The organism is Tardiphaga sp. (assembly GCF_041424195.1).
GTDB lineage: Bacteria > Pseudomonadota > Alphaproteobacteria > Rhizobiales > Xanthobacteraceae > Tardiphaga.
Map to the genome: position 1 here is coordinate 14,767 of NZ_JBGMOE010000005.1, position 56,228 is coordinate 70,994.

58 protein-coding genes (1 of these 58 running past the window's edge) are annotated in these 56,228 nt (G+C 62.9%); 31 read left to right on the plus strand and 27 right to left on the minus strand.

Annotated elements, in window-relative coordinates:
- The first annotated feature begins 302 nt into the window (after positions 1–302).
- Positions 303–1,679: an outer membrane protein gene (locus tag ACEK02_RS00310; protein WP_371419829.1), complete on the plus strand. Its 1,377-nt coding sequence runs from the start codon at positions 303–305 to the stop codon at positions 1,677–1,679.
- Positions 1,680–1,730: 51 nt separating this feature from the next.
- Here ACEK02_RS00310 and ACEK02_RS00315 read toward each other — a convergent pair whose 3' ends face one another.
- Together ACEK02_RS00315 and ACEK02_RS00320 are read right to left on the minus strand one after the other, a co-directional pair.
- Positions 1,731–3,239, minus strand: a complete 1,509-nt coding sequence (locus tag ACEK02_RS00315) for a glycosyltransferase family 39 protein (RefSeq protein ID WP_371419830.1) — start codon at positions 3,237–3,239, stop codon at positions 1,731–1,733.
- 7 nt (positions 3,240–3,246) lie between these two features.
- Positions 3,247–4,380 carry a glycosyltransferase gene (locus ACEK02_RS00320; protein ID WP_371419831.1) on the minus strand — a complete coding sequence of 378 codons (1,134 nt, stop codon included), beginning with the start codon at positions 4,378–4,380 and terminating at the stop codon, positions 3,247–3,249.
- A 456-nt stretch (positions 4,381–4,836) separates the two neighbouring features.
- Here ACEK02_RS00320 and ACEK02_RS00325 point away from each other — a divergent pair, with 456 nt between their 5' ends.
- On the plus strand, positions 4,837–6,144 hold the full coding sequence (locus tag ACEK02_RS00325; protein WP_371419832.1) for a M20/M25/M40 family metallo-hydrolase: 1,308 nt from the start codon (positions 4,837–4,839) through the stop codon (positions 6,142–6,144).
- Positions 6,145–6,179: 35 nt separating this feature from the next.
- Positions 6,180–6,983, plus strand: coding sequence for a DUF72 domain-containing protein (locus ACEK02_RS00330; protein ID WP_371419833.1), 804 nt, complete (start codon positions 6,180–6,182; stop codon positions 6,981–6,983).
- A 16-nt stretch (positions 6,984–6,999) separates the two neighbouring features.
- Here the strand turns inward: ACEK02_RS00330 and ACEK02_RS00335 are convergent, their stop codons facing one another.
- Complete coding sequence (locus ACEK02_RS00335; protein ID WP_371419834.1) at positions 7,000–7,962, minus strand: Bug family tripartite tricarboxylate transporter substrate binding protein; 963 nt, start codon at positions 7,960–7,962, stop codon at positions 7,000–7,002.
- Positions 7,963–8,107: 145 nt separating this feature from the next.
- Between ACEK02_RS00335 and ACEK02_RS00340 the strand changes: the two genes are divergently transcribed.
- Both ACEK02_RS00340 and bcsS read left to right on the plus strand, forming a co-directional pair.
- Entirely contained in the window at positions 8,108–8,572 is a 465-nt protein-coding gene (locus ACEK02_RS00340) for a DUF488 family protein (RefSeq protein ID WP_371419944.1), read from the plus strand.
- Positions 8,573–8,705: 133 nt separating this feature from the next.
- The gene (bcsS, locus tag ACEK02_RS00345) at positions 8,706–9,548 is read left to right on the plus strand and encodes a cellulose biosynthesis protein BcsS (RefSeq protein WP_371419835.1); all 843 of its coding nucleotides are present in this window, start codon (positions 8,706–8,708) and stop codon (positions 9,546–9,548) included.
- Positions 9,549–9,595: 47 nt separating this feature from the next.
- Here bcsS and ACEK02_RS00350 read toward each other — a convergent pair whose 3' ends face one another.
- The 14 genes from ACEK02_RS00350 to ACEK02_RS00415 all read right to left on the minus strand — a co-directional run bounded on the left by ACEK02_RS00350 (position 9,596) and on the right by ACEK02_RS00415 (position 22,159).
- Complete coding sequence (locus ACEK02_RS00350; protein ID WP_371419836.1) at positions 9,596–10,756, minus strand: ABC transporter permease; 1,161 nt, start codon at positions 10,754–10,756, stop codon at positions 9,596–9,598.
- Complete coding sequence (locus tag ACEK02_RS00355) at positions 10,753–11,697, minus strand: ABC transporter ATP-binding protein (protein ID WP_371419837.1); 945 nt, start codon at positions 11,695–11,697, stop codon at positions 10,753–10,755. Before ACEK02_RS00355 ends, ACEK02_RS00350 begins: the two co-directional genes overlap by 4 nt.
- A complete protein-coding gene (locus ACEK02_RS00360) occupies positions 11,694–12,479 on the minus strand; it encodes an HlyD family secretion protein (RefSeq protein WP_371419838.1) in 786 nt (261 codons plus the stop codon). The genes ACEK02_RS00355 and ACEK02_RS00360 overlap by 4 nt, the downstream gene beginning before the upstream one ends.
- The gene (locus ACEK02_RS00365; RefSeq protein WP_371419839.1) at positions 12,476–13,210 is read right to left on the minus strand and encodes a TetR/AcrR family transcriptional regulator; all 735 of its coding nucleotides are present in this window, start codon (positions 13,208–13,210) and stop codon (positions 12,476–12,478) included. The genes ACEK02_RS00360 and ACEK02_RS00365 overlap by 4 nt, the downstream gene beginning before the upstream one ends.
- A 140-nt stretch (positions 13,211–13,350) precedes the next feature.
- Positions 13,351–14,649: an adenylate/guanylate cyclase domain-containing protein gene (locus ACEK02_RS00370; RefSeq protein ID WP_371419840.1), complete on the minus strand. Its 1,299-nt coding sequence runs from the start codon at positions 14,647–14,649 to the stop codon at positions 13,351–13,353.
- A 77-nt stretch (positions 14,650–14,726) separates the two neighbouring features.
- Positions 14,727–15,107 carry a DUF4189 domain-containing protein gene (locus tag ACEK02_RS00375; RefSeq protein ID WP_371419841.1) on the minus strand — a complete coding sequence of 127 codons (381 nt, stop codon included), beginning with the start codon at positions 15,105–15,107 and terminating at the stop codon, positions 14,727–14,729.
- 101 nt (positions 15,108–15,208) lie between these two features.
- On the minus strand, positions 15,209–16,813 hold the full coding sequence (locus tag ACEK02_RS00380; protein WP_371419842.1) for an NTP transferase domain-containing protein: 1,605 nt from the start codon (positions 16,811–16,813) through the stop codon (positions 15,209–15,211).
- Complete coding sequence (locus tag ACEK02_RS00385; protein WP_371419843.1) at positions 16,810–17,514, minus strand: XdhC family protein; 705 nt, start codon at positions 17,512–17,514, stop codon at positions 16,810–16,812. Before ACEK02_RS00385 ends, ACEK02_RS00380 begins: the two co-directional genes overlap by 4 nt.
- Positions 17,511–17,840 carry an XdhC family protein gene (locus tag ACEK02_RS00390; RefSeq protein ID WP_068736040.1) on the minus strand — a complete coding sequence of 110 codons (330 nt, stop codon included), beginning with the start codon at positions 17,838–17,840 and terminating at the stop codon, positions 17,511–17,513. Before ACEK02_RS00390 ends, ACEK02_RS00385 begins: the two co-directional genes overlap by 4 nt.
- 11 nt (positions 17,841–17,851) lie before the next feature.
- A complete protein-coding gene (locus tag ACEK02_RS00395; RefSeq protein WP_371419945.1) occupies positions 17,852–19,069 on the minus strand; it encodes a VWA domain-containing protein in 1,218 nt (405 codons plus the stop codon).
- A 182-nt stretch (positions 19,070–19,251) separates the two neighbouring features.
- Positions 19,252–20,163, minus strand: a complete 912-nt coding sequence (locus ACEK02_RS00400; protein WP_371419844.1) for an AAA family ATPase — start codon at positions 20,161–20,163, stop codon at positions 19,252–19,254.
- 38 nt (positions 20,164–20,201) lie between these two features.
- Complete coding sequence (locus ACEK02_RS00405; protein WP_371419845.1) at positions 20,202–21,008, minus strand: xanthine dehydrogenase family protein subunit M; 807 nt, start codon at positions 21,006–21,008, stop codon at positions 20,202–20,204.
- A 46-nt stretch (positions 21,009–21,054) separates the two neighbouring features.
- Positions 21,055–21,540: a (2Fe-2S)-binding protein gene (locus tag ACEK02_RS00410; protein ID WP_089264990.1), complete on the minus strand. Its 486-nt coding sequence runs from the start codon at positions 21,538–21,540 to the stop codon at positions 21,055–21,057.
- Positions 21,541–21,712: 172 nt separating this feature from the next.
- Positions 21,713–22,159 (minus strand): CoxG family protein, encoded by a 447-nt coding sequence (locus ACEK02_RS00415; protein ID WP_371419846.1) that lies wholly within the window; start codon positions 22,157–22,159, stop codon positions 21,713–21,715.
- Between the two features lie 210 nt (positions 22,160–22,369).
- Between ACEK02_RS00415 and ACEK02_RS00420 the strand changes: the two genes are divergently transcribed.
- Genes ACEK02_RS00420 through ACEK02_RS00430 form a run of 3 tightly spaced genes read left to right on the plus strand, consistent with a single transcriptional unit; the run spans position 22,370 to position 24,924 of the window.
- Positions 22,370–23,719, plus strand: coding sequence for a 3-carboxy-cis,cis-muconate cycloisomerase (locus tag ACEK02_RS00420; protein WP_371419847.1), 1,350 nt, complete (start codon positions 22,370–22,372; stop codon positions 23,717–23,719).
- A gap of 22 nt (positions 23,720–23,741) precedes the next feature.
- Positions 23,742–24,521 carry a 3-oxoadipate enol-lactonase gene (gene pcaD / locus ACEK02_RS00425; protein ID WP_371419848.1) on the plus strand — a complete coding sequence of 260 codons (780 nt, stop codon included), beginning with the start codon at positions 23,742–23,744 and terminating at the stop codon, positions 24,519–24,521.
- Positions 24,522–24,534: 13 nt separating this feature from the next.
- On the plus strand, positions 24,535–24,924 hold the full coding sequence (locus tag ACEK02_RS00430; protein WP_120292724.1) for a carboxymuconolactone decarboxylase family protein: 390 nt from the start codon (positions 24,535–24,537) through the stop codon (positions 24,922–24,924).
- A 12-nt stretch (positions 24,925–24,936) separates the two neighbouring features.
- Here ACEK02_RS00430 and ACEK02_RS00435 read toward each other — a convergent pair whose 3' ends face one another.
- Entirely contained in the window at positions 24,937–25,548 is a 612-nt protein-coding gene (locus tag ACEK02_RS00435) for a hypothetical protein (protein WP_371419849.1), read from the minus strand.
- Between the two features lie 239 nt (positions 25,549–25,787).
- Positions 25,788–25,934, minus strand: coding sequence for a hypothetical protein (locus tag ACEK02_RS00440; protein ID WP_371419850.1), 147 nt, complete (start codon positions 25,932–25,934; stop codon positions 25,788–25,790).
- Between the two features lie 318 nt (positions 25,935–26,252).
- Between ACEK02_RS00440 and ACEK02_RS00445 the strand changes: the two genes are divergently transcribed.
- The 6 genes from ACEK02_RS00445 to ACEK02_RS00470 all read left to right on the plus strand — a co-directional run bounded on the left by ACEK02_RS00445 (position 26,253) and on the right by ACEK02_RS00470 (position 32,742).
- Positions 26,253–27,170, plus strand: coding sequence for a branched-chain amino acid ABC transporter permease LivH (locus ACEK02_RS00445; protein WP_371419851.1), 918 nt, complete (start codon positions 26,253–26,255; stop codon positions 27,168–27,170).
- 10 nt (positions 27,171–27,180) lie between these two features.
- The gene (gene livM, locus ACEK02_RS00450; RefSeq protein ID WP_371419852.1) at positions 27,181–28,503 is read left to right on the plus strand and encodes a high-affinity branched-chain amino acid ABC transporter permease LivM; all 1,323 of its coding nucleotides are present in this window, start codon (positions 27,181–27,183) and stop codon (positions 28,501–28,503) included.
- On the plus strand, positions 28,500–29,330 hold the full coding sequence (locus ACEK02_RS00455) for an ABC transporter ATP-binding protein (protein ID WP_371419853.1): 831 nt from the start codon (positions 28,500–28,502) through the stop codon (positions 29,328–29,330). The genes livM and ACEK02_RS00455 overlap by 4 nt, the downstream gene beginning before the upstream one ends.
- An 11-nt stretch (positions 29,331–29,341) precedes the next feature.
- Positions 29,342–30,064 (plus strand): ABC transporter ATP-binding protein, encoded by a 723-nt coding sequence (locus tag ACEK02_RS00460; protein ID WP_371419946.1) that lies wholly within the window; start codon positions 29,342–29,344, stop codon positions 30,062–30,064.
- Positions 30,065–30,210: 146 nt separating this feature from the next.
- On the plus strand, positions 30,211–31,320 hold the full coding sequence (locus tag ACEK02_RS00465) for a branched-chain amino acid ABC transporter substrate-binding protein (RefSeq protein WP_371419854.1): 1,110 nt from the start codon (positions 30,211–30,213) through the stop codon (positions 31,318–31,320).
- Positions 31,321–31,626: 306 nt separating this feature from the next.
- Positions 31,627–32,742 (plus strand): branched-chain amino acid ABC transporter substrate-binding protein, encoded by a 1,116-nt coding sequence (locus tag ACEK02_RS00470; protein WP_371419855.1) that lies wholly within the window; start codon positions 31,627–31,629, stop codon positions 32,740–32,742.
- Between the two features lie 68 nt (positions 32,743–32,810).
- On the opposite strand, the gene ACEK02_RS00475 is transcribed toward ACEK02_RS00470, so the two are convergent.
- Positions 32,811–33,545: a cytochrome c biogenesis CcdA family protein gene (locus tag ACEK02_RS00475; protein WP_371419856.1), complete on the minus strand. Its 735-nt coding sequence runs from the start codon at positions 33,543–33,545 to the stop codon at positions 32,811–32,813.
- Between the two features lie 139 nt (positions 33,546–33,684).
- Between ACEK02_RS00475 and ACEK02_RS00480 the strand changes: the two genes are divergently transcribed.
- A complete protein-coding gene (locus ACEK02_RS00480) occupies positions 33,685–34,677 on the plus strand; it encodes a P1 family peptidase (RefSeq protein WP_371419857.1) in 993 nt (330 codons plus the stop codon).
- 66 nt (positions 34,678–34,743) lie between these two features.
- Positions 34,744–34,995 carry a KTSC domain-containing protein gene (locus tag ACEK02_RS00485; RefSeq protein WP_371419858.1) on the plus strand — a complete coding sequence of 84 codons (252 nt, stop codon included), beginning with the start codon at positions 34,744–34,746 and terminating at the stop codon, positions 34,993–34,995.
- Here the strand turns inward: ACEK02_RS00485 and ACEK02_RS00490 are convergent.
- Entirely contained in the window at positions 34,960–35,703 is a 744-nt protein-coding gene (locus ACEK02_RS00490; protein WP_371419859.1) for an EF-hand domain-containing protein, read from the minus strand. The genes ACEK02_RS00485 and ACEK02_RS00490 overlap by 36 nt on opposite strands.
- 244 nt (positions 35,704–35,947) lie before the next feature.
- On the opposite strand from ACEK02_RS00490, the gene rpe reads away from it, so the two are divergent.
- The 9 genes from rpe (at position 35,948) to ACEK02_RS00535 (ending at position 43,542) form a co-directional block, all read left to right on the plus strand.
- Positions 35,948–36,649, plus strand: coding sequence for a ribulose-phosphate 3-epimerase (rpe, locus tag ACEK02_RS00495; RefSeq protein ID WP_371419860.1), 702 nt, complete (start codon positions 35,948–35,950; stop codon positions 36,647–36,649).
- Positions 36,650–36,760: 111 nt separating this feature from the next.
- Positions 36,761–36,997 (plus strand): DUF2259 domain-containing protein, encoded by a 237-nt coding sequence (locus ACEK02_RS00500; protein ID WP_371419861.1) that lies wholly within the window; start codon positions 36,761–36,763, stop codon positions 36,995–36,997.
- A 99-nt stretch (positions 36,998–37,096) separates the two neighbouring features.
- Positions 37,097–38,407 carry an adenylosuccinate lyase gene (gene purB, locus ACEK02_RS00505; protein ID WP_371419862.1) on the plus strand — a complete coding sequence of 437 codons (1,311 nt, stop codon included), beginning with the start codon at positions 37,097–37,099 and terminating at the stop codon, positions 38,405–38,407.
- Positions 38,408–38,487: 80 nt separating this feature from the next.
- A complete protein-coding gene (locus tag ACEK02_RS00510; protein WP_371419863.1) occupies positions 38,488–39,042 on the plus strand; it encodes an MOSC domain-containing protein in 555 nt (184 codons plus the stop codon).
- A 319-nt stretch (positions 39,043–39,361) separates the two neighbouring features.
- Positions 39,362–40,153: a glutamate racemase gene (gene murI, locus ACEK02_RS00515; RefSeq protein WP_371419864.1), complete on the plus strand. Its 792-nt coding sequence runs from the start codon at positions 39,362–39,364 to the stop codon at positions 40,151–40,153.
- Between the two features lie 83 nt (positions 40,154–40,236).
- Positions 40,237–40,644, plus strand: a complete 408-nt coding sequence (locus ACEK02_RS00520) for a cupin domain-containing protein (RefSeq protein ID WP_371419865.1) — start codon at positions 40,237–40,239, stop codon at positions 40,642–40,644.
- A gap of 30 nt (positions 40,645–40,674) precedes the next feature.
- The gene (locus ACEK02_RS00525; protein WP_371419866.1) at positions 40,675–41,445 is read left to right on the plus strand and encodes an HpcH/HpaI aldolase/citrate lyase family protein; all 771 of its coding nucleotides are present in this window, start codon (positions 40,675–40,677) and stop codon (positions 41,443–41,445) included.
- A 321-nt stretch (positions 41,446–41,766) separates the two neighbouring features.
- A complete protein-coding gene (rpsD, locus tag ACEK02_RS00530) occupies positions 41,767–42,384 on the plus strand; it encodes a 30S ribosomal protein S4 (protein ID WP_371419867.1) in 618 nt (205 codons plus the stop codon).
- 90 nt (positions 42,385–42,474) lie between these two features.
- Entirely contained in the window at positions 42,475–43,542 is a 1,068-nt protein-coding gene (locus tag ACEK02_RS00535; RefSeq protein WP_371419868.1) for a low specificity L-threonine aldolase, read from the plus strand.
- Positions 43,543–43,703: 161 nt separating this feature from the next.
- Here the strand turns inward: ACEK02_RS00535 and ACEK02_RS00540 are convergent, their stop codons facing one another.
- Genes ACEK02_RS00540 through grxD form a run of 4 tightly spaced genes read right to left on the minus strand, consistent with a single transcriptional unit; the run spans position 43,704 to position 47,188 of the window.
- Positions 43,704–44,984 carry a serine hydrolase domain-containing protein gene (locus ACEK02_RS00540; RefSeq protein ID WP_371419869.1) on the minus strand — a complete coding sequence of 427 codons (1,281 nt, stop codon included), beginning with the start codon at positions 44,982–44,984 and terminating at the stop codon, positions 43,704–43,706.
- Positions 44,965–46,263, minus strand: coding sequence for a serine hydrolase domain-containing protein (locus tag ACEK02_RS00545; protein ID WP_371419870.1), 1,299 nt, complete (start codon positions 46,261–46,263; stop codon positions 44,965–44,967). Before ACEK02_RS00545 ends, ACEK02_RS00540 begins: the two co-directional genes overlap by 20 nt.
- 47 nt (positions 46,264–46,310) lie before the next feature.
- Entirely contained in the window at positions 46,311–46,811 is a 501-nt protein-coding gene (locus ACEK02_RS00550) for an O-acetyl-ADP-ribose deacetylase (protein WP_371419871.1), read from the minus strand.
- Positions 46,812–46,852: 41 nt separating this feature from the next.
- On the minus strand, positions 46,853–47,188 hold the full coding sequence (grxD, locus tag ACEK02_RS00555; RefSeq protein ID WP_371419872.1) for a Grx4 family monothiol glutaredoxin: 336 nt from the start codon (positions 47,186–47,188) through the stop codon (positions 46,853–46,855).
- Positions 47,189–47,537: 349 nt separating this feature from the next.
- On the opposite strand from grxD, the gene egtB reads away from it, so the two are divergent.
- Entirely contained in the window at positions 47,538–48,773 is a 1,236-nt protein-coding gene (gene egtB / locus ACEK02_RS00560; protein ID WP_371419947.1) for an ergothioneine biosynthesis protein EgtB, read from the plus strand.
- Between the two features lie 43 nt (positions 48,774–48,816).
- Positions 48,817–49,782 (plus strand): L-histidine N(alpha)-methyltransferase, encoded by a 966-nt coding sequence (egtD, locus tag ACEK02_RS00565; RefSeq protein WP_371419873.1) that lies wholly within the window; start codon positions 48,817–48,819, stop codon positions 49,780–49,782.
- 147 nt (positions 49,783–49,929) lie between these two features.
- On the opposite strand, the gene ACEK02_RS00570 is transcribed toward egtD, so the two are convergent.
- Positions 49,930–50,166, minus strand: coding sequence for a BolA family protein (locus ACEK02_RS00570; RefSeq protein ID WP_068735968.1), 237 nt, complete (start codon positions 50,164–50,166; stop codon positions 49,930–49,932).
- A gap of 192 nt (positions 50,167–50,358) precedes the next feature.
- Between ACEK02_RS00570 and ACEK02_RS00575 the strand changes: the two genes are divergently transcribed.
- The 4 genes from ACEK02_RS00575 to ACEK02_RS00590 all read left to right on the plus strand — a co-directional run bounded on the left by ACEK02_RS00575 (position 50,359) and on the right by ACEK02_RS00590 (position 54,641).
- Complete coding sequence (locus tag ACEK02_RS00575; protein WP_092146735.1) at positions 50,359–50,721, plus strand: DUF427 domain-containing protein; 363 nt, start codon at positions 50,359–50,361, stop codon at positions 50,719–50,721.
- 109 nt (positions 50,722–50,830) lie between these two features.
- Positions 50,831–52,003 (plus strand): acyltransferase family protein, encoded by a 1,173-nt coding sequence (locus ACEK02_RS00580; protein WP_371419874.1) that lies wholly within the window; start codon positions 50,831–50,833, stop codon positions 52,001–52,003.
- Between the two features lie 58 nt (positions 52,004–52,061).
- On the plus strand, positions 52,062–53,021 hold the full coding sequence (locus tag ACEK02_RS00585; protein ID WP_371419875.1) for a 2-hydroxyacid dehydrogenase: 960 nt from the start codon (positions 52,062–52,064) through the stop codon (positions 53,019–53,021).
- Positions 53,022–53,306: 285 nt separating this feature from the next.
- Positions 53,307–54,641, plus strand: a complete 1,335-nt coding sequence (locus ACEK02_RS00590) for an MFS transporter (RefSeq protein ID WP_371419876.1) — start codon at positions 53,307–53,309, stop codon at positions 54,639–54,641.
- A 54-nt stretch (positions 54,642–54,695) separates the two neighbouring features.
- On the opposite strand, the gene purL is transcribed toward ACEK02_RS00590, so the two are convergent.
- Positions 54,696–56,228 carry the 3' portion of a phosphoribosylformylglycinamidine synthase subunit PurL gene (gene purL / locus ACEK02_RS00595; protein ID WP_371419877.1) on the minus strand. It continues 672 nt past the right edge of the window, so only the last 1,533 of its 2,205 coding nucleotides appear in the window; its start codon lies off the right edge, out of view — the gene reads right to left on this strand; its stop codon occupies positions 54,696–54,698.

Below are 56,228 nucleotides of genomic sequence, written 5' to 3' on the forward strand. Positions count from 1 at the left end.
TGGTTCAACGCCGACGGCGAAATTTATCATCACTGTAAACGACGCCGCCGCCCGCGGTTGCGACCGGTACGCCGTGGTCGGGGGTCATCGTGTGGCCCCACATCGCGGCCCCCAGTAGTACTTCCAGGTGAGACCGAGCGGCGACATCCGCTCACAATGCGACGCCGAGTGCGCGATCCTGCACAAATGAAGCGCGCGGGACCACGACGTGCGCGGTATTTCCCTACATGGTCGGAGTCGAAAAGACGCGCGACGCAGCTCCAATTCCTGGAAGGCCGCCGCCGCACCTGCAAGGAACGGACATGAAGCAGCTTCTTCTCGGCACCATCGGCATCCTCGGCCTCGGCAATGCCGCCATCGCCGCCGACATACCGGCCCGCGCCTATACCAAGGCCCCCGCTGTCGATCCCGCCTATAACTGGACCGGGTTTTACGCCGGCGTTCATGCCGGCTACGGCCTCGGCGGGACCGAATGGCAGATCCTGAATATCCGAACCGACGGCGCGCTCGGCGGCGTTCAGGCCGGCTACAATCAGCAGATCGGCAACCTGCTGCTTGGCATCGAGGCCGACATCAGCTTCAGCGGCATCAAGGGCAATCGCACGCTGAACATTCTGAACCAGGCCACCCTGTCCCAGACGTCGCAGATAAGCTGGCTGTCAACCGTGACCGGGCGCATCGGCTTCGCCAATGGCCGCTGGCTCACTTACGCCAAGGGCGGATTCGCCTGGGCCAATGAAGATCACGGCTACGACGTTCAGGTTTCAGTACCGGGGCCCGACAGGATCACACTGTCAGGCAGCGAGACGCGGCGGGGATGGGTCGTCGGTGCGGGCATGGAATATGCCCTCGCCAACCACTGGTCGCTTCGCGGCGAGTACAATTTCATCAACTTCCCCGACCACGATTTCGATCTCAGCGGTACGCGGGCCTCCACCGGGCCGATCTCCTCCACGGCGTTCACCAAGCAGACGGTGCATCTCGTCAAGCTCGGCGCGAACTACCAGTTCGGCGCTCCCGATGCCGCCAAGCCGATCCCGCCGCTGCAATATGCACAGACAGGATTCGACTGGACCGGGCTCTATCTCGGCGCACAGGCCGGCTACGGATCTGGACAGGGCGACTGGCGCGACTACACGCCAGTTGGCAAGTTCTCGATGACCGGCGGCTTCGGCGGCGGCCAGATCGGTGCCAATGTGCAGCTCGGCGTGATCGTCATGGGTGTCGAAGGCGAACTGGTCGGCGGCAATGTCGGCGGCGCTACCCGCATCAACATCGGCGGCGATCTCAACATGAGCTCGCGCACCGACTGGCTGGCGATGGCCACGGCGCGCATCGGCATGGTGACCAACGAGCGCTGGCTGACCTATCTCAAGGGTGGTGTCGCCGTCGCCGGGGATCATCATGCCATATCAGCGGTGTCGGGCCCGACGTTCGTAAATCTCGATGGATCCCGCATCCATACCGGCTACGTGGTCGGTGCCGGCGTGGAATACGCCTTCGCACCAAACTGGTCCGTCAAGGCGGAGTATAACTACATCGGCTTTGGCCATGACAACGCGAGCCTCGAAGGCGTGATCAATGCCCCTCCGATGGTCGGCTCCTATTATTTCAATGCCGATATTGCGCAGACCATGCAGCTCGGCAAGATCGGCGTGAACTATCACTTTGCGCCATGAGCGCGACAGCCGACCACCATCGCGCCATCGCGCGCATGGTGGTCGCGCTTCCTAGCGCGGCAACATCTCCGGTGGCGGCGACCGGTCCAGCACGTCACCTTTGGCGCCGTCCAGCAGGTTCAGTTCGACATTCTCCACGACCAGCGGGCCGCGTTTGCGCGTGAGGTCGGCCACTTTCTCGATGTTGGCAAAAGCCGCCCGCCATTCCGGATTGGCTGCGGCATTTTGTTCACCCACCAGCAACAGCTTGCCGGACAGCTGCTCTGCGCTCGGCTCCGGCATATTCACCCAGCGAATGCGCTGGGTGCGCTGGAAGACGCAGGTCCCTTTCGGCAGATAGAAGGTGAGCCAGCCTGTGGTTCCGTAATCGGGCGCCACGACGCATGTGGCCCCCACACGGGCGCGGACTGCCTCGACGTCGGCCGCCAGTTCGACGAAGCCCACGCCAATGCTGCGTACTGTCGCGTCACGCTTGTAGCCGGACAGCAGACCCGTATTGGCCTGCACCACCAGTGCCGTGAACAAGACGACGCCGGTCGGCCCCGCCCAACGCAGGCAGAAATCCACCGTGCGCTGCTCGCGCGGCTTCCATTGTACGACGGTGGCTCCGGCGGCAGCGATGATGGCCAGCGTCGGATAGACCGGCGCGAACCAGTTGGCCTCGACACGGCTGTGCAGCGCATGCCAGCCGAAATACAGCACGATGACCCAAAACATCGCATTCAGCAGCACCCGCGCCGGCCACGCGCCGGGCTTGCGGATCGCCAGCGCGTAGAGGCCCATCACACCGAGAATGAAGACCAGCGGCGTCGCGAAGGCGAATTGGGTCGGGATCAGCTCCGCGATGAAAGCCGGATTGAAATGATCGATCCGGGCCCGTCCGAGTTGCTTGATGAAGGACACCCAGCCATGTTCGGCATTCCAGAACAACACCGGCGAGAACACCGCGAGCGCCACGAGGCCGCCGAGATAGGGCCATGGCGAGACTAGCCAGCGCCGCATCTTCGGCACGACGATGAGCCAGATCAGGATCGCCGGTCCGAAAAACAGCGCGGTATATTTCGACAGCAGCGCCACACCGACGGCGACGCCCACAGCGAGCCACCACGCGCCCTGCCCTGTGGCCAGTACCTGGGCGAGCGCCAGCGACACGAAGCTCGACGCGACCAGCACCGGCGCGTCCGGCGTGACGATCATCAGTCCGACCGACGTGATCATCGTCGCATTGAGCAAAATCACCGCCGTTGTCGCGACCCGCTGACCGCCGAACAGCAGTTCGGCCGTGCGATACACCGCCCAGCTCATCGGCAGCGCCAAAAGCACCGAGACCACACGCACACCGAATTCGGTATCGCCGGCAATCATGGTGCCGAGCCGGATCACCACTGCGACCATCGGCGGATGATCGTAGTAACCGCCCGCCAGATGTTTCGACCACATCCAGTAATAGGCTTCATCGAAGGTCAGCGGTGTCCATGCGGCCGCCGCGAGCCGCAGCAGCACCAGGCCGACGACGACAGCCGCGGTGCCGCGCACCAGCCGCAATTCCTGTGCGGTCATCCCGCGATCACCGCTTGCGCCAGACAAACAGGCCGGACATCGCGTAGTTCCACACCACGCCCATCAGCGCGCCGGCAGCGCCCGCCAGCCACCAGATCGGCTCCTGGTCGAAGACCGACCAAGCTACGCCGACATTGGCGAGCAGCCCCACGCTGCAGACCACGTAGAAGATCAACAGACCGCGCAGGATGCCAAAGCCCTTCAGGCGCTGGTCGCGATAGGTGAGGAAATTGTTGAGCAGGAAATTGCTGGTCATCGCGCAAAGCGCTGCGATGGCCTGCGCCTCCGCGAATGGCCGATCGAAGAACTCGAGCGTGACGAACAACACTGCGAAATGCACGAACAAGCCGATCGAGCCGACCAGCGCGAACAGCAGGAAGCGCAGCGACACGGTATCGTTGGTCAGCTTCGCCAGCACGAGGCCCAGAAAATCCAGCGCCACCATGGAGTCGAGCTTGCTCTCGCCATGCAGTCGCGAGCCGAAGGTGTAGGGCACTTCGATGATACGCAGATCGCCGTGCGCGGTCGCCACGACGTCGAGCAGGATCTTGAAGCCCTGCGTCGAGAGTTGCGGCGCCAGTTGCTCGAAGCGATCGCGGCGGATCATGAAGAAACCGCTCATCGGGTCGGCGATTTTCACGCGCAGCACGCGCTGCGCCACAGCGGTCGCGAATTTGCTGGCGCCAAGCCGCTGCTGGTTGAAACTGTCGGCACTGCCGCCTTCTATATAGCGGCTGCCTATCACGAGTTCGGCGGCGCCGCTCTCGATCAGGCCGAGCATCTTGCCGAGCTGGGTCTCATCGTGTTGCAGATCGCCGTCGATCACCGCCGCGCAGGGCGCGCTGGAGGCCAGCATCCCTTCGATGCAGGCGCCGGACAGGCCACGCCGCCCGATGCGCCGGATACAGCGCACGCGCGAATCGACACGTGCCAGGTCACGCACCACTTCGGCGGTGCCATCTGGCGAATTGTCGTCGACGAAAATGACTTCCCAGGAAATCCCGACCAGCGCCGCGTCCAGCCGCTGCACAAGAGTGGCGACATTGCCGCGTTCGTTGAAAGTGGGGACGACGACGGACAGCTGCAGCGGAGCGCCCGCCTGCAATATCTGTCCGGGCCCCGGTCTGATGGCTTCGTTCATGGCGCCAGCATATATCTGCCGCGCCGGACCCTGCCAAGGCGGACAGGGGAATGGCGAGGCTTTAACGCGTGCCGGAACGAGCCGTCAGAGGGGGAATGGCCAAAAGTGGCCCCAAAATGCCAACGACCCCGAACAACAGGCGCACGTACATCCGGCGCACCAAGCTATTCAAGGTCGTTCCAGCGCCGGAGCTGTTAAGCATCGACGTCGCCGTTACAGACAAGATAGGGATGCTGGAGACGTTCCGCAAGGGTATCCCGCACAGGTTTCAACGCCACATTGCGGCCGCAAACACCGCACCCTGACACCATTCTGTTGCTGGCGAGCTATAGCCAGCCTCGCGGGTGCCCGTTACCTTGCCTCGGTCAACAGCGGCGCGTTCGCGTGGTTTTCTCGGGCGGAAGCCCGCCTGAACCGCGACCATGATCGTCTCCGCACATGATCATCGGAGATGCCATGCGACGCTCCCTCGGACCATGCCTGTTCGCTGCGTCGCTGACGCTGGCATCCTTCGGCGCCAGCCATGTCATGGCGCAGACAATCGACACCGTCACAACGCCGCTGCTGTCCGATTCGCGCGTCATGGCTGCGCTCGATGCCATCAAGGCCGACGATGCCCGCACCCTGAAAGAGCAGATCCGGATCACCGAAATTCCCGCGCCTCCGTTCAAGGAGAACGTGCGCGGCAACTACATTATGTCACGGTTTCAGGAACTGGGCTTCAAGGACGCGGCGATCGACGTCGAAGGCAATGTGATCGCCCGGCGCAAGGGCACCGCCGGAACGCCGAAGCTGGTCATCTCCGCACATCAGGACACGGTCTTTCCCGAGGGGACCGACGTCACGGTGAAGGAAAAGGACGGCGTTTATCTGGCGCCCGGGATCGGTGACGATGCCCGTGGGCTCGCGGCACTATTGTCCTTAATGCAGACCCTCGACGCCCAGCAGATCTCGACGGTCGGGGACATCATCTTCGTCGCCAGCGTCGGCGAAGAAGAGCTGGGCAATCTGCGCGGCGTCAAAGCCCTGTTTCGCGATAATAAGGATATCGACGGCTTCATCTCGATCGACGGACTCGGCGTCACGCGCATCGTCAACCAGGGAACGGGAAGCCACCGCTACGAGATGATTTTCAAGGGTCCGGGCGGTCACAGTTTTCAGGAGTTCGGCCTGCCGAGCGCGACCCATGCACTGGGTCGCGCAGTCGCGAAAATCTCGGAACTGCAGACACCTGCAGATCCGAAAACCACCTTCACGGTCGGAACGGTGAGTGGCGGCACATCCGTCAACGCCATTGCGGCCGAAGCACGCATGACGATCGACATGCGATCGAACTCGACCGAAGAGCTATTGAAACTCGAAGCGAAGCTTCTCGATCAGGTCAAGGACGCAGTTGGTGAAGAAAACAAACGCTGGGGATCGGACAAGATCACTGTCGAGATCAAGCTGATTGGCGACCGTCCGGCCGGCGTTGTCGCAGAAGACTCTCCCCTCGTGCAGGCGACCGCGCGCGCCGTGACCGCGCTGACCCGCGCGCCCCATGTCACCTTTGCCGGCTCGAGCACGGACTCCAATCTCGCGATGTCGCTCGGCATTCCTGCGGTGACCATCGGCGGCGGCGGCCAGGGCGGCAACTGGCATTCGCGCAATGAATGGTACAAGCCCGTGGATGCGTATATCGGGCCGCAAAACGCGCTGCTGACCATGCTGGTGCTGACCGGTATGGAGGGCGTGACCAAGCCGATGCTGCCGGCGCGGCACTGAGTAATACGGCGAATACTGAAAGGATCGGCCTCACAATGGTTGCGAAATCCGGACAAATCCGTATCGGCATCGGCGGCTGGACCTTCGAGCCCTGGCGCGGGACCTTCTATCCAGAGAAGCTGACGCAGGCCAAGGAGCTCAGCTATGCCGCGTCCAAGCTGACCTCGATCGAGATCAACGGCACCTATTACGGCTCGCAGAAACCGGAGAGTTTTCGCAAATGGGCGCGCGAGGTGCCAGAGGATTTCGTGTTCTCGCTCAAAGGCCCTCGCTTCGCAACCAATCGCCGCGTGCTCGCCGAAGCCGGGGACAGCGTGAACCGGTTCTACGATTCCGGCGTGCTCGAACTCGGCGACAAACTCGGACCCGTGCTGTGGCAATTCGCGCCGACCAAGAAATTCGACGAAGCCGATTTCGGGAAGTTTCTCGAATTGCTGCCGGCCGAACTCGGTGGGCGCAAGCTGCGCCATGTGGTCGAGGTCCGTCACGACAGTTTCTGCGTGCCGGCTTTCATCGCGCTGTTACGTCAGTTCAAGACCCCGGTGGTGTTCTCCGAACACGCGACCTACCCGGCCATCGCCGATGTCACCGGCGACTTCGTCTATTTGCGTTTGCAGAAGGGCGAGGACAGTATCAAGACCGCTTATCCCCCGAAGGCGCTGGATGCCTGGGCCAAGCGTTTCGAGACCTGGGCCGCCGGCGGCGAGCCGACAGACCTGCCGCGCGTCGACGACGCCAAGATCAAGAAACAGCCGCGCGACGTGTTCGCCTATGTGATCCACGAGGCCAAGGTGCGTGCGCCGCATGGCGCCATGGCGCTGATCGAGCGGTTAAAGTAACGCCCACGGGCGCTACTTAATCCAGCTTGATCCCAGCCTCGCGGATCAGTTTTGTCCAGGTCGCGTGTTCGGATGCGATAAAGCCGTCGAGCCTGTCGTCGGGCATATCCCAGGGCTCGCCGCCGCTCTTCTCGAAGCGCTCCTTCAGATCGGGCAACACCGCCCGAATATCCTGACGCAGTTTTGCGATCACCGCCGGCGGCGTTTTGGCCGGCACGAAGATGCCGAGCCATGAATCGACATCAAGGCCCGGCACACCTGCTTCCGCCATGGTCGGCACGTCGGGCGCCAGCGGACTGCGCTTCGACGACAGGACCGCGATGCCCCTGACTTGACCTGACTGCACATAAGGCAGCCCGGCGGCAATCGAGTCGAAGAACAGGTCGATGCGGCCCGCCAGCAGATCGGCGAAAGCAGGCGGAGAGCCTCTGTAAGGCACCTCCTGCAGCTTGACGCCGGCGGATTTCATGAAGGCCGCGGCCACCAGTTGCTGGCCGGTCCCGACGCCGGCGGTCGCCACGGTGATCGACCCCGGCTTGTCCAATGCGGCAGCAACGATCTCCTTCGGCGTCTGCTGCGGCAGATCCTTGCGGCCAACCATCACGTAGCCAAATTTGTAGACCAGCGCGACCGGGACGAAATCCTTGAGCGGATCGTAGGCGAGCTTGGCGTAGAGCGCGGAGTTGAAGGCCATGTTGGAGAGGCCACCGATCATCAGCGTGTAACCATCCGGATCGCTCTGGGCCGCAGCCTGTGTGCCAACGACGGTGCCTGCCCCGGGCTTGTTCTCGACAAAGAACGCCTGCCCCGTTCGCTTCGCCAGCGCGTCGGCGAGATGCCGCCCGACCAGATCGTAGCTGCCGCCGGGCGCGATAGGGACGATAATTCTGACCGGACGATCCGGATACGCGCCTTGCGCCAGAGTTGAAGTCTGAAACGACACAAGCGCGAGCGCGATTGCACCCAACGCACCAACCATGCGAGCCATCATTCCCCCGGTGATATCGGCCATTGAACTGGCGGAGTTTGTTGAGTTGACTATGTGCCATGTTGCAAATGGGAGCAACGCCCCGCGGCCTGCCGCGACATTGTGCCAATCGTTCGTCGATCACGGAGATGCTCATATGGCCCGAAAAGCGCCTCAACTCTTCACCGTCGGTTACGAGCAAACGCCTGCGAAGGCCGTGCTCGACGAATTACAGAATGCCGGCGTCAAGCTGCTGGTCGATGTGCGTGCCGTCGCCGCATCGCGACGACCGGGTTTTTCGAAGAACCAGCTCGCCGCGGGCCTGGATGAGCGCGGCATCGGCTACATTCACTTGCGCGGGCTGGGTACACCCAAAGACGGCCGTGAGGCCGCGCGCAGCGGCAAGCTCGTGCAGCTCGAGAAGGTCTACATGGCCCATCTCAAGACGCCGCAGGCGATGGAAGAGATGGACCAACTCGCCGCTCTGGTGACCAAATCGGGGCCGGTCTGCATTCTCTGCTACGAGCGCGACCACGAACACTGCCATCGGCGGTGGATCGCCGAGATCATCGAAGAGCGCGAAGGCGCCAAGGTCCAGAACCTGCTGCCGCCGCAGTTCTGACCGCGATCCGATCGCACCGAGAAGATATTTCCGGAGTCTCACTTATCCACACTGGACGGCGGCTTATCCCCAATGTAATCTACCTAAGGTTGTATTTCTGTGTTGCGTTTCTGTTGCGTTGGGTGAGGGCTCGATGCGTTGGAGACTGGGGTTACGCGCATTATGCGTCGCTGCAGCCGCAATGGTTTGCGGCAGTGCGGTTGGACAGGACATCGCCGACGCCGATTTCAGCGTGGAGCCGGCAGCCGGCTCATCGAGCTTCTGGTCGCCCCTTTTCGACACGCGCATTTCGAAACGGCGCGCCTTCGATTTTCTCTCCGGGGGCATGCCGGACCGCCTGATGTATTTCGGTGGCGTCGATGCGTCGCATTGGAGCCTCGGTGCCTATGGCGGCCTGCAATGGGCACCTGCTGGCCTCAACAAGGATGGCTTCATCCTGCGTTTCTATATGTCAGAAAATCTCGAGCGCTACACGACAGGCACCCGCTCCGATTACACCCAGATCAGCCGCGCAACGCTCTTGCCCGGCTATCTCATGCGAAGCGGCAATCTCGAGGTCCAGTTCCTGGCCGGCCTCGATATGGAGGCCGATTATTTTTTCCACGACCAGCGTCGCTCCCGGCTGCGCACGACGGCCGGTGCACGCGGCACAATGGACATCTGGTGGGAACCGACCCGCGAGCTGATGCTGCAATACGCCCTCTCCGGAACGACGATCGACAATGGTTATACGACACGCGTTGCAGCCGGCTGGCGCATGTTTGATCTGTTCTGGATCGGCCCGGAGGCAGCATTGTCGAACGACTACTTCAGCCAGCAGACCCGGATCGGCGGCCATCTCACCGGTTTGCGTACCGGGCCCTACGAATGGTCATTCGCCGCTGGCCATGTGCAGGACAATTTCGAACGCCAAGGCGTTTATGCACGCTTCGGCATGGTCATCCGGCCACCCCGCGCTCCATTCTTCGAGAATTGATATCGACTGAAACGCCGAAGGCGTCAGATCTCCTGCAGTTGTAGCGCTCAATCCAGCGTGCGGCGGAAGCGGCTCACTGCGATGATCATCGCCAGCAACATCAGAACAGCCAGTGCGATCGCGTCGTAGCGCAGATTTTCCAGCACCGCCCCCTTCAGCATGATGGCGCGGACAATCCGTATATAATGCGTCAGCGGCAAACCCTCGCCGATATATTGCGCCCAGACCGGCATGCCCGCGAATGGAAACATGAAGCCGGACAAAAGGATGCTGGGCAGGAAGAACATCATCGACAGCTGCATCGCCTGCAACTGGTTCTGCACGATGGTGGAGAACGTGTAGCCGATCGACAGGTTGGTGGTGATGAACAGCGTGCTTAGCAACGCCAACAGCAGCAGACTGCCCTGCACCGGCACGCCGAACAGTCCAACGCCGATACCGATGATCAGCGTGGCCTGGATGAAGCCCACCAGCACATAGGGCACGATCTTGCCGAGCATCACCTCCACCGGGGTGATCGGCATCGACAGCAGGTTTTCCATGGTGCCGCGCTCGATCTCGCGCGTTACCGACAGCGCGGTAAAAATCAGCATGGTCATGGTCAAAATGGTGCCTACGAGCCCAGGCACGATGTTGAGCCGCGACGACGCCGCCGGATTGTAGCGCGCATGCGCCCGGATCTCGAACGGCAGCGATGGAGGATCGCCGACAAACAGGTCGTGCTGCAGGGCCGTCTGCATGGTGGTGCCGAGCGCGCCCAGCGCCGAGCCCGCCGCGACCGGATCGGTGGCATCGGCGGCGACCAGCAAAGCTGGACGGTCACCGCGCCGCACGGCGCGTTCGAAGCCGCGCGGGATCTCCACACCGAACAGCACCTTGCCCGACAGCAACAGGCTGTCGAACTCCGCCACCGAATGCACTTCGTGGGTGAACTGAAAGTACGAGGTGTTTTCCAGCGCCTTGAGAATCGAGCGGCCAAGGTCGCTGTCCTCCTGCAGCAGCACCGCCGTCGGAAGGTGGCGCGGCGTCGTATTGATGGCATAGCCGAACAGCAAGAGTTGCATCACCGGTATCATCACGATCATGGCGAATGAGACCCGGTCGCGACGGAGCTGAATGAACTCCTTCACCAGCATGGCGTAGCTGCGCCGCCAGAAACCGAACGGCCGCTCTTTGATCTCCCGGTCCGGTCCCTCAGCGGCACTCACTGGAAGTTGTCCTTGGCGCGCGTCATCAGATCGATGAACACATCCTCGAGCGACGGCGCACCGTGCTGCCAGTGCTGGCCCGGCCGATCGCGATACGACGAAACGGTAGCTTCAAGGGCGACATGATCGCGCCCGGAGACGTGCAGGCTGGTGCCAAACGGCGCCACCATATCGATGCCGGGCTTGTCGGCGAGGTCAGCCGCAAGCTCGTTGAGATCCGCGCCGGTGACGGTCCAGGTTGACAGCGACGATGCCGCAATCACCTGCTCGACGGTTCCGTGGACCAGCAAATGTCCATAGGCGATATAAGCGATCTCGTGGCAGCGCTCAGCCTCGTCCATGTAGTGGGTCGAGACCAGCACGGTCAGCCCCTGCGCGGCCAGCGCATGAATCTCGTTCCAGAAGTCGCGCCGCGCTTTCGGATCGACACCCGCGGTGGGCTCGTCGAGCAGCAGCAATTGCGGATTCGGCAGCGTGCAGGCGCCCAGTGCCAGGCGCTGCTTCCAGCCACCGGATAATTCGCCGGCCAGTTGCTCATCGCGGCCATTGAGTCCAAGCCGCTCGATCATGTCGCGCGCCGCCTGGCGCGGATCGCGCATGCCATAGAGTCTGGCTACGAATTCAAGATTTTCACGCACCGACAAATCCTGATACAGACTGAAGCGCTGGGTCATGTAGCCGACCCGGCGTTTGATCTTGTCGGCATCGCGCAGGATATCGAAACCAAGGCATGTGCCCGTCCCGCTGTCCGGCGTCAGCAGGCCGCACAGCATGCGGATCGTCGTGGTCTTGCCGGAGCCGTTGGGACCGAGGAAGCCGTAGATGGTACCGCGCTTCACCTGCATCGACAGGTTATGCACCACCTCGCGGCCGTTGAACGACTTCGACAGGCCGGTCACCTCGATTGCGATGTCGGATGTGGCGACGGAGGCCGCGGTCATCGTGTCGTCGCCACGGGAATCGGCGCATGGGCGAACACGCTGACCGGCTGGCCAACACGGACGCTCGCCGGCTTGTTGGGCCGCGCCTGCACGAGATAGACGAGTTTGTTGCGTTCATCGAGACTGTAGATCACCGGCGGCGTATATTCCGCTGTGGTCGCGATATAGTAGATCTTGGCCGTCAGATCGGCTGCGCAGTTGTCGCAGGTGACACGAACCTCGTCGCCGACGGCAAGTTTGGCCAGGTCGGTCTCCGGAACATAAAAGCGTACCTTCATGTTACCCGGCGGCAAGATCGACAGCACGGGCCGCTGCGCCGGCACCATCTCGCCCTCTCGAAAATAGATCTGCTGGATGGTGCCGCTAACCGGTGCGAAGGCATTACGCCGCGTCAGCCGCGTTTGCGACGTGTTTACCCGTGCCTCGGCGACACGCAGCGCCGACACCGCCGCGTCCAGGTTGGCTTGGGTGCCGGAGCCTGTCTTGCTGAGCGCCTGGGCGCGGTCAAAGGTCTGCTTTGCGTTGGCCAGTGTGGCGTTGTTCTGGTTGAGATCGGCCCGCTGCAGATCGTCGTCAACCGAATAGAGCGGAGCGCCGGCCTGGACCTCATCGCCTTCGCGAATGTTAAGTTTGGTGACGCGGCCGGATTCGTCAGGGCTGACAAAGATCATGTCGGCCTCAACCCAGCCCTGATAGCCGGGATCCCTGCGTTCATTGCAACCGGCAAGGGCCAGCAACGCAAGTAGGCTAAACAAACGGCAGGTCGTGTGCGACGACATCATGTCGCCCTCCGTTCGCCGAAGATCAGGTCGATATGAACCTGCAACATCGTCATGGCGTCGAGCGGCGCCAGCCGCGCAAACAGCCCCTGCCAGATCACCGCAACCATGGCCGGAGCCACCAGAAGCTGCGGAAACTGTAGCAGCGCGGGATTGCGGATCTCGCCCCGCGCGATGCCGTATTCGATCATGTGCCGGATGCCAGCCATCCCTCGTTCCACCACTTCGCGGTAGTAGAATTCCGACAATGACGGGAAGCGCGCGCCCTCCGCTATGATCAGGCGCAAAATGTCGCCGCGCCGGGTTTGCGCAACGTCGCGCACAAAGCTCTCGGCGAAGCCTTCCAGCATGGCGCGGGCCGAGCCACCCGCGACCGGCGGCGCGCTTATCCGGCTGATCAGTGGGCCGAGCGCGCTGCGCACCAGCTCCTGGAACAGCGCCTCCTTATCGGTGAAGTAGAGATAGATAGTGCCTTTGGCGACGCCAGCGCGTTTCGCAACGTCGTCGAGCCGGGTGGCGGCAAAGCCGCGGGCAACGAATTCGTCGAGCCCGGCGGCGATGATCGCCGCCCGCCGCTCCTCCGCTTTGGCCTCACGTTTGGATGGTGGCTTCAACGCGGCATGCTTCGGTGCCGCCGTTCCGGCAGGCTTGGCGACTGCTTCCTTCGCCAAGCTGCGGCCAGTGGCTGCACGGGCTAATCGCATCGCCTTCGGTTTCGGTTCGGACGCGCTCATGGGTTGAATATGACTGACCAGTCAGTCATATTCAAGGGCCTTCGAACGATTTCGGCATCCGCACACCTGGGAGCGACATGAGGGTGCCGGACATGCGTGGCGCCGCCGCGTGCTCAGTTCCTTGAGAACCGACGCAGCACTCAGCCGAGTCGCCAGATCGCCTGCGGCACGTCATAGCCGCGGATCGGTACATCACCGAGCAATTCTGCATCGTCGCACTTGTCGCCCAGTGCGTCGCGTATCGACGCAGAGATCAGCAGTTGCGATCCGAACTGCTTGTTGAGGGCCTCAAGGCGCGCCGCAAAATTCACGGTGTCGCCGATCACGGTATATTCCTTGCGCCGGGGTGAGCCGACATTGCCGGCGATCACGGTCCCGATATGCAGCCCGATGCCGATACGTAGTGGCCATTCACTGCCGTTATTGCTCTTCTCGATGGCGGACAACATCTCGCGGGCCGCCTGCACAGCGCAGTGCGCCGCGTTGGGGTCCTCGATGGGCGCGCCGAACAGCGCGAGAAATCCGTCACCGAGAAACTTGTTCACGATCCCGGAATGTCGATCCAGCACGTCGACGAGCAACGCAAACGTCTCGTCGAGCCGCTCCACCACCTGACGCGGCGAATGCACACGGGTCGCTGCGGTGAAGTTACGGATGTCGACGAACATCACCGCGACCTGACGCATCTCGGTCGTGGAGCTCGTTCCCGACGCCAGCAACCGTTCCACAACCTGCGGCGAAACATGCTGACCGAACAGATTGGTGACACGATCGCGCGCCGACGTTGCCGCGATGCTCGCCTCGAATTGGCGACGGAGTTGCAAGCCGACCGCGCCCGCAAGAATACCGCAGAGCAGGACCATGGCGCTGCGGATAAGCTGAAACGCAAAATCCGGTGCGGGTTCCGAAGCGAATTGCACCGGATGATACAGCATGGCTAGCGCGAGCATCTGGGCGGCCGCGACAAAGCCGGTAAACGTCGACAGCCAGAAATCGAGTCGAAGCGTAGATAGAATGATGAAGATGAAATAGGACAAGGGTGCCGCAAATGCCAACGCCGCCGCCGGCCCCATCCAGCCCATATGGAGATGCAGTGCAGCCGTCGGAATGCTGGTCTCGATGAGTGCGCTCAGATAGCGCCGCCCCTGCGCAACATCCTGCCCTGCAGCGATACGCTGATTAACCTTGTAAAGAACGAAGAGCTCGAACAGCAGCAGCGGGCCCGTGATCAAAAAAGACGATGCGAGATCGAACTGGCCATTGGATATGCGCGCGAAGCTCGACGGCGCCAGCAGATAGGCGATGGACAGCGACAGCGTCACGATCATCACGGTGGCGATCACCGTCTTGATCCGCAACCGCTCCGTCAACAGCATCTCGCGGCTCAGCGCATTGCGAAATTCGCGAACGGACGGATCGGCGTCGGCGGCAGACTTCAAAAGTGTCCGGAAAAAGTGAATCATTGCAGCAGTCTAGCTGCCGCAGGCTTATTGAACGAGATATTTGTCGGGAAGATCTAGCCCTTGGCGTCGCAGGCCCAGGCGCGAATGACGCATTCCTTGCCACCATAGTCATAGCATTTCTTGGTCGCCTGATTCAGCGAACTCGAAATACGGGGCGCCACGGCATAGCCGTGCGCGCCGCAGGGATTCTTCATATCCACGGCGAAGGCCGCGCAGGCGCGGTTGATCGTCACCGTCGTGCATTCGCCTTTGCACTGCTTCCTGGCAGCCGCGAGCGCCGCGTCCTGTGCCGGGTAATCGAAGGCCTGGCCATAGGCGCCGCACTTGCCCACAGCCAGAGCGCCGGCGGCCGAGGCCACGTCTGCGGCGCCAACGCTCATCAGCAGGGCAACAGCGATAATCGCGCGACGACGCGCGGCAGCAAACAGTAACAATTTCCCCTCCCCCGAGGCCGAACGAGACAGACGCTACAGGGAGGGCGTTTCAACTTGGTGAACGAAAGTGAAATGCGGCGGCCCGCCGCATGCGCCATGTGTTAGCCGCTCCGCGCGTCTTCCAGCGCTTGCGGCGTGTCGATATCGAGGAAGGCGCCGTGGCCTTCCACGGCCACGTCGGCCACGGCTTCGGCGTGCTTCATGATCAGGTGCCGCGCACCGACATCGCCATCCAGCGTCATCAGTTCATTGAAGAAGCGCCGCGACCACAGCACGGGATTACCGCGCCGGCCGTCACACATGGGCACGGCGATGAGGTTGCCGCGATCCGGCGCGAAGGCCTCGATCAACCGGTCGATCAGACGGGCATCGATCAGCGGCATGTCACCGAGGCAGACCAACGCACCATTGGCAGCCGCAGGAACGGCCGCAATGCCGGCTTTCACCGAACTGGCCAGACCATCCGCAAAATCCGGATTGTAAACGAACGCAACCTTGAGGCCGGCCAGCGCCTTCTCGACCTCCGGTGCCTGATGGCCCGTAACGACGGTCACACTGGACGCCTTCGATGCGATCGCCTGTTCGACGACTATCCGGACCAATGCCTTGCCGTTGAGTTCGGCCAGTAACTTATTCGGCCCGCCCATTCGGGTCGAGCGGCCCGCAGCCAGAACGACCGCCGCGACATTGTTATTACTGTCGGTGCCGATGGGCACGCGCGGTTGCGGCCGCGTCACGATTTCCATCAGCAGACCACCGACGCCCATGCCGGTGAGGTCGGCGCGGGTGACCTTCAGGCCTGCCAGCAAGCGCATCAACACCCAGTCGAAACCGTTTTCGACTGGCGAGCGCGCACAGCCCGGCGCGCCCAGCACCGGCACATTGCCGGCCCTGCCGATCAGAAGCAGATTGCCCGGATCGACCGGCATGCCGAAATGCTCGATGGCGCCGCCGATTTGTTCGATCGCCGACGGGATCACGTCACGGCGGTCGGCAATAGCCGAGGCGCCGAACACGATCACCAGTTCGGCGCCGAGGCCGAGCAGTTCCTTGATTGTCTTCGCCAGCACCGTCTCGTCATGCGGCACGCGGCGCTCGGCAATGATCTTCGCGCCCGCCGGCGCAAGGCGCTCCTCGGTGACGCGCAACGTCTTGTCGATCACCTTCGGCGACAGGCCTGGCAGCAGCGTCGAGACGATACCGACTTTCTTGACCGTGTAAGGCGCAATCCGCATCGCGCCGCCGCGCGCCGCCTCTACGGCCGCGTCACGCAGCGTACCGGCGACTCCGAACGGGATCAGCTTGACGGTCGCGATCATCTCGCCTTCGACCACCGGCTTGTAGGCCGCCAGCGTCGCAAAGGTGATGGCTTCATCAACGGCATTGATCCGATCGACGACGGCGCGATCGACGACAAGCACGCCCGGCGTCGCCGCAAACAGATTGGCGCGGCCGGTGAAGGCGCGCTCGACGCTGACCCCCTCGCCTGCCACGGCCTGCGCGATGCTGGCGGCTGCGACGTCCTCGGACACATCGCCGTCTTCGAGACGCACGACGACGACGTCCTTGACGCCCGCGCTGATCAGCGCGGCAACCTCATCGGGACCGATGGTCGTGCCCTTCTTGAGAACGAGCGAGCCCTGACGCAACGTATGGACGGTGACGCCGCCGAGTGCATCCGCCGGGCTGGCGGGACCGAACTTCATGTCGCGCCCGCCTTGATCGCGTCTTTTGGCATACGCAGCTCCGCGGTGATCTCGGCCATGATCGAGACCGCGATTTCCGACGGCGACACCGCGCCAATGTTCAACCCGATCGGCGCCTTGATCCGCGCGAAGTCGGCTTCGCTGATGCCCAGCGCTTTCAACCGGTCGCCGCGCTTGGTGTGGGTCTTCCGCGATCCGAGCGCGCCGATATAGAAGCAGTTCTTCTCGAACGCATGCAGCAGCGCGGGATCGTCGATCTTCGGATCATGGGTCACCGCGACGAAGGCCGTGTAATGATCGATGTTGAGACCCGGCAGTGCCTCTTCGGGCCATGCGGCGATCAGCTTCACATCTGGGAAGCGCTCAACGCTGGCAAAAGCCGTGCGCGGATCGACCACCGTCACATCGTAATCGAGCGAGCGTGCCAGCGGCGCCAGCGCCTGGCTGATATGGACGGCACCGATAATCACGAGGCGGGCGGTCGGCGCGTAGACATTCAGGAACAGTTTCTTGCCATCCGCCTCGACCATCGCGCTCCTGCCCATGCGGAGCTGCTTCTCGAGCTCGGCATGCAGCGGATCAGCGCCGAAGTCGGCAGCCTTCACCAAGCGTTGTGTTCCGTCGGATATATCGGTGATCAAAATGACAGGCCGCCGGGCGACGCGCTCGGCGTTCAGAGTGGCAAGTGTCTCGGCTTTCACGACTGCCCCACCTTCTCGACGAACACGCGGATGGTGCCGCCGCACGACAGGCCGACATTCCAGGCGGTCTCGTCGGCCACGCCGAATTCGAGCAATTTCGGCTCGCCACTCGCAATCACATCAAGCGCTTCGGTAACCACGGCGCCCTCGACGCAACCGCCTGAGACCGACCCCAGGAAAGTGCCATCGTCATTGATGACGAGATTCGAGCCTGCGGGGCGCGGCGCTGAGCCCCAGGTCTCGACCACGGTGGCCAGCGCCACGCCGTGGCCGGCCTTCTGCCACGCCTCGGCGGCCTGCAGGATGTCTTCATCGCGATTGAGCATGGAAGCCTCTCTTAAGCTGCGGGCCGGATCAGGCTACGGTGATGGACCGGAGGTGCCGACGACAGCGCCTTGATCAGTCCGTCGATCGAACTCAAATTATGCACCGGGCGGAATTCGTCAACGTGCGGAAGCATCATTTTGATGCCCTGCGCCTTCGGCTCGAAGCCGTCGAAGCGCAATAGCGGATTGAGCCAGATCAGCCGCCGGCAGGACCGATGCAACCGGTCCATCTCGAAAGCCAGTTGCGAATCCGCCTCGCGCTCCAGCCCGTCCGAGATCAACAGAACGATAGCGCCCTGGCCGAGCACACGGCGTCCCCACAGCTTGTTGAAATTATGCAGCGACGCGGAAATGCGCGTGCCACCGGCCCAGTCTTCCACCGAGGCCGAGCATGAGGCCAGCGCCTCGTCGGGATCACGCGACCGCAGCGCCCGCGTCACATTGGTCAGCCGGGTGCCGAACAGAAAAACCGAGACCCGCTTGCGGGCGTCGGTGATGGCATGAAGGAAATGCAGGAACAGCCGGGTATATTCGCTCATCGAGCCGGAGATATCGAGCAGCGCCACGATCGGCGCCGGCTTGTCGATCAGGCCAAGCCTGCGGATATCGATGATGTCACCGCCCGTGCGCAGGCTGCCGCGCAGCGTGCGCCGCAGATCGAGCCGCGCGCCGTGCTTATCCGGCTGGGTGCGGCGCGTGCGCAGTTCAGCTTGCGGCAGCCGCATATTGGCGATGGCGCGGGTGACCTCGGCGATCTCCGCGGCGCTCATCTGCGCAAAATCCTTCTTCTGCAGCACCTCGCGGTCGGAGACCGACAGCCTGATCTCCTGCTCCTGCGGTGCCTCGCGCTCTTCGCCTCGCGCCGGCTGTGCCATGGCCTCCTGCACGCGGCGCGAGGCCGGCGGCGGTTTGCGCTTGGCGTCGTCAGGCAACGGCACCGAATCCAGCATCTGCTTCCACTCGTCGGCCGCGCGGAAGAACAGGTCGAAGGCCTGGGCAAACACCAACGCATGCTCGTGGCGCTTGACGAAGATCGCCTCCAGCGTCGTGAACACGTCGGCGCGCTTGCCGATCTCGATCATCTGCAAGGCATTGAGCGCATCGATCACGGCACCCGGCCCGACCGGCAGCCCGGCGGCGCGCAGCGCGCGCGCAAAGCCGATGACATTGTCGGCCATCTGGCCGGTCGGTGGATTGAGATGGTCGATGGACAATCCGGTCTCCGTCATTCCGGGCGAGCGCATCTTGCGCGACCCATCATCGCTGTCATTCCGGGGCAGCCGCGCCTTCGCGAACGAACCTCAGCCACTCCAATTGGAGAGGCGGGGAATCCCGAGATGTTGTGCGCTGAACATTTCGGGATTCCGGGTTCGCGTGCGGCTGACGCCGCCCGCGCCCGGAATGACGAGCGTTAGTTGTCGCTCGTCGCTTCCTTGATGACCTTCGCCAACGTATCACCCTGCATGCGCTGGATGTCGTCCTGATACTTCAACAGCGCGCCCAGCGTATCGCCAACCACCTGCGGCGTCAGCGAGCGGGCGTCGAGTTCGGTCAGCGCCGTCGCCCAGTCCAGCGTCTCGGCAACGCCCGGTGATTTGTAGAAATCCTGGTCGCGCAGCGCCTGCACGAATTTCACCACCTGCTGCGAGAGCTTGGCGGAGATGCCCGGCACGCGCGACTTGACGATGGCGAGCTCGCGCTCGGCGGCGGGATAGTCGACCCAGTGATAGAGACAACGCCGCTTCAGCGCGTCGTGGATCTCGCGCGTGCGGTTCGACGTCACGATGACGATCGGCGGCGCCGGCGCCTTCACCGTGCCGAGTTCAGGTATGGTCACCTGAAAGTCACTGAGGATTTCGAGCAGATACGCCTCGAACGCTTCATCGGCGCGATCGAGTTCGTCGATCAGCAAGACCGGCGCGCCATTCACGTCCGGCTCCAGCGCCTGCAGCAGCGGACGTTTGATCAGATAGCGCTCGGCGAAGATGTCGCTGGCGAGCTGCTCGCGATCGGTATCGCCAGCCGCCTCCGCCAGACGGATCGCGATCATCTGCGAGGCGCTGTTCCACTCATAGACCGCTGAGGAGACGTCGAGGCCTTCATAGCATTGCAGCCGGATCAGCTTGCGGCCGAGCGCCGCCGACAGCACCTTGGCGATTTCGGTCTTGCCGACGCCGGCCTCGCCTTCGAGAAACAGCGGCCGGCCCATCTTCAATGCCAGATAGGTGACTGTCGCCAGCGAACGCTCGGCGAGATAGCCGTGCGATGTCAGCAATTCCAGCATGCCATCGACGGAGGTGGGAAGCGCCGATGGCTTAGTCATGGGAGAACCAATCCGGGAAAGCACGGACCTGACAAATATCAGGCCCGATTGTTGGCGGCTTCGACCGCACGCCTGGCCAGCACGCCAATCAGATGCGCGCGATATTCGGCGCTGCCATGGAGATCGCTGTTGAGGCCTTCGGAAGGCACACTAAGCCCGTCCAGCGCCTTTGGCGAGAACCGCTTCTGCAACGCAGCCTCGAACTCCTCGACGCGGAACACGCCATCCGAGCCCGCACCGGTGACGGCGACACGTACGCCCGAGGGCAGACGCGCCACGAACACACCGACCAGCGCATAGCGCGAGGCCTGGTTGCGGAATTTGATATAGGCCGCCTTCTTCGGCACCGGGAACGAGACCTTGGTGATGATCTCGTCGCTCTCCAGCGCGGTCGTGAACAGGCCCTGGAAGAATTCTTCCGGCTTCAGCTTGCGCTTGTTGGTTACAATGGTGGCGCCAAGCGCCATCACGGCTGCGGGATAGTCCGCGGTCGGGTCGTTATTGGCGAGCGAACCACCGATGGTGCCCTTGTGGCGCACGGCAGGATCGCCGATCAGGCCCGCGAGTTCGGCCAGCGCGGGGATCGCTTCGCCGACAACCGGCGACGCAGCGACATTCGCATGCGTGGCCAACGCGCCGATCACCAGGGAGCGGCCCTTCATCTCGATGCCGTCGACACCCTCGATATGCGAGAGATCGATGATATGCGGCGGCGCGGCCAGACGCTGCTTCATGACCGGCACCAGCGTGTGGCCTCCGGCGATCAGCTTCGCGTCCTCGTTCTTGATGAGAAGATTCGCGGCCTGCCGCACGGTCGACGGACGATGATATTTGAATTCGTACATGGGTGGGGATCCCTGATTCGCGGTGCGCGATTATCGTTGTGCGTCGTTATGCGAGATCGGACTTCGCCATCGCCTTGGCGCCGGCTGCGATCGACGCCACGATGTTCTGATAACCGGTGCAGCGACAGAGGTTGCCCTCAAGTTCTTCGCGGATCAGATGATCGCTGAGATCATGTCCCTTGCGATGCACGAGGTCCACCGCAGTCATGATCATGCCTGGCGTGCAGAAGCCGCACTGCAGGCCGTGATGCTCGCGAAACGCTTCCTGCATCGGATGCAGCGGCGCGCCGTCGGCTGCGAGACCTTCGATGGTCTTGACCTCGTGGCCATCGGCCATGACAGCGAGCGTGGTGCAGGACTTCACGGCCTTGCCGTCGAGATGCACAACACAGGCGCCGCATTGCGACGTGTCGCAACCCACATGGGTGCCGGTGAGCCGCAGATTCTCACGCAGAAACTGCACCAGCAATGTGCGCGGATCGATATTGCCGGTGACGGGATTGCCGTTCACGATCATCGAGATTTTGGCCATATGCACTCTCTTGGTCCGCACCACCATTGCGTGGCTGAGCGGTCATTAAAATCATTCCAAATGGATAATATGGCCCATCCCGGCAATGAGCAACCTCAAGTCGGGACGGTCTCTGGTGTGTTTTTCTGCGGCATCAAGCACACTTGATCGCCGCTATCAGACGCTTCGGGCCTTAGCCCTGAACAGCCTTGGCGAAGTTCGCGAAGAACTCGTCAGCGATCTTCTTCGCCGAACCGTTGATCAGGCGCTGGCCGAGCTGGGCCAGCTTGCCGCCGATCTGGGCCTCGACATTGTAGGTCAAGAGCGTACCGCCATCCTTGTCGGTCAGGCCAACAGCGGCGCCGCCCTTGGCGAAGCCGGCCACGCCGCCCTCGCCTTCACCGGTGATCTTGTAGCCGTTCGGCGGATCGAGATCGCTCAACGTGACCTTGCCCTTGAAACGGGCGGAGACCGGACCGACCTTGATCTTGGCGGTGGCGCGGAAACCACCTTCCTCGGTGGTCTCGAGTTCTTCGCAACCCGGGATACAGGCCTTCAGCACTGCGGGGTCGTTGAGCTTTTCCCACACCACTTCGCGGGGCGCGGCAAGCTGGACTTCACCGCTCATCGTCATGGCCATGGGTCTGTCTCCTGAATTTGTCGCCGTCCGGAATTGAGGCTGTCATCCCCAAGGGATTTAACCCCCAATCCCAAGTAATGCACGGACGACGCAAAGGAAAGACCGTCCGGTGGGATGGGGCGATGCCTATTCGCAATGCAACAGACACGGCTGCAGAAAGATTGCGGGGGATTGGCAGACCCTGTCCGGAATGGTTAGGGTCCCGCGCATATGAGCACATCCCTCTCCCCCCTGTTGGCGCCGATGCTGTCGAGTGCCGCAATGCGCGCCGTCTGCGACGATGCCGCCACGCTGCAGCATATGCTGGACTTCGAGGCCGCTCTGGCGCGGGCCGAGGCCGCAGTCGGGGTGATTCCCGCCAGCGCCGTGACGGCCATCGAAGCTGCCTGCCAAGCCGACCAGTTCGATCTCGCCGCCCTCGCTGAGGCTGCAACGCGTTCCGGCAATCTGGCCATCCCGCTGGTCAAGACGCTCACCGCCAAAGTGGCGAAGGCCGATGCCGAGGCCGCGCGCTACGTGCATTGGGGCGCCACCAGCCAGGACGTCATCGACAGCGCCACCATGCTCGGCCTGCGCGCCGCGATCGACGCGCTACTGGCCGATTGCGACCGCGCCATCGCCGGCTTTGCTGCCCTCGCGGTCAAGCACCGCAACACCGCTGTGGTCGCCCGCACCTGGCTGCAGCACGCCCTGCCGATGCCATTCGGGCTGAAGCTCGCGGAGTATGCCTCCGCCCTGCACCGCTCGCGCCTGCGCCTGCAGCGATTGCGCACTGAAGGCCTCGCGCTGCAATTCGGCGGCGCCGCCGGCACCCTGGCTGCGCTCGGCGACAAGGGCCTCGTCGTTGCGGAGCAGCTCGCCAGGGAATTGCAGCTGCCGCTGCCCGATGCGCCATGGCATACCCATCGCGACCGCATCGCAGAAGTGGCTTCGGTGCTGGCGATCCTGTCCGGCAGTTGCGGCAAGATCGCCCGCGACGTGTCGCTGATGATGCAGACCGATGTCGGCGAAGCGTTCGAACCCTCTGGCGAAGGCCGCGGCGGCTCCTCCACCATGCCGCACAAGCGCAATCCGGTGGCATCGGCCTCCGCGCTCGGCGCCGCGACTATGGCACCAAATCTCGCTGCAACGATCTTTGCCGCGCAGATCCAGGATCACGAACGCAGTGCCGGACCGTGGCACGCGGAATGGCCGACGCTGCCGACATTGCTGCTGGTGACATCGGGCGCTCTTGCTGCCATCGTCGATATCGCCGAAGGGCTCGAGGTCGATGCCGAGCGCATGCGCCTCAATCTCGATGAAACCCACGGCCTCATCATGGCCGAAGCCGTGACCTTTGCCCTCGCCGAAAAGCTCGGCAAGAGCGACGCGCATCATCTGGTCGAAGCCGCCACCAAGCGCGCCGTCGCCGAGAAGAAACATCTGCGCGACGTTCTCACGGCCGATCCCAAGGTCAGCGCGCAGCTTAGCGCTGCCGCGATCGCCAAACTGTTTGAGCCGATGGACTATCAGGGCGTCTCGCAAGCCCTGATCGACCGCCTGCTCGCCTCACTCGCTTAAGAAGAAACCCGGGAGACACACCATGCCCATGATCGACGCCGACGGCTGCCTGTTGAATGTCTCCGTGGAGGGCCGCGACAGCGGGCCGACGCTGATGATGTCGAATTCGCTCGGCTGCACAATGGCGATGTGGGAGCCGCAGATGCCGGCGCTGACAAAGCTGTTTCGTGTGATCCGCTATGATCGCCGCGGCCACGGCAAGTCCGGCATGAACGGCCCCACCTCAATGGAGCGCTATGGCCGCGACGTGCTGGCGATCCTCGACGATCTCAATATCGACAAGGTGCACTGGTGCGGCTTGTCGATGGGCGGCATGGTCGGCCAGTGGCTTGGCGCCAACGCGCCTGAGCGTTTCAACAAGATCATCCTTGCCAATACCAGTTGCTACTATCCGGACCCGACCAACTGGCACAACCGCATCAAGGCCGTCCGCGAAGGCGGACTGGCCTCCGTGGCGGATGCCGTGATCGGTGGCTGGCTCACCGCTGACTTCCGTGAGCGCGAACCCGAAACCACCGCCAGGATGAAGGCGATGCTGATAGCCTCCCCGGTCGAAGGTTATCTCGCCGCCTGCGAGGCGCTGAGCACGCTCGATCAACGCGCGCTGCTCCCCAAGATCAAAAGCCCCACGTTGGTGATCGCCGGCCGTCAGGACAATGCGACGCCGGTATCGGCGGGCGAGATGATCCGCAGTGGCATTCCGGGCGCCAGCATGACGCTCCTGGACGCCGCACACATCTCGAATGTCGAACAGCCCTACGCCTTCACTGACGCCGTGGTCGGCTTCCTGACCCAGCATTGAACGGAGATCAGAGATGGACGAGCAGCAACGCGCCGCTGAAGGCACCGCGAAACGCCGCAAGGTTCTCGGCAATGCATGGGTCGATAAATCGGCTGCCGGCAAAAACGCATTCAATGCTGATTTTCTGGATCTGATCAGCCGCTACGCCTGGGGCGAGATCTGGACGCGACCGCATTTCGACGATCGCACGCGCCGCGTATTGGTGATCGGCACCATGCTGGCGCTCGGCCAGTGGGACGAATTTCGCATGCATGTGCGTGCCGCCCTCACCGAAGGCGGCTTCACGCCAGACGACATCAAGGAAATTCTGCTGCAGCAGGCGATCTATTGCGGCGTCCCGGCGGCCAATCACGCCACCAAGGAAGCCGGCGCGATCATCAAAGAGCTCGGGCTCGCTATCTAGGCGACCTTTTATTCAGGCGACTTTTTGCAAAAGCTGTGCGTCGTTGGCTGCCTTGCCCGGCTGCCCGGGGTCGAGTTCCTGCGCCGTTTCGCGACGCAACGGCGGCTCGATGGTCATCAACACCGCGGTGCCCAGCAGCAGCAGCAATTCGGTAATGTGCAGCCGCATCGCGATGATCTCACCGACCTTCGATGCCATCACCATGCCGGCGAACGAGATCACGCCGCCGATGCCAAGCGCCAACGCCAGCGCCTCGTCGCAGCCGCCCGTCTTGCGGATTTTCGGCCGCGTGATGAAGACGAGGAATACCGTGAAGAAAGCGACCACCGTCAGCTTGCCGACGGCGAGCAGCCACGCATAGCGCACCGTGCCCATGCTGGAAAATTGCATGTAGTCGCTGAGAAATAACGCCAGCGAAATATTGGGCCGCTCATAGAAGCCCTGGATCGGCGAGACCATGATCCGGAACGCGAAGATCGTCCAGGTCGGGATGAAATAGCAGGCGATCAGCGCGCCCGTGAATGTGCTGATCCGCCAGGTCTGAAATGTACCAGTCTGAAACGTGCCAGTCTGAAATGTCCCAGCCTGATGGGTTCCGGTCTGATCCGTGCTGCTCTGGTCCATGACGCCGTCCACCGCTCTGCCGGCGACTCGCAGGAGTCGCGCGCCTCGGCCGACGTAACGCCCGTTCAATCAGACGGACAACGTAAACCAATTGGTAACCTTAACTGGAGAATCAGCGGGATAACGGCGGGCCGGAATACGATCAGGACTTGCCAAACGAAAAGCCCCGCCTTTCGGCGGGACTTTCCACATGGGCCGCTGAGCACGGCCCAACTCTCGATTGATATCTGCCTGAAGGCCTATCTCTGGCCCTGCCGGCTCGGGTCCTGCTCATGGCCAGGATTGTGCGCCCCGCCACCCTGCTGCTGGCCCGGCTTCTGCCCGGGAGTCTGGCTCTGCTGGCCCGGCTTTTGCTGACCGGGCTTTTGCTGGTTCTGATTGGACATTCTTCAATCTCCTTTGTTGAACCATTCAACGTGCGACAACGTGCGGCCCCGATGTTCGTTTCGGTTCCCTCGTGATGATTGCAAGGCCGTTGCACGGCGCAACTGTGACACCGGAACAGCCGCCAATAAGGCGCGGATTTGTGTGCGCTGCGGCGCAACAGAAGGGACGCAAATCGCCGCGAAAAACAGCATGTACAGGCTACTTTAGCCGCATCGCCCCCTGTTGCCGCCTCCAATGGCCGCTGTTAGAAAACGATACAACGACGCCATGATCCGGCTGCCGGATCATGGTGGCGCCTCACTCGAATTCGGCAGCGCATGGATTATTTCGCCCAGCAACTGATCAACGGCCTCGTGCTCGGCTCCATCTATGGCCTGATCGCGATCGGCTACACGATGGTCTACGGCATCGTCGGCATGATCAATTTCGCCCATGGCGACATCTTCATGATCGGCGGCTTCATCGCGCTGATCACGTTTCTCATCCTGGTGTCGATCGGCCTCACCGCGGTGCCGGTAATCCTGCTGCTGGTGCTCCTGGTCTCCATGGCGATCACCTCGCTCTATGGCTGGACCATCGAGCGCATCGCCTATCGTCCCCTGCGCCACTCCTTCCGCCTCGCGCCGATGCTGTCGGCGATCGGCATGTCCTTCGTGCTGAGCAATTTCTCGCAGGTGGCACAGGGCGCCCGCGTCAAGCCGGTGCCGCCGATCATCACCGGCGGCTACACGCTGCATGAAGGCGCCGACGGTTTCGCCGTACGCCTCTCCAACATCCAGATCATCGTCGTCATCACCACCATCGTGCTGCTGGCACTGTTCACCTGGCTGGTCGCGCGCACGCGCCTCGGCCGTGACATGCGCGCCTGCGAGCAGGACCAGACCATGGCCTCGCTGCTCGGCGTCGATGTCGATCGCACCATCTCCATGACTTTCGTGATCGGCGCCGCGCTCGCCGCCGTCGCGGGCATGATGTACCTGCTCTATTACGGCCTGGTCGATTTCTTCATGGGTTTCGTCGCCGGTATCAAGGCATTTACGGCCGCTGTGCTCGGCGGCATCGGCTCGCTACCCGGCGCCATGCTCGGCGGCTTGCTGATCGGCCTGATCGAGACATTGTGGGCCGCCTACTTCTCCACCGAATACAAAGACGTCGCCGCTTTTTCGATTCTGATCGTGGTGCTGATCTTCCTGCCGACCGGCCTGCTCGGCCGCCCCGAAGTCGAAAAAGTCTGACGGGATCCAAGTGGCAGCACACGCATCACAAGCTAAAACTGCCCGCGGCCCGGACGCTGCATTCATCCTGAAGAAGGCCGTGATCTCCGCGCTGGTGGCGCTGGTGCTGTTCTCGCTGATGATCGGCATCCGCACCGAGGCAGGCTCCGACGGGCAACTGACCTGGTGGACCCGCTTCGGCGATCTCGCCACGATGGTCGCCGTGGTGTTCGGCGGCAGTATCGTGATGGAATTGCTGCGCCACTGGTGGGGACCGGTGGATACTGCGCGCGTGGTGCCGCCCTCGGCGCAGAAGGCATTCTCCTTCGCCGGCCGCGCGCTGGTGCCGGCGCTGCTGATCTTCACCTTCCTCGTGCCGGTGATCTTCTACGACGAACGCTACATCCTCGATCTCGGCATTCTCGTGCTGACCTACGTGATGCTCGGCTGGGGCCTCAATGTGGTGGTCGGCCTCGCCGGCCTGCTTGATCTCGGCTATGTCGCCTTCTATGCCGTCGGCGCCTATTCCTACGCGCTGCTGGCCACCAATTTCGGCCTGTCGTTCTGGATCTGCCTGCCACTCGCCGGCATTCTCGCCGCGTTCTTCGGCGTACTGCTCGGCTTTCCCGTCCTGCGGCTGCGCGGCGACTACCTCGCGATCGTCACCCTGGCGTTCGGCGAGATCATCCGCCTCGTCATCATCAACTGGCAGACCCTCACCGGCGGCCCCAACGGCATCTCCGGCATTCCACGCCCCACGATGTTCGGCATTCCGCTGACCCCGGGCGATGACGGCCTTGCCGCCTTGCTGCGTATCGAGTTCTCGCCAACCCATCGCATCGTCTTCCTGTTCTATCTGATCCTCGCCCTCGCACTGCTCACCAACTGGGTCACCATCCGCCTGCGCCGCCTGCCCATCGGCCGCGCCTGGGAAGCGCTGCGTGAGGATGAGGTCGCCTGCCGTGCGCTGGGCATCAACACCACAACCACCAAGCTCACCGCCTTCGCCACGGGCGCCATGTTCGGCGGCCTTGCCGGCGCGTTCTTCGCGACCCGCCAGGGCTTCATCAGCCCCGAGTCGTTCACCTTCCACGAGTCGGCGCTGGTGCTGGCCATCGTCGTGCTCGGCGGCATGGGCTCGCAGCTCGGCGTGGCGCTCGCAGCGCTTGCGATGATCGGCGGCTTCGAACTGTTCAGAGGACTCGAGCAATTCCGTATGCTGGTGTTCGGCGGCGCCATGGTGCTGCTGATGATCTGGCGGCCGCGCGGCTTGATCGGCCACCGCGCCCCCACCGTCTTTCTCGAACGCAACACCGCGATCTCGTCCGACCTCGTCAAAGAGGGCCACGGATGAATATCAACGACATTCTCAGCGTCGAAAATCTGACAATGCGGTTCGGTGGCATCGTCGCCGTCAACGATCTCAGTTTCTCGGCCGAGCGCGGCAAGATCACCGCGCTGATCGGCCCCAACGGCGCCGGCAAGACCACCGTCTTCAATTGCATCACCGGCTTCTACAAGCCGACATCCGGCACCATCCGCCTGCGCAACGGCGACGACGAATGGCGGCTCGAGAAGCTCAACGATTTCCGCATCTCGAAGATCGCCAAGGTCGCCCGCACCTTTCAGAACATCCGGCTGTTTCCCGGCATGACCGCGCTGGAAAACCTGATGGTGGCGCAACACAACACGCTGATGCGCGCTTCGGGATTCACGTTTCTCGGCCTGTTCGGCGTACCCAGCTATCGCGCCGCCGAGAAGGCTGCGATCGACCTCGCACGCACCTGGCTCGATCAGATCGGCCTGCTGGAGCGCGCCGACGATGCCGCCGGAAACCTGCCTTACGGCGACCAGCGGCGTCTCGAGATCGCGCGCGCAATGTGTACCGAGCCGACGCTGCTCTGCCTCGATGAGCCCGCCGCGGGCCTCAATGCGCGCGAGAGCGCGGCGCTCAATGAGTTGTTGCTGAAGATCCGCGCTGAACATGGCACCTCGATCCTGCTCATCGAGCATGACATGTCGGTCGTGATGGAGATCTCCGATCATATCAACGTGCTCGATTACGGCGTGAAGATCGCCGACGGCACGCCGCAGCAAATCCGCGACAATCCTAAGGTCATCGCCGCCTATCTCGGTGCGGATGAAGAGGAAGCCATGGCGGCGATGGAGGGCGAGACGTGAGCGCCGCCCCCATGCTCGCCATCACTGGTCTGCGCGCATCCTATGGCAAGATCGAAGCGCTGAAAGGCGTCGACCTCGACATCAAGCACGGTGAAATCGTCGCACTGATCGGTGCCAATGGTGCCGGCAAGTCGACGCTGATGATGACCATCTTCGGCAAGCCGCGGGCACGTTCGGGCGTAATCACCTATGACGGCATTGATATCACCGGCCTTCCGACCCACGAGATCGCGCGGATGCGCATCGCGCAGTCGCCGGAGGGGCGCCGGATTTTCCCGCGCATGAGCGTGGCGGAAAATCTGCAGATGGGGGCCGACGTTAATGAAAGCACGCCCGCCGAACGCACCGACAGCCTCGACAAGGTACTGACGCTGTTTCCGCGCCTCAGGGAGCGCATGACCCAGCGCGGCGGCACGCTGTCCGGCGGCGAGCAGCAGATGTTGGCCATCGGCCGCGCGCTGATGAGCCGCCCGCGCCTGCTGTTGCTCGACGAGCCCTCGCTCGGCCTCGCACCGCTGATCGCCAAACAGATTTTCGATGCCATCCGCGTGCTCAACAAGCAGGACGGATTGACGGTCCTGATTGTCGAGCAGAACGCCAATCACGCGCTGCGTCTGGCCCATCGCGGCTATGTCATGGTCAACGGGTTGATCACCCTGTCGGGTACCGGAAGCGAACTCCTGAAAGCCCCGGAAATCCGCTCCGCCTATCTCGAAGGCGGCCGGCACGGCTGACGGATCCATATCCCTCATCGCGATGACATTGACGCGCGGAGCGATGCAAACAATCGACATTATTCTCAAGGTAGAATAATGCCCCAATCGCGATACTGTCATGGCGCTGCGTTTGCCTGCATTCGAACGGAACACGGGGACTTCCTATGAAATTCATTAAATTCATCGGCCTGACTGCGGGCGCTTCGATCGCGTTTGCGTCCGTTGCACTGGCGCAGGATATTCCTGTCGCCGTCGCGTCATCGATGACCGGCAGCGAATCCGCCTTCGGCCGCCAGTTCAAGAATGGCGCCGAACTCGCCGTCGCCGATATCAACGCCGCCGGCGGCCTGCTGAACAGGAAGCTCGCGCTGCAGGTCGGCGATGACGGCTGCGATCCCAAGCAGGCCCGCTCGATTGCCGAGAAATTCGCCAGCGCGCGCATCCCGTTTGTCGCCGGTCACTATTGTTCGTCGTCGTCGATCCCCGCATCGGAAGCCTATGCCGACGGCAATGTGCTGCAGATCTCGCCGGGCTCGACCAATCCATTGTTCACCGAACGCAAGCTCGCCAATGTGCTGCGCGTCTGCGGCCGCGACGACCAGCAGGGTCTTGTTGCCGGCGAGTACATTGCCAAAAATTACAAGGGCAAGAACATCGCGATCCTGAACGATAAGACGACCTATGGAAAAGGCCTCGCCGACGAAACCAGGAAGGCGCTGAACAAGGCCGGCGTTACCGAGAAGATGTTCGAGAGCTACAACAAGGGCGACAAGGATTTTAATGCGATCGTGTCCCGCCTGAAGCGCGACAATATCGATCTGGTCTATGTGGGCGGTTATCACCAGGAAGCCGGGCTCATCGTCCGTCAGATGCGCGACCAGGGCCTCAAGACGGTGCTGATGGCCGGCGACGCAATCAACGACAAGGAGTTCGCCTCCATCACCGGGCCGGCTGGGGAAGGTACGCTGTTCACCTTCGGTCCTGATCCGCGCAACAAGCCCACCGCGAAAGCGATTGTCGACCGCTTCAAGGCCAAGAACATCGATCCCGAGGGCTACACGCTCTACACCTATGCTGCCTTCCAGGTCTGGTCACAGGCTGTCGCCAAGGCCGGCACCACCGACACCAGGAAGGTGATGGACACGATCAAGGCCGGCGAATGGGACACCGTGCTTGGCAAGCTGGCCTTCGACGCCAAGGGCGACATCAAGGCGATCGACTATGTCGTCTACACATGGGACGCCAAGGGCGACTATGCCGAACTGAAGCAGTAGGCCTGCAGGGCCGCACCTCTCCGCGCATGATGAGAGGTGCGGCTCGGCTTACGTCGTGATGTCGGTGCCTGAGCCGGTGAGACGGTTGCCCACGCGCAAGGCGGCTTCGGCATGTTTTTGATCCGCTGGGCGCAGGCTCGTACAGCGACAGCTCTTGCGACGACCTGCCGCAGCCGGACTCACAGGCTGCCTCTTTGCGGCCTAAAATTGCCGATGACTCGGCATCAAAATAAGTTGAGAATGATCTTATCGTTCGGGCGGCCGGATTGCGTTTGCGGCCGAAAACTCTTTGCGAGGATCATCCCCATGAAACCATTCAATGTGATCGGCTTGGCCTTTGCCGCGTCGCTGCTCTCAACCGCAGCCTTCGCGCAGGACATCAACGTCGCGGTGGCCGGCCCGATGACGGGCGGCGAATCCGCTTTCGGCCGCCAGATGAAGAACGGCGCCGACCAGGCTGTGGCAGATCTCAACGCCGCCGGCGGCGTGCTCGGCAAGAAGCTGGCGCTGCAGGTCGGTGACGATTCCTGCGATCCCAAACAGGCCCGCTCGATCGCCGAGAAGTTCGCAAGCGCCAAGGTGCCGTTCGTCGCCGGCCACTTCTGCTCGTCGTCGTCGATCCCGGCCTCCGAAGCCTATGCGGACGGTAACGTGCTGCAGATCACGCCGGCCTCGACCAACCCGCTGTTCACCGAGCGCAAGCTCGCCAACGTGCTGCGCGTCTGTGGCCGCGATGACCAGCAGGGCCTCGTCGCCGCCGACTACATCGCCAAGAACTTCAAGGGCAAGAACGTCGCGATCCTCAACGACAAGACGACCTACGGGAAGGGTCTCGCCGACGAAACGAAGAAGGCACTCAACAAGGCCGGCTTCAACGAGAAGATGTTCGAGAGCTACAACAAGGGCGACAAGGACTTCAACTCGATCGTCTCGCGCCTGAAGCGCGACAATATCGATCTGGTTTATGTCGGCGGCTATCATCAGGAAGCCGGCCTGATCCTGCGCCAGATGCGCGACCAGGGTCTCAAGACCGTGTTGATGGCCGGCGACGCCATGAACGACAAGGAATTCGCATCCATCACCGGACCCGCCGCAGAGGGCACGTTGTTCACCTTCGGCCCCGACCCGCGCAACAAGCCGAGCGCGAAGGCCATCGTCGAGAAGTTCAAGGCCAAGAACATAGACCCTGAAGGCTACACGCTCTACACCTATGCCGCATTCCAGGTCTGGTCACAGGCTGTCGCCAAGGCCGGCTCCGCCGACACCAAGAAGGTGATGGATGTGATCAAGGCCGGCGAATGGGACACCGTGCTCGGCAAGATGGCATTTGACGCCAAGGGCGACATCAAGGCGATCGACTATGTCGTCTACAAGTGGGACGCCAAGGGCAACTACACCCAGATCGACGCGAAGGGGACGTGAGAGCGAGCGCCGCAAGCACTTCCCATCACCTCTCCCCGCAAGTGCGGGGCGAGGTTAAGAGAGAGCTCCTAGCCGAAATTCTGCAGCGCGGGAAATGTCTCCAGCAACCAGATGCTGGCATTCGAGACGGCGCCGGTGAGAAACGCGATGCCGGTGATCACCATCAGCACGCCCATGGCGCGCTCGACATGGACGAGATGCTTCTTGATGCGCGCAAACACGCTGGAGAATTGCTCCACCATGAAGGCCGCAATGAGGAACGGGATGCCGAGGCCCAGGGAATAGACCGCAAGCAGCCCTGCGCCCTTGGTCACCGTTGCTTCTGCCGCCGCCACCGACAGGATCGCCGCGAGGATCGGGCCGATGCACGGCGTCCAGCCAAACGCAAAAGCCAGGCCCATCACATAGGCGCCCCACAAGCCGACCGGCTTGGGCATGCTCAGGCGTCCCTCGCGCATCAGCAACCCGATGCGCGTGAGGCCAAGGAAATGCAGGCCCATCAGGATGATCAGGATGCCGGCAACGATTGACAGTTCCGCCGCATAGGAGCGGATCACGCTGCCGACCAGACTGGCGCTGGCGCCAAGCGCCACGAACACCGTGGAGAAGCCCAGCACGAACACGGCAGCGGAGATCATCACCGCGCGCCTGGAGACTGCTTCCTGCTCGTCATTGGCGACATGCTCGATGGTCGCACCCGTCAGATAGATCAGATAGGGCGGCACCAGCGGCAGCACGCAGGGCGACAGGAACGAGACAATACCGGCAATCAGTGCGGCGGGGATCGTGACATCGGAAATCATGCGGCTAGATGCACCGCGACTGCGGCTGGATGCAAGCGCGATGGATCAAATCCCCGCCACTTCCGGCTGTTGTGATCGCGTCGTGATCGGTTGACCGCGCAGCGCTGCTACGGTCAGGTCGGGCCAAGAGGGAACCGCCATGAAGAATCTGCTTACCGATATCGCCGGCGTTCGCGTCGGCCATGCTGACGACGCCCAGCTGGCCTCCGGCGTCACCGCCATCCTGTTCGACAGGCCGGCCGTGGCCTCTGTCGATATACGCGGCGGCGGCCCGGGCACGCGCGAGAGCGCGCTGCTCGATCCCGTCAACACCGTGGATGCCATCCACGGCCTCGCGCTGGCCGGCGGCTCCGCCTTCGGGCTCGAGGCCGGCGGCGGCGTGCAGGCCTGGCTCGCCGAACAGGGCCGCGGCTACCAGATCGGCAATGCCGTCATCCCCATCGTGCCCGGCGCGATCCTGTTCGACTTGCTCAATGGCGGCAACAAGGCCTGGGGCCGCTTCCCGCCCTATCGCGATCTCGGCTATGCCGCCGCGGCAGCCGCCAGCGATGCCTTCAGGCTCGGCAGCGTTGGCGCAGGGCTCGGTGCCACGACAGTCAACTTCAAGGGCGGCCTCGGCTCGGCCTCTGCCGTCACGCCATCGGGCGTGCGCGTCGCCGCACTCGCTGCGATCAATGCGATCGGCAGTGTCACCATCGGCGACGGCCCGCACTTCTGGGCGGCGCCATTCGAAGTCGGCAACGAGTTCGGCGGACACGGCATGCCCGACAAGATGAAACCGGAGATGCTGGCGATGCGTATCAAGGGCGGACCGGCGGCAACGTCGATCGAGAACACGACACTTGCCGTCGTTGTTACCGATGCGATCCTGACCAAGGCGCAAGCACAACGTCTCGCCATGATGGCGCAGACCGGATTCGCCCGCGCGATCTATCCGGTACATGCGCCGCTCGACGGTGACATCGTGTTTGCGGCGGCGACGTGCGAAAAGTCGATCGATCCACTGGTGGGCTTGACCGAACTCGGCATGTTCGCGGGCAATGTGATCGCCCGCGCCATCGCGCGTGGTGTGTATGAAGCGACAGCGCTCCCGTTTACGAACGCGCTTGCGGCGTTTCGCGATCGGAACTAGGTCGTCGCTCCGCAACCAATCGCGCCTGTCGTTGTTTCTATCCGAGAGACATTCGGAGGACGGGCGATGCCGTCGAGTGCGATTCGACATCTCACTTACGATCCGGTGAGCCGCGAATTGCGCGTCACTTTCACCAGCGGCCGTCGGTATGCTTATGCGCAGGTGCCACCGGAAGTTTACGCGGCCTTCAGCAGCGCAGCGTCACGCGGCGCGTTCTTCAACCACCGCATTCGCGATCGCTTCGCCTATCGCGAGCTGACGCGTTCGGGGCCGGAACGCAGATCAGGCGCTGATCGCCAGCGTCGACTTCGCATTTGAGATCTGCTGCGCCTGACGCGCGATCATCTTTTCGATCGCGTTATAGGACGAGCTCGCGGTGGAGGTCGTCGACGATGCCGGGACGGCTGTGGTCGACGTCACCGTCGATCCGTCCGCATATGCGATGGATGTCGTGGTGCTGCCATCGGCGTTCATCGTGGTCGTCGTGGTCGAACCGGCAGTATCGGAATCGCCACCAGCGCCACCGCCCTTGCCGCCGCCGCCGGCGTGATGGGACTTGCCGGCGCCCTTGAGCGCCGAGCCGAGCTCATCCAGGCTCACCGATCCATCGCCATTCTTGTCGAGCTTGGCGAAGACCTTGTCGGCATTCTCGACATTGGTGCCACCGGCGCCGAGCTTGTCCTCGAATTCCGCTTTGCTGATCCCGCCGCTGCCGTCACCATCGAGCTGCGCAAACAGGCTCTTCAGCGCATCCGACCGGCTCTTCGAGGACGACGAGACCGACAGGCTCTGCGCATCCAGCAGCGCGCTCATCGTGCCGGACGAAATCGAGGTCGAGGCTGACGAACTGCCGCTCGATGTCGACGACGTCGACGAACTGGCCTGCGACGTCGCGTTGGAGATATTGAAGACGCTCGCCGCCGGCTGCGTGACGCCGGTGGTCGGCTTCGACGCAGTGGTCTTCTTCGACGTCAGCGCCTGCAGCGCATCCAGTGCGGACGCGGCAAGACCGAGGGCCTGCAACATCGCGTATCTCCTGCTCATGCCGCATCCGCGGCGCAATTCCCTGCAAGGATTTCAGCAAGCCGCGTGCCAGCGAAAAAACGTCGATAAAACAACGACCCACATCAGAGGCCGCGCGCATGTGTCCCGGCAAATCATGCCGCCGCGGCAGAACTTGCCGGCGCGCGGCGAGCGTTGCCCGCACCCCGGCCCCATGTTACGCGAGGCGACCCATTCGCCGCCGTCCAAAAACGTTCAGGAAAATCCGATGTCCCAGAGCTTCACGCCCCGTCCGCTGGTGATCGCGCCATCCATCCTGGCCGCCGATTTTGCCAGGCTCGGCGAAGAGGTCCGCGCCGTGGATACCGCCGGCGCCGACTGGATGCATCTCGACGTCATGGACGGCCATTTCGTGCCGAACATTTCCTACGGCCCCGACGTCATCAAGGCGATGCGCCCGCATACCAAGAAGATCTTCGACGCACATCTGATGATCGCGCCTTGTGACCCCTATCTCGAAGCCTTCGCCAAGGCCGGCTGCGACCACATCACCGTGCACGCCGAAGCAGGTCCGCATCTGCATCGCTCGCTGCAGGCGATCCGCAATCTCGGCAAGAAGGCCGGCGTCTCGCTCAATCCCGGCACGCCGATCACGGCCATCGAATATGTGCTCGATCTCGTCGATCTCGTGCTGGTGATGTCCGTCAATCCCGGCTTCGGCGGCCAGGCCTTCATTCCGTCCGCGCTCGGCAAGATCTCGGACCTCCGCGCCATGACCGCGGGCCGCCCGATCGATATCGAGGTCGATGGCGGTGTGTCCGCTGCAGTCGCGGGGCAACTCGCCGCGGCAGGCGCGAATGCCTTCGTCGCCGGCTCCGCCGTGTTCAAGGGCGGCACCGTGGAGAGCTACAAGGCGAATATCGACGGCATCCGCGCAGCGGCCGCGAATGCCCGCGGCGAGATGGTGTAGCGCCTCTCCCGATTCAAATATCAAACAGCCACGCTTCCGCAGGCGCTCGGCAAGGCGTCATGCTACGGCGCCGGCGGCCGCGGCACGACTGGCAGCGTCATCGTCACCGGCATGACACTGCAACTGAGTATCGACGGCGCAGCACCCGTTACACTGGCGCAGGACAAGCAACTGCCGAAGCGCCGCCGCTGCGTGACTGCCTACGGGATCGCTGAAGCCTATCATCATCAGGCCAAAGACGGCGCGCAGACGCTGGCGGTGCTGGTGGAGACCGTAGACGCCGACCAGTTTCACGCGGGGCCGAACCGGCGCTTCATGGCGGTGACGGCACGATTGCCAAAGCCATAAATTCGGCAGGAAAATCAGGCCTTCGGGCGCATCCAAGGTGGCCTCCCCCGCCCCGATCTGCTAAAGCGCGGCGTAATCCCCCAAACGTCAGAGTGCGCAATGATCCCTCGCTATACCCGTCCGGAAATGGCCTCCATTTGGGAGCCGCAGACCCGCTTCAAGATCTGGTTCGAGATCGAGGCCCATGCGGCCGATGCGCTGGCGGAACTCGGTACCATTCCGAAGGACGCGGCGAAGACGATCTGGGCCAAGGCCAAGGATGCCACCTTCAATGTGGAGCGCATCGACGAGATCGAGCGCGAGACCAAGCATGACGTCATCGCCTTCCTGACCCATCTGGCCGAGATCGTCGGCCCCGAAGCGCGCTTCGTGCATCAGGGCATGACCTCGTCCGACGTGCTCGACACATGCCTCAACGTGCAGCTCACCCGCTGCGCCGATATCCTGATCGCCGACGTCGATCGCCTGCTGGCCGCGCTGAAGACCCGCGCCTTCGAGCACAAGATGACGCCGACCATCGGCCGCTCCCACGGCATCCATGCCGAGCCGGTCACCTTCGGCCTCAAGCTCGCTTACGCCTATGCGGAATTCACCCGCGCCCGCGCGCGTCTCGTGACTGCGCGCGAGGAAGTCGCCACCTGCGCCATCTCCGGCGCCGTCGGCACCTTCGCGCAGATCGATCCGCGCGTTGAAGAACATGTCGCCAAGGCGATGGGCCTCAAGCCCGAACCGATCTCGACGCAGGTGATCCCGCGCGACCGCCACGCGATGTTCTTCGCGACGCTCGGCGTGATCGCCTCGTCGATGGAACGTCTTGCGACAGAAGTGCGCCACATGCAGCGCACCGAAGTGCTGGAAGCCGAGGAGTTCTTCTCAGAGGGCCAGAAGGGTTCGTCGGCCATGCCACACAAGCGCAACCCGGTGCTGACCGAAAACATCACCGGTCTCGCCCGCATGGTGCGCGCCTATGTAACGCCCGCGATGGAAAACGTGGTGCTGTGGCACGAGCGCGATATCTCACACTCCTCCGCCGAGCGCATGTTCGGCCCGGATGCCACGGTGACCCTGGACTTCGCGCTCAACCGCATGGCCGGCGTGATCGAAAAGCTGCTGGTGTATCCCGCCAACATGCAGAAGAACCTCGACCGCCTCGGCGGCCTCGTGCATTCGCAGCGCCTCTTGATCGCGCTGACCCAGAAGGGCGCATCGCGCGAGGACGCCTACAAGCTCGTGCAGCGCAACGCCATGCCGGTGTGGCGCGGCGAAGGCGATTTCCAGACGCTGCTGAAGAAGGACGCCGACGTGAAGAAGTATCTCACGGATGCGGAGATCGAGGAGCAGTTCGACCTCGGCTATCACTTCAAGCACGTCGACACGATCTTCACGCGCGTGTTCGGTACCTCATCCTGAGGAGCGACGTCTTTCGCGTCTCGAAGGATGAACGCCACACACCATGGTTCGAGACGGCGCCGAAGCGGCGCCTCCTCACCATGAGGACGGAGTCCGCTGGCTACATCGTCGCCGTATGTCTGCGGCGCGGTCATCACTTCAGCAAGACGCCAGGCCTGAGCATTCGCCTGCTCTCAGGCCTTGGCGTCGAAGGCGACGGCCATATGGGCGTGTTGGTGAAGCACCGCTACGATCGCCGCCGCGATCCCGCCAGGCCGAACCTGCGCCAGGTGCATCTGATCCCGTCCGAGCTGTTCGACGAATTGCGCGCCAAGGGCTTCACGATCCAGCCCGGCGATCTCGGCGAGAACGTCACCACATCGGGGATCGACCTCGCAGCACTGCCGACCGGCACCCGGCTGCATCTCGGCGCGCATGCGGTGATCGAACTCACCGGCCTGCGCGAACCCTGTGTGCTGATGGACCGCTTTCAGGAGGGATTGAAGGCCGCGACGGAGGATCGCGATGCTGATGGCAATGTCATCTGCAAGGCCGGCGTGATGGCGGTTGTCGTTGCGGGTGGCGAAGTGGCGGCGGGCGATGCGATAGGCGTTGAGCTGCCGGAAGGTCAGCGACGGCCGTTGGAGCCGGTGTAGCCAACCGCGAGCGCGGTAAGCTCCCTCTCCCCGCATCTTACGCGGGGAGAGGGGTGGGGTGAGGGGCGAGGCATTGGCCTGTCCTAAGCGTATCGTTTTCGGATCGAAGATTCCGATCCGAGAGAGCGCAACAAGCGGTGAGCGCGTGCCTTGCCCCTCACCCGCCCGGTTTCGCTGCGCTACGCCGGGCGACCTCTCCCCGTAAAGGACGGGGAGAGGTTAAGAACCGCCGCCCTTCCCGAAAAAGCCCGAATGCCCCTGTCTTGATTGCCAGACCCGCAGCAACTCCGCAGTAACCATCCTCCCCTAGGCTCTCATGATGCCGACGCGTCCCACCATCCTTGTGTTCGACTCCGGTCTCGGCGGTCTCACCGTCCAGCGCGAGATTGCGAAGGCACGTCCGGATGGCCGCTATGTCTATGTGGCCGATGACGCATTCTTTCCCTACGGCCAGCACACCGAAGAGGCGCTGATCGGCCGCGTGGTGCCGCTGATGGGCGAGCTGATCGCCGCCCACCGGCCGGACCTCGTGGTCATTGCCTGCAACACCGCCTCGACGCTGGTGCTCACCCATCTGCGCGCCACTTACACAGTGCCCTTCGTCGGCACCGTGCCGGCGATCAAGCCGGCCTGCGCGCGCTCAGTGACCAAGCGCGTCTCGGTGCTTGGCACGTCGGGCACCGTGAAGCGCGAATATACCCAGACGCTGATCCGCGAATTCGGCGGCGGCTGCATCGTCACGCTGGTCGGCTCGGCCGATCTCGCTTCCATGGCGGAAGAGGCCCTGGGCGGCACCGACATCGACGACGCCGACCTGTTTCGCGAGATCGCGCCCTGTTTTGTGCAGGATGCCGCAGGCGCCCGCACCGACACGATCGTGCTCGCTTGTACTCACTACCCGCTGTTGCTCGACCACCTTGATCGCATCGCCCCGTGGCCGGTGGCATGGATCGATCCGGCTCCCGCGATCGCACGCCGCGTGGTCGGCCTGATCGGAGATCATCAGCCCGGCGTGCCGCCCGCCGATGCCGTGCTGCTCTACACCTCCGGCAAGCGCCACGCCTGGCCAGAAGCGCTTGCGCCGTTCTTCGGCCGGCAGGTCGCGGCCTAGCAACCGACATCTCGACTTTCCCCCGTGCGCTGCTAGCCTTACGGCGCGCCGTTCCGAAAAGAGAACGGCAAAGGGAGACCAGCATGTTCAAGACGAATTTTCTGAAGAATGGCCTTCTCAAGACACTCCTTGTCGGCGTGGCGATCACGGCCTGCGCCGGCGCTGCCAGTGCACAAGGCATCAAGCGCACGCCGCTGCAGGACATCAAATATCCCGCTGGCCATCACATCGTGACGGTCGTGGCTGAGCTCGGCCCGAATCAGCTCGCCGGCCGCCATACCCATCCGGGGATCGATACCGGTTACGTTCTCGATGGCGACGCGACGCTGATCGTCGAGGGCCAGCCAGACAAGGCGCTCAAGGCGGGCGATTCCTATGCCGTCCCGGCCGGGATTCCGCATGACGTGAAGACCGGCGACAAGGGTCTGAAGATCATGGCAGTCTATGTCGTGGAAGACGGCAAGCCGCTGGCAACGCCCGCGCCGAAATAGACACTGAAGTCACAGGATCTACCAAAGCCCATGACGACCCCCGCGCCATTTCACGACCTCAAGCAGAAATGGCGCGAGGGCCGCCCCACTTTCGGGGCCATCGCCACGATCCCCAGCATCCAGACCGTGCGCATCATGGCGCAGACGCTGGACTGGATCATCGTCGACCTCGAACACGGTCCGATCGATCTCAACACCGCCCACGGGATGATCATGGCCACCGCAGGCACACCCTGCACGCCATTGGTGCGTGTTGCCGCCAACGAGCCCTGGCTGGCGAAAGCGCCGATGGATTTCGGCGCCATGGGCATCAACTTCCCGATGATCAACAGCGCCGACGATGCGACCAAGGCTGTGCGCAGCCTGCGTTATCCGCCCGAGGGCGAGCGGCTGTGGGGACCGTTCCATGCGCCGTTCCGCTGGAACACCGGCATGCCGGATTACATGTCCCGCGCGGACGACAGCATGATCTGCATGGTCACCATCGAGCATATCGATGCGGTGAACCGGATCGACGAGATCATGGCCACTGATGGCATCGACATCGCGGTGATCGGCGTCGGTGACCTCGCCACATCCATCGGCAAGCGCGGCCAGCCGGGCGATCCCGAGGTGCAGGCGCTGGTCGCCCGGGCCGAGGCCGGCATTCTCAAGTCAGGCGTTCCGCTGGGCGGGGCCGCGCTGAACGCAGACATGGGGAATGCCATGATCGAACGGGGCTATGTGGCGCTGGCACTGGGATTCGACTGGTCACTGTTCCAGCGCGGAATCGCCGCCGGCTTCGAGGGCATCAGGCGATAAAACTGCCTTTTCGAGGTCGATTTCGCGCCGGAACCGGCCGGATTGGCGCTATAAACCCGCAAAACGGCAAAAAGCCTGTCTTTCAATTGACATAACCGGCCCCGCCCCCTACAAACCGCCCTGCTCGCGGGCCGTTTTCGGCCCGCGAAGCGTTTCGCACCCGTGGTTCTCCACCCAGCTTTGGGAATGAACCTGTCGGTGCCGGGATTTTCCAGACCTCTGTTTTCAGACCCTGGACTGATCGCGGTACACAGGAGGGCGCGTCTCCTCACATCCACCAAGAGCCATCGCTTCGCGATGGCCGACAACATCGAGGACGCGATGACAAAGCGTAGTGAAGCTAAATACAAAATCGACCGCCGTATGGGCCAGAACATTTGGGGTCGTCCCAAGTCTCCGGTCAACAAGCGCGAATACGGCCCCGGCCAGCACGGCCAGCGCCGCAAGGGCAAGCTCTCCGACTTCGGCATGCAGCTGCGCGCCAAGCAGAAGCTCAAGGGCTACTACGCCAACATTTCCGAGCGCCAGTTCCACGCCATCTATGTCGAAGCGACCCGCCTCAAGGGCGACTCGGGTGAAAACCTGATCGGCCTGCTCGAGCGCCGCCTCGACACCGTGGTGTATCGTTCGAAGTTCGTTGCCACCATGTTCGCGGCCCGTCAGTTCATCAACCACGGCCACATCAAGGTGAACGGCAAGCGCGTCAACATCGCGAGCTATCTCGTGAAGGTCGGCGACGTCATTGAGGTCAAGGAATCCTCCAAGCAGCTCGCTTTCGTTCTGGAAGCCAGCCAGCTCGGCGAACGCGACACCCCGGATTACGTCGAAACCGACCACAGCAAGATGACCGCCAAGTTCATCCGCATTCCGCAGCTGTCGGACGTTCCCTTCGCCGTGCAGATGGAACCGCATCTGATCGTCGAATTCTATTCGCGCTAAATTCTGACAGCGCTAACGACATCAAGGCCCCGGATTTTCCGGGGCCTTTTTTGTTGTGTAAGCTCAGCGCTCACATGAACGGACGTCATCATGCCCCACACCCCCGCCTCGCCCGATCCGTCACAGCCGCCGGTCCGCATCAACCTTCTGTCCGACACGCAGACGCGGCCGACGCCCGCGATGCGCGCGGCGATCGCTTCGGCCGAGGTCGGCGACGAACAGATGGGCGATGATCCCACCGTGAATGCGCTCTGCGCCCGGGTCGCGGAGCTGCTCGGCAAGGAAGCTGCGGTGTTCATGCCGTCAGGCACCATGTGTAATGTCGCGGCGCTGCTGGTGCATTGCAGGCCCGGCGATGAAGTGATCGCACACAAGACCGCGCATATTCTCTCGCGCGAAGGCGGTACCCACGCCGCGCTCGGCGGTTTCCAGATCACCGGGCTGGATGGCGCCGACGGCAAATTCACGCCTGAAGCGCTACGCGCCGCATTGCATCCGCATACGCGCTACGAGATGCCGCAGACGCTCGTCAGCGTTGAGCAGACCGCCAATATCGGCGGCGGCACGATCTGGAGCAAACAACATCTCGATGAAGTCGCAGACATCGCCCACGCGCGGGGCATGGCCACCCACATGGATGGCGCGCGGCTGCTGAATGCCAGTGTCGCCACCGGCATCAGCGCGCGCGACATGGCGGCTGGTTGGGACTCGGCCTGGATCGATTTCACCAAGGGCCTCGGCGCACCGCTCGGGGCTGCGCTGGCTGGCCCGCGCGCATTCATCGACAAGGTCTGGCACTGGAAGCAGCGACTGGGCGGCGCCATGCGCCAGGCCGGCATGAGCGCCGCGGGATGTCTGTATTCACTCGATCATCATGTGGACCGATTGGCCGACGATCACGCCAATGCCCGCGCCCTTGCGAGCGGACTGGCACAGATCAACGGCATCGACGTGCAACAGCCGGAAACCAATCTCGTCTTCTTCGATCCCGCAGGCTCCGGCATCAGCGGCGCTGACATGGTCAAAGCTCTGCGCGCGAAAGGCGTGCTCCTCGCCACCATGGACGGCCGCATCCGCGCCTGCACCCATCTGGATGTCACGGCTGACATGATCGAGGAGACGCTGGGATTGATCAGGGACGTGGTGCACGCCAACTAACCTCTCCCCGCTCGCGGGAGAGGTCGACTGGAGCGCGCGAAGCGCGTGCAAGTCGGGTGAGGGGGAGCCAGCGAGTAAAACACTGGCTCCCCCTCACCCGCCGCGGACTGCGTCCGCGCCACCCTCTCCCCGCAAGCGGGGCGAGGGAAAAATAGCAGCCCCTACTTCAATGCCTCGGCGATGATCTTCCGCACATCCACCTCCATCCGCACGCGTTGCGATGGCGACTGCGCCATCACAAGCACGAACATGTCGTTCTTCGGATCGACCCAGAAGAACGTGCCGCCGACGCCATCCCAGCGATATTCGCCGATCGGGCCCGGCTCGCTGGCGAGTTCCTTAGTGCGCACTGCAAAGCCGAGACCGAAGCCACTGCCGGCACCCGGGAAGTAATAATAGTCGCGCTTCACTCCGCTCTCCGGCCCGATGTGATCGCGCGTCATCTCCGCCACGGTCTCGGGTTTGAGATAGCGCTTGCCGTCGAGCATGCCGCCATTGAGCAGCATCTGAAGGAAACGCGCGTAATCCGCCGTGGTGCTGACGAGACCTGAGCCGCCGGCCTCCCAGCGCCTCACTTGCGATGGATCGTGAATGCCTATCACCACGCCGACCATGCGATCTCCCGGGAACGGCTCGGCGACGCGGGCGCGCTTGGCGTAGTCCGTGATGTAGAATGACGTGTCGACCATGCCCAGGGGATCGAACAGCCGGCTCTTCTGGAATTCATAGAGCGATTGCCCGGACACCACTTCGATGACACGGCCAAGGATGTCGGTGGAATGGCCGTAGTCCCACAGCGTGCCGGGCTGCTCGGCGAGCGGAAGCTGCGCAATGCGATCGGCCCATGAGGCGTTGTCCCAGTCGCGGCCGAAGACATCGAGTTGCGCATAACGTTTCCGGGCGGGATCGTCGCCATAGAAACCGTAGGTGATGCCCGATGTGTGCCTGAGCAAATCGGCGATGGTGATCGGCCGCTGCAGTGGCACGAGGCCGAATGTGGCGTGTTCGTCGCCGCCGTTGGTGTCGACGCCCACCTGTGCCTTCGCGAAAGCCGGAATGTATTTCGCAACGGGATCGTCGAGGCGCAGTCTGCCATCCTCGACCAGCATCATCGCGGCCACCGAGGTGATCGGTTTCGTCATCGAATACAGCCGGAAGATCGCATCCCTGGTCATCGGATGCCCGCTGTCGAGATTGCCGAACACATCCGAATAGACCGGCTTGCCGTGCTGTTGCACGAGCACGACCGCGCCGGGAATCTTCCGCTCCGCGACCATGTCGAGAAAATAGCGATCGAGCGCCAGCAGTCTCTCGGCGGAGAATTCGCGCGCAATGGATTGCGGTTTTTCGGCTCGGGCCGGCGGCGAAGGCGCGGCGATGGTGCCGACGCTGCAGAGCGTCAGCAGCAGGAGTGCGGCGCGCCTATTTCTCCAGCGCTTCATAGACCAACAGCTTCAATGACCTTTGAATGCGCTGCCGCTCCGACGGCGTCTGCTCGAGCAGGATGAAGAAGAAATCCTGTTTGGGATCGATGACGAAGTAGCAGCCACTGGCGCCGTCCCATTTCAGTTCGCCGAGAGATCCCGGCGGTGGCGGCTTGGCATTGCCGGGATCGGTGCGCACCGCAAAGCCATAGCCGAAGCCGAAGCCGTCGCCGGGGAAATACAGATAGTCGCGCGCGACGCCGGAATCCTTGCCGATGTGATCGGTGGTCATGTCCTTGAACGTCGCCGCGCTCATGAAGCGCTTGCCGTCATATTCGCCGCCGTTCAGCAGCATCTGCGCGAACTTCGTGTAATCCGCCAGCGTCGACACCATGCCGCCGCTGCCGGATTCCCATTTCTGATAGGTCTCGGGTCGGCCCTGTCGGCCGGTGCGGAAATCGCGATCCCAGGCCATCGGCTTGGCGAGCATGGCCTCCTTCGACTTCTCCTTCACGAAGAAGCCGGTATCCTTCATGCCGAGCGGTCCGAGAAACGCCTCCTCCTCGTAGCCGAGCAGCGACTTGCCCGAAACGATCTCGATCACGCGGCCGAGAATGTCGGTGGAATGTCCATAGTCCCACAGCGTGCCGGGCTGGTGCTCGAGCGGCAGTTGCGCGATGCGGTCGGCGAATTCCTTGTTGTCGAAATCGCCGCTGTAGATATCCGCATTGCCATAGGCGCGACGCACCAGACTCTCGCCATAGAAGCCGTAAGTGATGCCCGACGTGTGCAGCAGCAGGTCGCGGATCGTCACCGGGCGATCGGGCGCGACGATGTCCAGCGCCTTCTCGCCATTCTCCAGCTTTGTCTCGACGCCGACCTTGGCCTTGGCAAAGGACGGAATGTATTTGGAGACGGGATCGTCGAGCTTGAGCTTGCCCTGATCGATCAGCATCATCGCCGCAAAGGACGTGATCGGCTTCGACATGGAATGCAGCCGGAAGATCGTGTCATCGGTCATCGGCTGCCTGGTGTCGGGATCGCGGACGCCGAAAAATTCCTTGTAGACCGGCTTGCCGTGCTGCTGGATCAGGACAATGGCGCCGGGAATCTTGCCGTCGGCGATCTGCTTGCGGAAGAACTCGCCGATGGCAGCCAGTTTCTCCTGCGAGAATTTAGCCCCGGCCGGAATGTCGAAGGTGCCTTCCGCGGCAAAGCGATCCTGGGCGAGGACGGGTGATCCGGTGAGCAACAGCGCTCCGCAGAGCAGCGAGCGTAGTCCGTGCCGCAAATTCATCGCCGCTCCTCTTGCCTGATCAGGCGGAGTGTAACGGCACGACGGTATCAGACAAGGGGAAGTGCGCGTGCGAGCGCGCGGCGATGAAGATCCGCCGACGGCTCGGAAAAGCAGCAGAAGGTGACGGCAGTGACCACCGGCGCATCCTTCAACGCCTTAATAACCGAGTCGATTGCGATGGGAGCGGCACGCGCCGCCGGAAAGCCGTAGACGCCGGTGGAGATGGCGGGGAAAGCAATGGAGACCAGACCATGCGCCTGACACAACATCAGCGCGCGTTGGTAACACGACGCCAGCGCCCCATCCTCGCCGGCCTTGCCGCCATGCCAGACGGGACCAACCGCATGGATCACATGCGCTGCCGGTAAATTGTAACCTTTGGTGATCTTGGCGTCGCCGGTGGCGCATCCCCCGAGGGTGCGGCATTCCGCGAGCAACTCGGGACCGGCCGCCCGATGAATGGCGCCGTCCACACCGCCGCCTCCGAGAAGCGACGCATTGGCCGCGTTGACGATGGCGTCAACGCGGAGGGTCGTAATATCGGCCACGACGACGTCGAGCGTCGCCGTGCCTATGTGTCGACTTGAAATCAGGCCGACGCCGGGGCGGCAATCACGCCCTTCTCGGCCAGCAGGCTCTGCAACTCGCCAGCCTGGAACATCTCACGGATGATGTCGCAGCCGCCGACGAATTCGCCCTTCACATAAAGCTGCGGAATGGTCGGCCAGTTCGAATAGGTCTTGATACCGTCGCGCAGCTCGGCGGATTCGAGAACGTTGAGGCCTTTGTAGCCGACGCCCACATGATCGAGAATCTGGACCACCTGGCCCGAGAAACCGCACTGCGGAAACTGCGGCGTGCCCTTCATGAACAGCACCACGTCGTTGGTCTTCACTTCGTTCTCGATGAATTGCTCAATGCTCATGTCACGTCCCTGTTCAAGGTCCAGATTCAAGGTCTGGAGTTGGCGGTCCAGCCATCGGGCGAACCGCCCGGTCAGACTTGTCATATATGTAGCCGAATCCGTTCCACACCCCAAGTCTTAAGGACGGGGTCAAAGGCTTGAAATCACAGGCGCGAGAGCCTCATGGCCGGCCCGCCGCGGTCACTTTTCCGCAGTTTTTGCCAAGTCCGACCGGGCCAAAGATCATATGACGACGGGCCTTTTATAACCAATCCGACGACCTATTTAGGACAGGCTGCTCGGGAACCCATCACCAAGAGCAACGTTCTCTCCAAAATCGGAGACTTTCGTGACGAATCCAGCTTCTGCCATGAGTTCAGGCACCGCGTCCCTTGCGTCCGAATCCGCCCCCGCAGGCTCTCTGGCCCAAAGACTGGGCGACGCCTTCCTGAGCGTCCGCCACGAAACCGAACGCCGCGCCGCCCCGCTCTCCCCGGAAGACCAGTTGGTGCAGTCGATGCCCGACGCCAGCCCGGCGAAGTGGCACCGCGCCCATGTGACCTGGTTCTGGGAGCAATTCCTGCTCTCCGATCACGCGCCGGGCTACAAGGTCTATCACCCCGATTACGCTTACCTCTTCAACTCCTATTACGTCTCCGCCGGTCCCCGCCACGCCCGCGCACAGCGCGGCCACCTCACCCGGCCGGGCGCCGATGAAGTGACCGCCTATCGCAACCATGTCGATGCGGCCGTCATCAAATTCTTCAACGAGACGCCGGACGAAAAGCTGACCTCGCTGATCCCGCTGCTCGAAGTCGGCTTCAATCACGAGCAGCAGCATCAGGAGCTGATGCTCACGGACATCCTGCATGCGTTTGCACAGAACCCGATCCCCCCGGCCTATGATTCCGACTGGCGCTTTCCCGCACCGACCAGATCGGGCGATGCGTGGACCACGCTGACCGAAGGCATCCACACCATCGGCCATCAGAGCGACAGTTTCCATTTCGACAATGAGAAGCCCGCGCATCGCGCCCTCGTCGGTCCCGTCAAGCTCGCGCGCAATCTCGTCACCAACCGCGAATGGCTCGCCTTCATGGAGGCCGGCGGCTACGAGGAAGCCACGCTGTGGCTGATGGATGGCTTTGCCACTGTGGCCCGCGAGGAATGGCAGGCGCCCGGTCACTGGCGCAAGGTCGATGGCGAATGGCAGATCATGACGCTCGGCGGTCTCAAGCCGATCGATCTCGACGCGCCGGTGTGCCACGTCAGCTATTACGAATGCGACGCTTTCGCACGCTGGAGCGACAAGCATCTGCCGACCGAGATGGAATGGGAAGTCGCAGCCCGCGCCGGTCAGCTCAACGACGCCTTCGGCATCGTCTGGCAATGGACGCGTTCGGCCTACGCCGCCTATCCCGGCTACCGCGCCATCGAAGGCGCGCTCGGCGAATACAACGGCAAGTTCATGATCAATCAGCTGGTGCTGCGCGGCTCATCGCTGGCGACACCGGACAATCACAGCCGCGTCACCTATCGCAATTTCTTCTATCCCCACCATCGCTGGCAATTCACGGGCCTGCGGCTGGCCGATTACGGCAGCTGATTTCCTGACATCACGGCGCCTCGAAAGCGTTGAGGAGACTGACATGAACGTTCATGCCCCGTTGGCACTGTCACTGCTGAATGCCTCGGCATCCGCATTTGCTGCGGATGTCGCCGAAGCCCTGTCGGGGCATCCCAAGAAGCTGTCGCCGAAATACTTCTATGACGAAGCCGGCTCGGAGCTGTTCGAGCAGATCACCAGGCTCCCGGAATATTACCCGACCCGCACCGAGCTCGGCATTCTCCGCTCGCGTGGCAAGGACATCAACGCGATCATTCCGAAGAACGCCGCGCTGGTCGAATTCGGCGCCGGCGCCACCACCAAGGTGCGGCTGCTGCTGAATGAATGCGACGTCGGCGCGTATGTGCCGGTTGATATCTCCGGCGACTTCCTGCAGGCGCAGGCCGCCGAACTGCGCAAGGATTTCCCGGGCCTGAAGGTGTTGCCGGTGAATGCCGACTTCACCGCCCCCTTCGACCTGCCCGCCGATATCCGGTTGACGCCGAAGGTCGGATTCTTCCCGGGCTCGACCCTGGGCAATTTCGAGCCGCACGAGGCCGGCGCCTTCCTGCGCTCCGCCCGCGCCATTCTCGGCAGGGATGCCTTGATGCTGATCGGCATCGATCTGGAGAAGGATGAAAAGCTGCTGCACGCCGCCTATAATGATGCGGCCGGCGTCACCGGCAAGTTCAACATGAATGTGCTGGTGCGCATCAACCGCGAACTCGGCGGCGATTTCGATCTCTCGGCCTTCTCGCATCGCGCGATCTACAACAAGGAGCGCCACCGCATCGAGATGCACCTGATCGCCAGGAAGCCGCAGACCGTGCATGTGCTCGGCCGCAGCTTCGCCTTCCGGGCCGGCGAGAGCATCCATACCGAGAGCAGCTACAAATACAGCATCGAGCGTTTTGCGGCCCTCGCGCGTGGCTCGGGCTGGGAGCCGAAGGCGTCATGGACCGACGCGGACAAGCACTTCTCCGTGCACGCACTGATGGCAACGGAGTGAACTTACTACACCTCGCCCCGCTTGCGGGGAGAGGTCGAAATGCGCGCAGCGGATTTCGGGTGAGGGGGAGCCAGAGTTTTACTCAGAAGAGCCCCTCACCCCGACCCTCTCCCCGCAAGCGCGGGGCGAGGGCGCGACAGCGCTTCGCTACGCCTCCGGCACACCCGTCTGCAGCGCCAGCGCATGCAGCACGCCGCCCATCTGGCCTTTCAGCGACTGATAGACAATCTGGTGCTGGGCGACGCGGGATTTGCCGCGGAAGGATTCCGAGATCACGGTTGCCGCGTAATGGTCGCCGTCACCGGCCAGATCACGGATCGTCACCTGCGCGTCGGGAATCGCGGCCTTGATCATGGTCTCGATATCGCGGGCGTCCATCGGCATTAATCGGGTCTCCAGAATAGTTCGAATCGCGGCCGGTCGTCGCCGCCTCGGATCGCAAGCCTATCGCGCCTGCCGCACGACGTCACGGCTTTCTGAGGATAATCCCTCGTCTGACCCTTTTAAAGGCCGCCGGTATCCCACATCTGAAGGGCAGCATTTGACCGTCACAATGCCACTGCATGAGGGTTCACCATGAAGCTTCCCGGCCCGGATCACCCGATCACCATTGCGCCCACCGGCAAACACATCCGTGTTTCTGCCGGAGACATCGTGATCGCCGACACGACCAATGCCCTGACCCTCAAGGAGGCCAGCTACCCCGCAGTGGTGTATATCCCCCGCACGGACGCCAATATGGACGCGGTATCGCGCACCGACCGTGTGACGCACTGCCCGTACAAGGGCGACGCGAATTATTACAGCATCAAGACTGGCGACAAGGTGCTGGACAACGCGATCTGGACCTATGAGACGCCGTTTCCGGCAATGGCCGAGATCAAGGACTATCTGGCATTTTACCCAGACAAGGTGAAAATCGAGGAAGTGCCCGCTTGATCCCGGGCTGATTGCCGAAGCGGCTTTCGACAATTATCATGACGGCGCGCATCCCTGATGCGCCCGGCGACGCCTGTTGCGCGCGGAAGCGAGGGGGCTCGCCGTTCACATGTCAGACCGCAACGCTGCGCTGGATCGCGCCCGCACCTTTGTTACGCTGCTCGTGCTGGCGAACCACGCCGCAGTCGCTTACACCGCCTTCGGCCGCTATTACCCGAACCACTATCTGTGGTCGACGGCGCCGATCGTCGACAGCCAGCGCTGGATCGGCTTCAACATCCTGACGCTATTCAACGACGCCTTCTTCATGTGCCTGATGTTCATGCTGTCGGGCCTGTTCGTCTGGCCCAGCCTGAAGCGCAAGAGCATCGGCCACTTCCTGCGCGACCGCGCACTCCGCCTCGGCCTGCCCTTCCTGGCGATGATCTTCGTGCTGATGCCCATCGCCTATTACGCGTCGTTCAGCCTGTCGACGCACAAGACCGGCTTTGTCGAATTCTACGTCAACAATTTCAAACAGGGCCAATGGTTCGCCGGCCCCGGCTGGTTCATCTGGTATCTGCTGTTTCTCGATCTGGTCGCGATCCCGGTCTTCCTGCTCGCGCCGCGACTGGTGGACGGCATCAACCGGCTGTCGATCCGTGCCTTCGAACGACCGTGGTTGTTCGCCGCCGCGCTCGGCGTCGTTGCCGTGATCTCCTATGTGCCCTTCCTGTTTACGGTCGGCGCCGTCCGCTGGTTCAGCTGGGGGCCGCTGCAGGTGCAGTTCAGCCGGATGGCGATCTATGGCGTGTTCTTCTTCGCCGGCATGGGCATCGGCGCCGCCAATATCGACCAGGGCCTGCTCGCCCGCACCGGTGCGCTGGCGCGGCAATGGCTGTGGTGGACGATCGCTGCGGCCGTCGCGTTCGGCTCGCTGACCTATCTCGTCAATTTCCGCCGCATGAAGCTCGCCAATCTCACCGGCGCACCGCCATTCTGGTGGCAGTCGAGCTATGGCGTGATCTATGCGGTCGCCTGCACGCTGATCTGCCTCGCGGTGCTGGCGCTGTTCCTGCGCTTCGGCCAGCGTGAAAAGAGCATCTTCGATCCGCTGCGCGGAGATGCCTATGGCATCTTCGTGCTGCACTACATCCCGATGCTGTGGCTGCAATATGCGCTGCTGAACGCACCGCTCGGCGCCGGATCGAAAGCTTTCATCGCCTTCGCGGGCACGCTGGCGACGAGCTGGGCGGCGACGCGGGCGCTCCGCGCAATCCCGGGTGTGAAACGGATTTTGTAATCCGTTCACGCCGCCCTTTCCGACATTCGACATTGACAGAGATCTGCAGGAGACCAGCATGCGCGCGCGCAACGGCGACAAGGCGATCAATCTTCTTTTCAACGTCACGCCGGCGCTGTTCGAGGAATATCGCGACCCCATTCTGGATGCGCTTCGGCGCCGGAGCATCGACGCGCGAGCCAGTCTCCTGGGTGACATGGCGCATCAGGATGTGGACTACATCATCCACGCGACCGGCGGTCCCATCACCGATTTCGCCCCTTTCAGCAATGCGCGCGCCGTCTTGAGCCTTTGGGCCGGTGTCGAGAAGATCGTCGGCAACACGACGCTGACGCAGCCTTTGTGCCGCATGGTCGATGACGGCCTCCGGCAGGGCATGGTCGAATGGGTCGTCGGTCACGTGTTGCGTGCGCATCTCGGGATGGACCGCTATGTCTGTCAGAAGCCGCTCTCGTGGTCGCAGCATGTCCCGCCACTCGCCAAAGATCGATCCGTGACAGTGCTGGGTCTCGGCGAATTGGGATCGGCTGCGGCGACCGCGCTTGCCCAACTCGGCTTTCGCGTGACCGGCTGGAGTCGAAGCCTGCGCGAGGTGCCGGGCGTCCGCTGCCTCGCAGGAATGGAGAATCTACCCCAGGCGCTGGCCTCGGCGGAAATCCTCGTGGGGCTGCTGCCCCAGACGCCGGAGACCATCGATCTCCTGAATGCCGAACGGCTCGCGCTTCTGCCCAGGGGAAGTTTCATCCTGAATGCCGGACGCGGCACGCTGATCGACGATAACGCCCTCATCGCAGCGCTCGACAGCGGACAGGTGGCCCAGGCCACGCTGGATGTCTTCCGCACCGAGCCGGTACCATCAGGTCATCCGTTCTGGTCGCATCCGGGGGTGACGATCTCGCCCCACATCGCAGCAGCGACGCGCGTTGCATCGGCCGCCGAGAACATCGCCGACAATATCGCACGCGCGGAAAGCGGCATTCCGCTGATGAATTTGGTCGATCGGACGCTGAGCTATTGAGACGTTGGCATATAGGCACACGCTAGAGGCTGGCGCCGTCAACGCTACAAACTCAAAATTCAATTGTTATCGCCCGACCGCGTGCAATTGCACGGTCGGACCGAGCGTCCCGGTTGCGCGTGCAGATATCGCAAGGACAAGGCGCCCCGTCATTACGGAAATTTGAGCCGCATACGGACGCGCCGTGAGAAGCTGCGGGAACACGCAAGGCCGCGGAGAGTTCCTTCACAAATCATGTCGCTGCGATGTCGGCTTCTCACGCCGCAGCGTTCTGGAGGCACGTCCATGGCCGCCACAAATGTCGTCGTCACCAATCTTTCTCCTGCCGAACACCAGATACAACTCCGCCGCGCGGTATTCGCATCCACCGTTGGTACCGCTATCGAGTGGTACGATTTCTTCCTCTACAGCACCGTCACCGGCCTCGTCTTTGCCAAACTGTACTTCCCGCATTCCGATCCATGGGTCGGCACCCTCGAAGCCTTCGCCATCTATGCGGTCGGCTTTGTCGCCCGGCCCATCGGCGCTGCGATCTTCGGCCATTACGGCGACCGCATCGGCCGCAAGTCGACGCTCATCGCAACGCTGCTGTTGATGGGGCTGGCGACCTTCGCCGTCGCGCTGGTCCCGACCTATGCCAGTATCGGCATCTGGGGTGCGGTCATTCTGACCATCCTGCGCTTCATCCAGGGCATCGGCGTCGGCGGCGAATGGGGTGGCTCGGTGCTGATGTCGATGGAATGGGCCCGCTCCAATCAGTCGCGCGGGCTCATCGCCTCGTGGCCGCAATTCGGCGTGCCCTGCGGGCTGTTCCTCGCCAATCTGGCCGTGCTTGCATTCAGCCAGATGTCAGGCGACCAATTCCTCTCCTGGGGCTGGCGCGTACCCTTCCTGCTCAGCCTGCTGCTCGTCGCTGTCGGCCTTTATATCCGCCTCGGCATTCTGGAAACGCCTGTCTTCACCAAGCTGCTCGCCGAACAAAAGATCGAGCGCACCCCGATCCTCGAAGTGATCAAGCGTCAGCCGAAGGAAATTCTGCTGTCCGCTCTCGCACGCATGGGCGAACAGGCACCATTCTACATCTTCACCGCCTTCATCTTCTCCTACGGGATCGGCACGCTGCACGTGTCGCGCGACTTCCTGCTCACGGCGGTGCTGGCTGCGTCCGTCGTGTCCTTCGTCTCGATCCCGCTGTCCGGCCATTTCTCCGACCGCATCGGACGGAAGGCCATGTATATGATCGGCGCACTGGTCACCGGAATCTTCGGCTTCATCTATTTCGGCATGGTGAACACCGGCGTGGCGTGGATCATCTTCTTCGCCATCGTGCTCTCGCTGATTCCGCATGACATGATGTACGGCCCGCAAGCCGCGCTGATCGCCGAAAGCTTCACCGGCAGGCTGCGCTACAGCGGAGCCTCCCTCGGCTATCAGCTCGCATCGGTGATCGCCGGCGGCCCGGCGCCGCTGATCGCGACCTGGCTGTTCGGCAGATACCAGTCGCCCTATGCGATCGCGATCTATATCGCCGCCTGCGCAGTGCTCAGCCTGATTGCAACCGCCATGATGACGGACTACACCGGCAAGGACATCAGCAGCGAATACAAGATCGCGACCTGATCCGGTTGAGTAAAGAAAGGCGATGAGTCCGGTTCAGCGAAGCTGGATCAGACTCTAGGCACTGCCGGCCATATAGTTCGGCAACCAGCTCTCATGCGCGTGAACCAGCGCCTTGATATCAACGGCGCGCTCGCCGTCGATCGCCACAGCATGACCGCCGGTCTTGCCGATCTGCACGCACGGCACTTCGACGCCCTTCAGCTTCGACATCACGGTCAACAGCTGATCTTCGGCCACCGTCACGATGTAGCGCGCCTGATCTTCGCCGAACCACCAGGCATGCGGCACGATGGATGACGGCGCGGCATCGAGCTTGGCACCAATGCCGGAGGCCATCGCCATTTCGGTGAGTGCCACCAGCAAGCCGCCATCGGCGATATCATGCACGGCAGTCGCAGTGCCCGCATGGATCATACCGCGGACCACGTCGCCATTGCGCTTCTCGGTGGCAAGGTCGACCGGCGGCGGAGCGCCCTCTTCGCGGCCGCAGATATCGCGCAGATAGACCGACTGGCCGAGCCAGCCCTTGGTCTCGCCGATCAGCAGGATCGCTTCACCGGGCTTCTTGAAGGCCAGCGTCGCCGACTTGGTGAAATCGTCGAGCACGCCGACGCCGCCGATGGACGGGGTCGGCAGGATGCCGCGGCCATTGGTCTCGTTGTAGAGCGAGACGTTGCCGGAGACGATCGGGAAATCCAGCGTGATGCAGGCTTCCGCGATGCCCTTCAGGCAACCGACCAGCTGGCCCATGATCTCGGGTCGCTCGGGATTGCCGAAGTTGAGATTGTCGGTGACCGCCAGCGGCCTGCCGCCGACGGCGGTGATGTTGCGCCAGGCTTCGGCCACGGCCTGCTTGCCGCCTTCGACCGGATCCGCCTCGCAATAGCGCGGCGTGACGTCGACGGACATCGCCAGACCCTTGGGACCGTCCTCGATGCGCACCACAGCGGCATCGCCGCCGGGGCGCTGCACGGTGTTGCCGAGAATGACGTGGTCATACTGCTCCCACACCCAGCGCTTGGAGCACAGTTCGGGCGTGCCGATCAGCTTCTCCAGCGCATCCGGGATCGACGACGGCGCGGCGATGTCGCGCGCATGGACTACCGGCAGCACCGGCGACGGCACATGCGGACGATCATAGAGCGGCGCCTCGTCGCCGAGCTCCTTGATCGGCAGATCGGCCATCACCTTGCCGCCATGCTTCACGACGAAGCGCAGCGTCGGCGTGGTGTAGCCGACGATGGCGAAGTCGAGGCCCCACTTCCGGAAGATATCCTCGGCCTGCTTTTCCTTTTCGGGCTTCAGCACCATGAGCATGCGCTCCTGGCTTTCCGAGAGCATCATCTCGTAAGCGGTCATGCCCTCTTCGCGGGTCGGCACCGCGTCGAGGTTGAGCTCGACGCCGAGGTCGCCCTTGGCGCCCATCTCGACGGCGGAGCACGTCAGACCGGCCGCGCCCATGTCCTGGATCGCGATCACGCAATCGGCGGCCATGATTTCGAGACAGGCTTCCAGCAGCAGCTTCTCGGCGAAGGGATCGCCGACCTGCACCGTCGGGCGCTTCTCCTCGGAATCCTCGTCGAATTC

Coding starts and splice junctions, on each gene's coding strand:
- ACEK02_RS00490 (WP_371419859.1), bottom strand. CDS start 35,703: ATGTTGCAGGCCCTCGGTCTTGCCGCGTCCGCACTGGATGCGCTGCAG.
- ACEK02_RS00540 (WP_371419869.1), bottom strand. CDS start 44,984: ATGAAGCGCTGGAGAAATAGGCGCGCCGCACTCCTGCTGCTGACGCTC.
- ACEK02_RS00410 (WP_089264990.1), bottom strand. CDS start 21,540: ATGGCCAAAATCTCGATGATCGTGAACGGCAATCCCGTCACCGGCAAT.
- ACEK02_RS00460 (WP_371419946.1), top strand. CDS start 29,342: ATGCTCGCCATCACTGGTCTGCGCGCATCCTATGGCAAGATCGAAGCG.
- rpsD (WP_371419867.1), top strand. CDS start 41,767: ATGACAAAGCGTAGTGAAGCTAAATACAAAATCGACCGCCGTATGGGC.
- ACEK02_RS00340 (WP_371419944.1), top strand. CDS start 8,108: ATGGCCCGAAAAGCGCCTCAACTCTTCACCGTCGGTTACGAGCAAACG.
- ACEK02_RS00325 (WP_371419832.1), top strand. CDS start 4,837: ATGCGACGCTCCCTCGGACCATGCCTGTTCGCTGCGTCGCTGACGCTG.
- purB (WP_371419862.1), top strand. CDS start 37,097: ATGATCCCTCGCTATACCCGTCCGGAAATGGCCTCCATTTGGGAGCCG.
- ACEK02_RS00310 (WP_371419829.1), top strand. CDS start 303: ATGAAGCAGCTTCTTCTCGGCACCATCGGCATCCTCGGCCTCGGCAAT.
- ACEK02_RS00585 (WP_371419875.1), top strand. CDS start 52,062: ATGCGCGCGCGCAACGGCGACAAGGCGATCAATCTTCTTTTCAACGTC.
- ACEK02_RS00320 (WP_371419831.1), bottom strand. CDS start 4,380: ATGAACGAAGCCATCAGACCGGGGCCCGGACAGATATTGCAGGCGGGC.
- pcaD (WP_371419848.1), top strand. CDS start 23,742: ATGCCCATGATCGACGCCGACGGCTGCCTGTTGAATGTCTCCGTGGAG.
- ACEK02_RS00330 (WP_371419833.1), top strand. CDS start 6,180: ATGGTTGCGAAATCCGGACAAATCCGTATCGGCATCGGCGGCTGGACC.
- ACEK02_RS00580 (WP_371419874.1), top strand. CDS start 50,831: ATGTCAGACCGCAACGCTGCGCTGGATCGCGCCCGCACCTTTGTTACG.
- ACEK02_RS00570 (WP_068735968.1), bottom strand. CDS start 50,166: ATGCCGATGGACGCCCGCGATATCGAGACCATGATCAAGGCCGCGATT.
- ACEK02_RS00395 (WP_371419945.1), bottom strand. CDS start 19,069: ATGACGGAGACCGGATTGTCCATCGACCATCTCAATCCACCGACCGGC.
- ACEK02_RS00440 (WP_371419850.1), bottom strand. CDS start 25,934: ATGTCCAATCAGAACCAGCAAAAGCCCGGTCAGCAAAAGCCGGGCCAG.
- ACEK02_RS00545 (WP_371419870.1), bottom strand. CDS start 46,263: ATGAATTTGCGGCACGGACTACGCTCGCTGCTCTGCGGAGCGCTGTTG.
- ACEK02_RS00510 (WP_371419863.1), top strand. CDS start 38,488: ATGAGGACGGAGTCCGCTGGCTACATCGTCGCCGTATGTCTGCGGCGC.
- ACEK02_RS00525 (WP_371419866.1), top strand. CDS start 40,675: ATGACGACCCCCGCGCCATTTCACGACCTCAAGCAGAAATGGCGCGAG.
- ACEK02_RS00415 (WP_371419846.1), bottom strand. CDS start 22,159: ATGGCCATGACGATGAGCGGTGAAGTCCAGCTTGCCGCGCCCCGCGAA.
- ACEK02_RS00475 (WP_371419856.1), bottom strand. CDS start 33,545: ATGATTTCCGATGTCACGATCCCCGCCGCACTGATTGCCGGTATTGTC.
- ACEK02_RS00355 (WP_371419837.1), bottom strand. CDS start 11,697: ATGACCGCGGCCTCCGTCGCCACATCCGACATCGCAATCGAGGTGACC.
- ACEK02_RS00420 (WP_371419847.1), top strand. CDS start 22,370: ATGAGCACATCCCTCTCCCCCCTGTTGGCGCCGATGCTGTCGAGTGCC.
- egtB (WP_371419947.1), top strand. CDS start 47,538: ATGAGTTCAGGCACCGCGTCCCTTGCGTCCGAATCCGCCCCCGCAGGC.
- ACEK02_RS00470 (WP_371419855.1), top strand. CDS start 31,627: ATGAAACCATTCAATGTGATCGGCTTGGCCTTTGCCGCGTCGCTGCTC.
- ACEK02_RS00360 (WP_371419838.1), bottom strand. CDS start 12,479: ATGATGTCGTCGCACACGACCTGCCGTTTGTTTAGCCTACTTGCGTTG.
- ACEK02_RS00500 (WP_371419861.1), top strand. CDS start 36,761: ATGACACTGCAACTGAGTATCGACGGCGCAGCACCCGTTACACTGGCG.
- bcsS (WP_371419835.1), top strand. CDS start 8,706: ATGCGTTGGAGACTGGGGTTACGCGCATTATGCGTCGCTGCAGCCGCA.
- ACEK02_RS00380 (WP_371419842.1), bottom strand. CDS start 16,813: ATGAAGTTCGGTCCCGCCAGCCCGGCGGATGCACTCGGCGGCGTCACC.
- ACEK02_RS00405 (WP_371419845.1), bottom strand. CDS start 21,008: ATGTACGAATTCAAATATCATCGTCCGTCGACCGTGCGGCAGGCCGCG.
- ACEK02_RS00390 (WP_068736040.1), bottom strand. CDS start 17,840: ATGCTCAATCGCGATGAAGACATCCTGCAGGCCGCCGAGGCGTGGCAG.
- ACEK02_RS00430 (WP_120292724.1), top strand. CDS start 24,535: ATGGACGAGCAGCAACGCGCCGCTGAAGGCACCGCGAAACGCCGCAAG.
- ACEK02_RS00365 (WP_371419839.1), bottom strand. CDS start 13,210: ATGAGCGCGTCCGAACCGAAACCGAAGGCGATGCGATTAGCCCGTGCA.
- ACEK02_RS00535 (WP_371419868.1), top strand. CDS start 42,475: ATGCCCCACACCCCCGCCTCGCCCGATCCGTCACAGCCGCCGGTCCGC.
- ACEK02_RS00435 (WP_371419849.1), bottom strand. CDS start 25,548: ATGGACCAGAGCAGCACGGATCAGACCGGAACCCATCAGGCTGGGACA.
- ACEK02_RS00575 (WP_092146735.1), top strand. CDS start 50,359: ATGAAGCTTCCCGGCCCGGATCACCCGATCACCATTGCGCCCACCGGC.
- rpe (WP_371419860.1), top strand. CDS start 35,948: ATGTCCCAGAGCTTCACGCCCCGTCCGCTGGTGATCGCGCCATCCATC.
- ACEK02_RS00520 (WP_371419865.1), top strand. CDS start 40,237: ATGTTCAAGACGAATTTTCTGAAGAATGGCCTTCTCAAGACACTCCTT.
- ACEK02_RS00480 (WP_371419857.1), top strand. CDS start 33,685: ATGAAGAATCTGCTTACCGATATCGCCGGCGTTCGCGTCGGCCATGCT.
- ACEK02_RS00485 (WP_371419858.1), top strand. CDS start 34,744: ATGCCGTCGAGTGCGATTCGACATCTCACTTACGATCCGGTGAGCCGC.
- ACEK02_RS00455 (WP_371419853.1), top strand. CDS start 28,500: ATGAATATCAACGACATTCTCAGCGTCGAAAATCTGACAATGCGGTTC.
- ACEK02_RS00445 (WP_371419851.1), top strand. CDS start 26,253: ATGGATTATTTCGCCCAGCAACTGATCAACGGCCTCGTGCTCGGCTCC.
- ACEK02_RS00400 (WP_371419844.1), bottom strand. CDS start 20,163: ATGACTAAGCCATCGGCGCTTCCCACCTCCGTCGATGGCATGCTGGAA.
- ACEK02_RS00465 (WP_371419854.1), top strand. CDS start 30,211: ATGAAATTCATTAAATTCATCGGCCTGACTGCGGGCGCTTCGATCGCG.
- ACEK02_RS00335 (WP_371419834.1), bottom strand. CDS start 7,962: ATGGTTGGTGCGTTGGGTGCAATCGCGCTCGCGCTTGTGTCGTTTCAG.
- ACEK02_RS00315 (WP_371419830.1), bottom strand. CDS start 3,239: ATGACCGCACAGGAATTGCGGCTGGTGCGCGGCACCGCGGCTGTCGTC.
- ACEK02_RS00590 (WP_371419876.1), top strand. CDS start 53,307: ATGGCCGCCACAAATGTCGTCGTCACCAATCTTTCTCCTGCCGAACAC.
- murI (WP_371419864.1), top strand. CDS start 39,362: ATGCCGACGCGTCCCACCATCCTTGTGTTCGACTCCGGTCTCGGCGGT.
- grxD (WP_371419872.1), bottom strand. CDS start 47,188: ATGAGCATTGAGCAATTCATCGAGAACGAAGTGAAGACCAACGACGTG.
- egtD (WP_371419873.1), top strand. CDS start 48,817: ATGAACGTTCATGCCCCGTTGGCACTGTCACTGCTGAATGCCTCGGCA.